49 protein-coding genes, 1 tRNA gene and 1 riboswitch (1 of these 51 running past the window's edge) are annotated in these 57,671 nt (G+C 65.1%); of the genes, 35 read left to right on the top strand and 15 right to left on the bottom strand.

Annotated features, from left to right (window positions below):
- A protein-coding gene (locus P4L93_10565) for a hypothetical protein (protein MDR3687386.1) crosses the window boundary here: on the bottom strand, positions 1–1,967 show its 5' portion. 430 nt of this gene lie to the left of the window's left edge; only the first 1,967 of its 2,397 coding nucleotides appear in the window; its start codon is at positions 1,965–1,967; the stop codon falls past the left edge of the window.
- Between the two features lie 326 nt (positions 1,968–2,293).
- Between P4L93_10565 and P4L93_10560 the strand changes: the two genes are divergently transcribed.
- The 3 genes from P4L93_10560 to P4L93_10550 are packed head-to-tail and all read left to right on the top strand — an operon-like array spanning position 2,294 to position 9,614.
- On the top strand, positions 2,294–6,598 hold the full coding sequence (locus P4L93_10560) for a DNRLRE domain-containing protein (GenBank protein MDR3687385.1): 4,305 nt from the start codon (positions 2,294–2,296) through the stop codon (positions 6,596–6,598).
- Positions 6,599–6,654: 56 nt separating this feature from the next.
- Entirely contained in the window at positions 6,655–8,871 is a 2,217-nt protein-coding gene (locus P4L93_10555; protein ID MDR3687384.1) for an RHS repeat-associated core domain-containing protein, read from the top strand.
- A gap of 44 nt (positions 8,872–8,915) precedes the next feature.
- Complete coding sequence (locus P4L93_10550) at positions 8,916–9,614, top strand: hypothetical protein (protein ID MDR3687383.1); 699 nt, start codon at positions 8,916–8,918, stop codon at positions 9,612–9,614.
- 66 nt (positions 9,615–9,680) lie between these two features.
- Here the strand turns inward: P4L93_10550 and P4L93_10545 are convergent, their stop codons facing one another.
- The gene (locus P4L93_10545; protein ID MDR3687382.1) at positions 9,681–10,415 is read right to left on the bottom strand and encodes a Maf family protein; all 735 of its coding nucleotides are present in this window, start codon (positions 10,413–10,415) and stop codon (positions 9,681–9,683) included.
- A 109-nt stretch (positions 10,416–10,524) separates the two neighbouring features.
- Here P4L93_10545 and P4L93_10540 point away from each other — a divergent pair, with 109 nt between their 5' ends.
- From P4L93_10540 to P4L93_10475, 14 genes are all read left to right on the top strand, one after another.
- Complete coding sequence (locus tag P4L93_10540; protein ID MDR3687381.1) at positions 10,525–12,687, top strand: HEAT repeat domain-containing protein; 2,163 nt, start codon at positions 10,525–10,527, stop codon at positions 12,685–12,687.
- Positions 12,684–14,141, top strand: coding sequence for an HD-GYP domain-containing protein (locus P4L93_10535; protein MDR3687380.1), 1,458 nt, complete (start codon positions 12,684–12,686; stop codon positions 14,139–14,141). The genes P4L93_10540 and P4L93_10535 overlap by 4 nt, the downstream gene beginning before the upstream one ends.
- A gap of 24 nt (positions 14,142–14,165) precedes the next feature.
- Positions 14,166–16,940 carry a UPF0182 family protein gene (locus P4L93_10530; protein MDR3687379.1) on the top strand — a complete coding sequence of 925 codons (2,775 nt, stop codon included), beginning with the start codon at positions 14,166–14,168 and terminating at the stop codon, positions 16,938–16,940.
- Between the two features lie 451 nt (positions 16,941–17,391).
- Complete coding sequence (locus P4L93_10525) at positions 17,392–17,796, top strand: hypothetical protein (protein MDR3687378.1); 405 nt, start codon at positions 17,392–17,394, stop codon at positions 17,794–17,796.
- A 114-nt stretch (positions 17,797–17,910) separates the two neighbouring features.
- Positions 17,911–18,429, top strand: a complete 519-nt coding sequence (locus P4L93_10520) for a hypothetical protein (GenBank protein MDR3687377.1) — start codon at positions 17,911–17,913, stop codon at positions 18,427–18,429.
- Positions 18,426–18,692 carry a hypothetical protein gene (locus P4L93_10515; GenBank protein ID MDR3687376.1) on the top strand — a complete coding sequence of 89 codons (267 nt, stop codon included), beginning with the start codon at positions 18,426–18,428 and terminating at the stop codon, positions 18,690–18,692. The genes P4L93_10520 and P4L93_10515 overlap by 4 nt, the downstream gene beginning before the upstream one ends.
- 1 nt (position 18,693) lies before the next feature.
- Positions 18,694–19,170, top strand: a complete 477-nt coding sequence (locus P4L93_10510; protein MDR3687375.1) for a hypothetical protein — start codon at positions 18,694–18,696, stop codon at positions 19,168–19,170.
- Between the two features lie 352 nt (positions 19,171–19,522).
- Complete coding sequence (locus P4L93_10505; protein ID MDR3687374.1) at positions 19,523–20,797, top strand: PLP-dependent aminotransferase family protein; 1,275 nt, start codon at positions 19,523–19,525, stop codon at positions 20,795–20,797.
- Positions 20,794–21,753: a D-alanine--D-alanine ligase gene (locus tag P4L93_10500; protein ID MDR3687373.1), complete on the top strand. Its 960-nt coding sequence runs from the start codon at positions 20,794–20,796 to the stop codon at positions 21,751–21,753. The genes P4L93_10505 and P4L93_10500 overlap by 4 nt, the downstream gene beginning before the upstream one ends.
- Positions 21,754–21,828: 75 nt before the next feature.
- A complete protein-coding gene (locus tag P4L93_10495) occupies positions 21,829–22,362 on the top strand; it encodes a YtxH domain-containing protein (GenBank protein MDR3687372.1) in 534 nt (177 codons plus the stop codon).
- Positions 22,363–22,448: 86 nt separating this feature from the next.
- Positions 22,449–23,192 (top strand): PRC-barrel domain-containing protein, encoded by a 744-nt coding sequence (locus P4L93_10490; GenBank protein MDR3687371.1) that lies wholly within the window; start codon positions 22,449–22,451, stop codon positions 23,190–23,192.
- A 60-nt stretch (positions 23,193–23,252) separates the two neighbouring features.
- Complete coding sequence (locus P4L93_10485; GenBank protein MDR3687370.1) at positions 23,253–23,891, top strand: GNAT family N-acetyltransferase; 639 nt, start codon at positions 23,253–23,255, stop codon at positions 23,889–23,891.
- 4 nt (positions 23,892–23,895) lie between these two features.
- A complete protein-coding gene (locus P4L93_10480) occupies positions 23,896–24,381 on the top strand; it encodes a YbaK/EbsC family protein (GenBank protein ID MDR3687369.1) in 486 nt (161 codons plus the stop codon).
- Between the two features lie 9 nt (positions 24,382–24,390).
- A complete protein-coding gene (locus tag P4L93_10475) occupies positions 24,391–25,530 on the top strand; it encodes a polysaccharide deacetylase family protein (protein ID MDR3687368.1) in 1,140 nt (379 codons plus the stop codon).
- A 3-nt stretch (positions 25,531–25,533) separates the two neighbouring features.
- On the opposite strand, the gene P4L93_10470 is transcribed toward P4L93_10475, so the two are convergent.
- The 3 genes from P4L93_10470 to P4L93_10460 are packed head-to-tail and all read right to left on the bottom strand — an operon-like array spanning position 25,534 to position 29,316.
- Positions 25,534–26,157 carry a 5-formyltetrahydrofolate cyclo-ligase gene (locus tag P4L93_10470; GenBank protein MDR3687367.1) on the bottom strand — a complete coding sequence of 208 codons (624 nt, stop codon included), beginning with the start codon at positions 26,155–26,157 and terminating at the stop codon, positions 25,534–25,536.
- 6 nt (positions 26,158–26,163) lie between these two features.
- Positions 26,164–27,438, bottom strand: a complete 1,275-nt coding sequence (locus tag P4L93_10465) for an Nramp family divalent metal transporter (protein MDR3687366.1) — start codon at positions 27,436–27,438, stop codon at positions 26,164–26,166.
- Positions 27,439–27,447: 9 nt separating this feature from the next.
- A complete protein-coding gene (locus P4L93_10460) occupies positions 27,448–29,316 on the bottom strand; it encodes a CBS domain-containing protein (GenBank protein MDR3687365.1) in 1,869 nt (622 codons plus the stop codon).
- A 294-nt stretch (positions 29,317–29,610) separates the two neighbouring features.
- Positions 29,611–29,852: riboswitch (M-box (ykoK) riboswitch) on the bottom strand.
- A gap of 196 nt (positions 29,853–30,048) precedes the next feature.
- On the opposite strand from P4L93_10460, the gene P4L93_10455 reads away from it, so the two are divergent.
- Positions 30,049–30,231 carry a hypothetical protein gene (locus P4L93_10455; GenBank protein MDR3687364.1) on the top strand — a complete coding sequence of 61 codons (183 nt, stop codon included), beginning with the start codon at positions 30,049–30,051 and terminating at the stop codon, positions 30,229–30,231.
- On the opposite strand, the gene P4L93_10450 is transcribed toward P4L93_10455, so the two are convergent.
- On the bottom strand, positions 30,228–31,112 hold the full coding sequence (locus P4L93_10450; GenBank protein MDR3687363.1) for an HAD hydrolase family protein: 885 nt from the start codon (positions 31,110–31,112) through the stop codon (positions 30,228–30,230). The two genes, P4L93_10455 and P4L93_10450, sit on opposite strands and share 4 nt — an antisense overlap.
- 127 nt (positions 31,113–31,239) lie before the next feature.
- Between P4L93_10450 and P4L93_10445 the strand changes: the two genes are divergently transcribed.
- Genes P4L93_10445 through P4L93_10430 form a run of 4 tightly spaced genes read left to right on the top strand, consistent with a single transcriptional unit; the run spans position 31,240 to position 34,419 of the window.
- Entirely contained in the window at positions 31,240–31,839 is a 600-nt protein-coding gene (locus P4L93_10445; GenBank protein ID MDR3687362.1) for a GNAT family N-acetyltransferase, read from the top strand.
- A gap of 36 nt (positions 31,840–31,875) precedes the next feature.
- A complete protein-coding gene (locus tag P4L93_10440; GenBank protein MDR3687361.1) occupies positions 31,876–32,874 on the top strand; it encodes a MetQ/NlpA family ABC transporter substrate-binding protein in 999 nt (332 codons plus the stop codon).
- A gap of 13 nt (positions 32,875–32,887) precedes the next feature.
- Positions 32,888–33,670, top strand: coding sequence for an ABC transporter ATP-binding protein (locus P4L93_10435; protein MDR3687360.1), 783 nt, complete (start codon positions 32,888–32,890; stop codon positions 33,668–33,670).
- Positions 33,667–34,419 (top strand): ABC transporter permease, encoded by a 753-nt coding sequence (locus P4L93_10430; GenBank protein MDR3687359.1) that lies wholly within the window; start codon positions 33,667–33,669, stop codon positions 34,417–34,419. Before P4L93_10435 ends, P4L93_10430 begins: the two co-directional genes overlap by 4 nt.
- Positions 34,420–34,423: 4 nt before the next feature.
- On the opposite strand, the gene rmuC is transcribed toward P4L93_10430, so the two are convergent.
- Entirely contained in the window at positions 34,424–35,749 is a 1,326-nt protein-coding gene (rmuC, locus tag P4L93_10425; protein ID MDR3687358.1) for a DNA recombination protein RmuC, read from the bottom strand.
- Positions 35,750–35,983: 234 nt separating this feature from the next.
- On the opposite strand from rmuC, the gene P4L93_10420 reads away from it, so the two are divergent.
- The 8 genes from P4L93_10420 (at position 35,984) to P4L93_10385 (ending at position 43,985) form a co-directional block, all read left to right on the top strand.
- Positions 35,984–36,634 (top strand): phosphoribosyltransferase family protein, encoded by a 651-nt coding sequence (locus P4L93_10420; protein ID MDR3687357.1) that lies wholly within the window; start codon positions 35,984–35,986, stop codon positions 36,632–36,634.
- Positions 36,635–36,731: 97 nt separating this feature from the next.
- Positions 36,732–38,153, top strand: a complete 1,422-nt coding sequence (locus P4L93_10415; protein ID MDR3687356.1) for a cbb3-type cytochrome c oxidase subunit I — start codon at positions 36,732–36,734, stop codon at positions 38,151–38,153.
- Positions 38,154–38,160: 7 nt separating this feature from the next.
- Positions 38,161–40,116, top strand: coding sequence for a c-type cytochrome (locus tag P4L93_10410; GenBank protein MDR3687355.1), 1,956 nt, complete (start codon positions 38,161–38,163; stop codon positions 40,114–40,116).
- The gene (locus tag P4L93_10405; protein MDR3687354.1) at positions 40,117–40,308 is read left to right on the top strand and encodes a hypothetical protein; all 192 of its coding nucleotides are present in this window, start codon (positions 40,117–40,119) and stop codon (positions 40,306–40,308) included.
- 2 nt (positions 40,309–40,310) lie between these two features.
- The gene (locus P4L93_10400; GenBank protein ID MDR3687353.1) at positions 40,311–40,616 is read left to right on the top strand and encodes a hypothetical protein; all 306 of its coding nucleotides are present in this window, start codon (positions 40,311–40,313) and stop codon (positions 40,614–40,616) included.
- A 15-nt stretch (positions 40,617–40,631) separates the two neighbouring features.
- Entirely contained in the window at positions 40,632–40,976 is a 345-nt protein-coding gene (locus P4L93_10395) for a hypothetical protein (protein ID MDR3687352.1), read from the top strand.
- A 29-nt stretch (positions 40,977–41,005) separates the two neighbouring features.
- Complete coding sequence (locus P4L93_10390; protein ID MDR3687351.1) at positions 41,006–43,405, top strand: cation-translocating P-type ATPase; 2,400 nt, start codon at positions 41,006–41,008, stop codon at positions 43,403–43,405.
- Positions 43,406–43,409: 4 nt separating this feature from the next.
- Complete coding sequence (locus tag P4L93_10385; GenBank protein MDR3687350.1) at positions 43,410–43,985, top strand: 3'-5' exonuclease; 576 nt, start codon at positions 43,410–43,412, stop codon at positions 43,983–43,985.
- Between the two features lie 5 nt (positions 43,986–43,990).
- Here the strand turns inward: P4L93_10385 and P4L93_10380 are convergent, their stop codons facing one another.
- From P4L93_10380 to P4L93_10370, 3 genes are all read right to left on the bottom strand, one after another.
- On the bottom strand, positions 43,991–44,425 hold the full coding sequence (locus P4L93_10380) for a hypothetical protein (GenBank protein MDR3687349.1): 435 nt from the start codon (positions 44,423–44,425) through the stop codon (positions 43,991–43,993).
- Between the two features lie 135 nt (positions 44,426–44,560).
- On the bottom strand, positions 44,561–45,163 hold the full coding sequence (locus tag P4L93_10375; GenBank protein MDR3687348.1) for a hypothetical protein: 603 nt from the start codon (positions 45,161–45,163) through the stop codon (positions 44,561–44,563).
- Positions 45,164–45,317: 154 nt separating this feature from the next.
- Entirely contained in the window at positions 45,318–45,782 is a 465-nt protein-coding gene (locus P4L93_10370) for a MarR family transcriptional regulator (GenBank protein ID MDR3687347.1), read from the bottom strand.
- A gap of 241 nt (positions 45,783–46,023) precedes the next feature.
- Here P4L93_10370 and P4L93_10365 point away from each other — a divergent pair, with 241 nt between their 5' ends.
- The gene (locus P4L93_10365) at positions 46,024–46,296 is read left to right on the top strand and encodes a hypothetical protein (protein MDR3687346.1); all 273 of its coding nucleotides are present in this window, start codon (positions 46,024–46,026) and stop codon (positions 46,294–46,296) included.
- A gap of 101 nt (positions 46,297–46,397) precedes the next feature.
- Here P4L93_10365 and P4L93_10360 read toward each other — a convergent pair whose 3' ends face one another.
- Both P4L93_10360 and P4L93_10355 read right to left on the bottom strand, forming a co-directional pair.
- Positions 46,398–48,185, bottom strand: coding sequence for a choice-of-anchor Q domain-containing protein (locus P4L93_10360; GenBank protein ID MDR3687345.1), 1,788 nt, complete (start codon positions 48,183–48,185; stop codon positions 46,398–46,400).
- Positions 48,186–48,387: 202 nt separating this feature from the next.
- Positions 48,388–48,463: transfer RNA gene (locus tag P4L93_10355), tRNA-Arg, on the bottom strand.
- Between the two features lie 259 nt (positions 48,464–48,722).
- Between P4L93_10355 and P4L93_10350 the strand changes: the two genes are divergently transcribed.
- On the top strand, positions 48,723–50,273 hold the full coding sequence (locus P4L93_10350) for an HD domain-containing protein (GenBank protein ID MDR3687344.1): 1,551 nt from the start codon (positions 48,723–48,725) through the stop codon (positions 50,271–50,273).
- A gap of 26 nt (positions 50,274–50,299) precedes the next feature.
- Positions 50,300–51,880, top strand: coding sequence for an HD domain-containing protein (locus P4L93_10345; protein MDR3687343.1), 1,581 nt, complete (start codon positions 50,300–50,302; stop codon positions 51,878–51,880).
- Between the two features lie 57 nt (positions 51,881–51,937).
- Here P4L93_10345 and P4L93_10340 read toward each other — a convergent pair whose 3' ends face one another.
- From P4L93_10340 to P4L93_10330, 3 genes are all read right to left on the bottom strand, one after another.
- Positions 51,938–53,260 carry an LCP family protein gene (locus tag P4L93_10340; protein MDR3687342.1) on the bottom strand — a complete coding sequence of 441 codons (1,323 nt, stop codon included), beginning with the start codon at positions 53,258–53,260 and terminating at the stop codon, positions 51,938–51,940.
- A 252-nt stretch (positions 53,261–53,512) separates the two neighbouring features.
- Complete coding sequence (locus P4L93_10335) at positions 53,513–54,286, bottom strand: hypothetical protein (protein MDR3687341.1); 774 nt, start codon at positions 54,284–54,286, stop codon at positions 53,513–53,515.
- 111 nt (positions 54,287–54,397) lie between these two features.
- Positions 54,398–55,255, bottom strand: a complete 858-nt coding sequence (locus P4L93_10330; GenBank protein ID MDR3687340.1) for a hypothetical protein — start codon at positions 55,253–55,255, stop codon at positions 54,398–54,400.
- Between the two features lie 324 nt (positions 55,256–55,579).
- Here P4L93_10330 and P4L93_10325 point away from each other — a divergent pair, with 324 nt between their 5' ends.
- Both P4L93_10325 and P4L93_10320 read left to right on the top strand, forming a co-directional pair.
- Entirely contained in the window at positions 55,580–56,473 is an 894-nt protein-coding gene (locus P4L93_10325) for an undecaprenyl-diphosphate phosphatase (GenBank protein MDR3687339.1), read from the top strand.
- Between the two features lie 476 nt (positions 56,474–56,949).
- The coding region (locus P4L93_10320) for a peptidoglycan binding domain-containing protein (GenBank protein MDR3687338.1) at positions 56,950–57,671 on the top strand (722 nt) is incomplete at its 3' end.

Below are 57,671 nucleotides of genomic sequence, written 5' to 3'. Positions count from 1 at the left end.
GGCTGCGTGGTGTCGATGAGTGTCTCGACCGAGCTGCCGGCCTGCGTCGCGTACACCGTGACGGTTGTCGGATCCGAGGGACCGTCGATCTCGCCCACGATGTAGGGCCAGTCGCCGAACGAGATGGAGCCCGATGCGTCGAGGATGTTGATCTGCGTCACATCGGTCTCGGCGTAGCCGGTGATGGGCCACTGGGTCACCGTGTTGGCGGTGATCGGCGTAGTCGATGGGGGCTTGGTGAACGACGAAGAGTCCTGACCCGAGAGGCTCGGCTGGAAGGTGACGGCTACCGTGCTCTGGGGCAGCGAATTGTTGAGGTCCTTGACCTCCCCGGCGATGGTAGTGCGCGCCACGGGCGCCTCGGAGTCCGTCTGATCGTCACTGGACCCGGTATCGAGTGACGTGGCCGAGATCGTTCCACCCAGCGCTGTTCCGGCCGGGACGGTGAGAGTTGTTGCGATGGTTTGCGTCGCTTCTTGGCCGTAGACGATTGCCTGTACGTTGACGCGGTTGGCGCCGATCTTGACGCCGTTGGGCGCCTCGACGCCCACGATGGTGGCACGCTCGTGCTTCGCGGAGTACGTGCCCTCCAGGCGAACCGACAGGATTCGAAGGTCCTCGTTACCCCACTGCAGGACGGACTGCAGGTCGTCGATGGCCATCTCCGAGTCCATGGATGCGTCGTAGACGGTGTCGGGGCTGTCGATGTGGTTGGGGATGACGACCTCGTAGCTGCTGCCTTTGCCGTCGGCGACGTCGACCGTCGTGGTGGTGTACGCGCTACCGGCCAAAAGGCTTTGGTCGTAGAGGTTGTAGCCCGCCATGTAGACCGCGGCAGCGGCCATGGAGCCGTCGGCCATGCCGTTGCTGAAGAGCTGGCGCGGAATGTAGACCGTCGACGATGTGGTGGCGTGGCTCTCGCGGTCTGTGGCGGTCGCCGTGATCGTGGTCTCGTTGGCGACAGCACCCAGCTTGCCGAGGACGCCGGAACGGCGGTCCTGAGTGATGACGCCATTCACTGCGCCGGCGTCCCACACCTTGTACGCCTCGTAGGAGCTCGGCCAGACGCTCTCGATCCAGGCGTTGGCCATGTACAGGCTCGTGGCGCCCGACCAGTACGCCGGGTGGCCGAACGCGAGCACGTTGTTGCCGTTGACGTAGGTGACCGTACCGGCGCCACCCACGATCATGTCGCCGCGCGCAGCGAGTGCCGCCACGCTTGCACCGGCAGTCATCTCGGTGGAGAAGAGAGGGCCGCTGCCTCCGGAGCTCAGAGGCGCCTCGATGTTCACGAGGCTGACGCCGTGAGCCGTGAGGTCCTGGGCCAGCGCTTTGTACATGGTCGAGGTGGGCTTCATCCCGCCGATGAAGACCGAGCCGAGCGGCTTGGCGACGAATGCACCAGCCGCTGCCTCAGCCGAGTAGTCCTGAGGATCCGGCGCGATGATGATCTTGTTGATGACGCCGCTGGAGGTGATCACCGGCGCGCTCATGGGCACGACGTCGGTGGCGTGATCGGTCTCGATCTTCGACATCGCCTCGATGGGCGTTGCGAGGCCTCGGCCGCCCAGCGTGAAGTAGTCGCCGTAGGAGACGGCGCCCACGAGCTTGTCGCCGCTGGCGGTCTTGACATAGACGGGGCTACCGCTCATTCCGGCGACGATGCCGCCGTACTGCGCAATGACCGAACCGGTCGCATCGAAGGTGATGAGCGATCCCTCGTCGTAGGCGTCCCCGGTCTTGGGAACTGCCAGGACCTTGAGTGGGATGGTGGCAATATCGGAGCCCTGGACCACGGTGGCCATGTAGCCGTCCAGCGGGCCGCTGCCGAGCGCGGTGCGAAGGTCGTTGAAGGTCATGATCGGCACCGTGGGTGCCGCCAGCGCAGCGCTGGCAAATGCCATCGTAAGTGCCGCGACTGCGGCGACGATCAAGAGCAGGCGTGCGACCGAGCGTTTGCCCAACATGGCTACCCCTTCATCTTTGCGGTGATCTCCCCCCGGAGAGGCCGCTCTACCCGCCGCAAATGCGACGTTCGCAGGAATGTATCACTCCGCTGTGACAAGCAGTTAACGCGGGGGTTACCACTGTTCACTACAGTTAGCGATGAAGAGCGGGGTCGCATTCCCGGAAGTTCGAGGTAAGGCTGCGGTCGTAGGCTCGCATTGCGCCCGAACAGTCGGGCGGCCCTTGGACGCTACGCGATCTGCGCGACCGCGTGTCGGTCGCACGCGCGCTGCGCCGCCATCCACTGCCGGGGCTCACTCCATCGAAGATTCTGGGGGGAATCACGATGAAGCTGTCTTCTCTGCCCGGTGTCCACCGCGTGCTCTCGGCGCTTCTTGCGTCGGCGATGCTGACGTCCAGCGTGCTGTCTGGCGCTTCTGTTGCCGCCGCTGGTTCGGCGCCGCCTGTCGTCGATACCGTGGCGAGTCCGCCGTCCGTCTCGGCGAGTAGTAAGCCCGGCGTGGTCGCTGAGGTCGTGGCGTCGCGAACAGCCGACTCCAGCACCTACCAGCTGACCGACGGTTCTCGGCGAGCCGAGATCTTCACCCAGCCCATCCACTTCCGAGACAACGCCGGCCACTGGGACGACGTGGATCCCACCCTTGTGCCCACGGGCGTGTTCGGACAGTCGCGTGCGAAGGCGACCGAGCTGACCGAGACGTTCGGCTCGGATGCGGCAACTGGTGCGCCCGTGACCGTGTCCAGCGATCACTGGTCGATGGGCATGGACCTTCTGGGCGGTCGCGAGGCCGGGATGATGGCCATAGGCGATGAGGCAGTCTGCCCGCTGGCGCAGACGGCGACCCAACTCAAGTACGAGACGCGAAGCAACGGCGTCAAGGACACGCTGGTGCTCGACTCGCCCCAGGCGCCGGACACGTTCTCGTTCTTCGTCAGCCTCAAGAACCTCGCCGTCTACACCGAGCCGGGAACCGGTGCGTTCGCGCTCTTCGATTCGACGACCGGCGCGCAGGCGGGCCGCATCGAGCCGCTCTCGGTATACGACTCCGCCGAGACGTCCGCAGGCGGTCCGGCAATGTGCACCACCGCGACGATGCGTGTCGTGCCTACCGATAGTGGTGCGTACCTGACGTATCAGGTGCCACGCGGTTGGCTCGAAGACGCGGCCCGCGTGTATCCGGTCTACGTGGACCCGGCCGTCACATTCGCCGGACCCTCAGACACGCGCAACGATACGTTCGTCGCAAAGGGGGACTCGTCCTACCACTACTCCGACGAGCACCTCGACGCGTCCACGTTCGGCTCGGGCGATGTGCGTCGCGCGTTCGTCAACTTCAACCTGAATTCGATTCCGAATGGGTCGGCGATCAACTCGGCAGTTCTGCAGACGTATCTCTGGCAGAACTCGTCGGGCGGCAACTTCACCATCGTGTGCCAGCCGATTCGCGGCACGTGGGGGTACAACGCCACGTGGGCTAACACGTTCGGGAACGGTTCCGTGGCGATCGGCGGCGGCGGTGACTACCGCTCGATTCCAGCCGGAGCCAATCAGTACGTCGCCTGGGACATGACCAACTCGGTGCAAGGCTGGTTCAACGGGTCGATGCCCAACAACGGACTCGTGCTGTACGCCAACAACGAGTCGGCTATCTCGCAGCACAGCTTCCGGTCCGCCGAGTACACAGCGTGGACTTCCCGGCAACCGCATCTGGTTGTGGACTACACTCCGCCGTCCGTGACGGCTGATGCGCTCAAGCCCGCATACCACGCTGGCGACACGGTGTCGCTCAACCTGCACGCCACGTCGCGCGCGGTCACGAATCTGCAGGCGAAGGTCGAGGGGCGCACTGCAACCGGCGCAACGGCGCTGCAGGCTCAGTTCGCGTTCACCGCAGCACTGCCGGGCGGTGCGTGGGTCTCAACCCCTGTCGAGGGAGGTTACATCTCGTATTATCCGACGCCTGCTACCCTGTCGACGCCCGACGCAGGCATCGAACCCGATCTTGCAGCCTGCTCGACGGTGAGTCGAGGCGATGGCCGAGACGTGACGTTCGTGTACCGGATCGGCAAAGGCCACGGCGACGTTCAAGCCAACCAGCTGAGAACTATCGATCCCGACTGGCAGACCGCATGGCAGGACCAGGGGACGTCGTACGCAGTACTGGTCTCTCCTTCAGCCGTCCCGTGTGCAACCACGAGCGCGAGCGCTTCCTGGTTCGCCGAGTCCGACACCAATGCTGACGGCATCAACGATGCCCTGTGCGACACGGATACGGCGGGCCGAGGCGCGGTCGCCCTGACTTGGGACTCCGCGCCGATCGCCACGGGCTATGGCGTCTACCTGTTCGACGGTCACCAGTACGAGCGCGTCGCAACCACGACAGCGACAAGCTGGTCGACTGCGGGCAAGCACCTGTATCCGAGCGACTCGGCGATTGCTTCGATGACGTCTGAGTTCGCGGGCAATCCGTTCGCGGCTGGCACAACGGAGTTGCGTGACGATCCTCGCCCGCTGTACGCAAGGACGCAGGGCACCGTCTTCGACGGCACGCCGAGCTACGCGTGGAAGGTCGTACCTTTCAACAGCGCGGGTAGCGCGCCTATCGGGCAGTGCGCCACGCTGACTGTGGAGCTTGATGGTCGCACCAAGCACGTCTCGGATGCGCCCCGGCACACTGCGGTCGATCTGGGCTCCCTAAACGGCAACTCAGGTTCGGTGCGTTTGGACCGAGGCGACCTAACGCTGTCTGCTACGGACCTTGAGATTCCCGGAGTGGGACCTGCCGTCTCCGTCGCACGCACGTACCGGTCGTCGAGTGTCAGCAGCGGGCTCTTGGCTCCCGGATGGCGCTTCGGGTTCGAGCGCAGCGTAGCCGCCAGCGGCGATGCCGCCACGTACGTAGACGAGCGTGGCGACTTGCATGTGTTCGCGCGCGTTGGCGACGGGTGGGTTGCGCCGCATGGGGACACCGACGTGCTGACGGGTGACTCGGCAAGCGGCTTCACTCTCGTGCACAAGGACCGCACGCGTACCACGTTCGATGCCGCTGGACGCCTTTCGAGTGAGGCCGACGGCAACGGCAACACTGTGCGCTACGACTGGGCAAGCGACGGCTCCGCTCTCACGATCCGCTCGCCCAAGGACGTCCCACTACTGCACGAACGCCGCATCACGGTGACCTTCGTGAGCGGACGCGCCACCAACGCGACTGCGCACGTGACGGGCGAGGCTGACCGGGTCGTCACCTACGACGCGGTTCCCACGTCGCTCACGACTGTGCGGCTTCCCGGCAGCAACGCGCAGTCGACGACTGTGTACCGGTACGACGGGCTGCGCCACATCGTGGCAATCGCCGCGCCCGGCTTCTCGGCGGGGGCGAACGGCGAGGCTCTCTGGGGAGTGAGTTACGGCTCGACGGGCACGAGCCTGACGGTCACCAACGACTCCGGCGGACGCACGCCTCAGATGCCGCGGACGGTGAGCTGGGACGTATCGGCGGGTCGAGGCACTGTCGTCACAGCGTCAGGTACAAGCACGATCGGGTTCGACCGGCTCGGCGAGCAGGTTTCGGCGAGTCAGGAGAACACTTCGGCCGTAACGCGCGACGGCTACGACGTCGATGGCAACCAGATTATCGAGGTCAGCCCGTCCGGGCGAACCACTATGTCGGCGCACGACGGTCGCGGCAATGAGCTGTCGGCGACCGACGAGAACGGGGCGGTCACGACTTTCGCATACTCGAACGACCTTTGCGTCGCCGAGACAGACGCCCGCGGCGCGCAAACGACACGCTCTTTCGACGGCGCCGGCAACCTGCTTGTCGAGGAGAAGACGCTCAACGGCGCCGGCGACCGCTCGCATGTCGAGTTCGCATACAACTCGGATGGCACGCTCGCCACGCAGAAGAAGCGCGTCGACGCTTCCCGAGTCGCCGAGACCGACTACAGCGACTACTCCGACAGCGGCGAGGCACAGACGACCACGCTGAAGAACGTCGAGCTGGCCGAAGGCTCGTCGCGCGATCTAGTCAGTCACACATGGTTGGACGGCTACGGTGGTGTGAAGTCGGCCGTCGACGCCCTCGGCATCACGACTGTCCAGCAGACCTTGGATGCTTCGGGCCGAGAACTTGAGGCGGTGGATGCGAGCGGCACGGTCACCCACACACGCTACGGGACTCTGGGCGAGGTCGCCAGGTCGTGGCGGTCGAACCCGGCCACCTCGGCGATCGTCGACTGGCGGGAGACGGAGGTCGACGGTGCGGGTAACGTCACCACCGAGACGGCAAAGGCCTCCGATGGAGCCACCGTGTCGACCGTCGCCCACGTCTACGACGCTGCCGGCCGAGAGGTGAAATCCGACGACAGTGCGGTCCCTGGCGCGGTCGTGCAGAAGTTCGATGCGCAAGGCAACGTGAAGCAGAGCTGGGAGGAGGGCGCCGACTTGGCCTCGGTCGCGGCATCCCAGCGAACGAGTTTCAACGCAGAGGGCGAGGAGACCAGCTCGACTAAGCCTGGCGCGAACACGGCAAGCACGGTCACGAGCTACACAGCCACGGGGATCTCGCCAAGCAGTCGGACGCCGAAGGTCCCACGACGAGTTTCTCGTACGACGATGCCGGCAATCTGACGAGCGAGGCCGAGAAGACCGACGCCGGAGTCGCCGAGACAGAGTTCGAGACGGACTTGGACGGCAGAACAACCGACGTCCTGGAGGCCGACGGCAGCAGTGAGTCCGCACAGTTCGATCTGGAAGGCAACGAGGTTGCGAGTGCGCTCGGGACGCAGGCGGCGACCACGAAGCTGGTCAACGTGCTTGGGTGGACGCTGCGCACTAACGAGTTTGACGGCTCCGTCACCCGAAACGTCTACGACGCGCTGGGCCACTTGGTGAAGGCTGATGTGAATGGGCTTGTCAGCCTGGCCGACTACGATGGACAGGGGCGGGTGGCTCGGCAAGTGAATCCCGACGGCTCAACGGCGGTCTACGCGTACGACTGCTTCGGGCGATCGACGGGATCCGTGGAGTCGAGCGGCTCTGCAGTGGTGCGGACGACAACCACGTCCTATGACAGCGCAGGGCACGACGCCACGTCGAGCGTAGTCACGAGCGCGGGAGTTCCGAGTTCCGAGATCGCGGCGTACGCGGCCGATGGGCTGACCACGGCGACGCGGGTGTCTCGATCCGGAGTGGCTTCGGTCACGACCGTCACCGATGGTGCGGGCGCGCTTCGCTCGCTGCTGGCCAGGTTCGCCGGGACGTCGCTGGACTTCTCAGTCGCGACGACCGACTCGGCTGGTCGCGTGGTGTCGACGACGTCGAATTCACTCCCCATCGCACGGGCATGCGCTTGGACGCAGGCCGGGCAGCTCGCCCAGTCGAGGGCAGGCACGGCAACGGCCGACTATACCTACAGCCCGATCAGCGGTCGGAAGACACACGACTCGCGACATCTCGCATTCGGTTCTCGCGACGAGGCCTCGGACTACGGCTATGACCTCGCGGGTCGGCTTGTGTCGGCCAGTTTCAACGGGACGACCACCAGCTACGAATACGATCCGCAGTCGGGGGCGCTTCTGGGCGTGAAGCGCGGCGTTTCGGCCACTAGTTCCTTGTCGTACGAGACGAGCGGGACCGGCAGGCTTGTCGCGGCGGGCGCGCGGCGTTACCAGAGCGATTCGCGGGGCCGCCGAGTGGCGGCGGGAACCGGCACCAATCCCAACGAGACGAGCTACGTCTGGATGGGAGACCGGCTGGCGGGCATCACGTGGCCGACCGGGAGTGCAACCTACAGCTATGACTCCTCGGGCCAGCGAGTGCGCTCGGCGGTGACGAGCGCTGGCGTGACGACGACGACCGACTACGACTACGAGGACAACCGGCTTGTGGGGCTCTCGGCGAACCGTTCCGACGGGGCGACTTGGACCGTTGACTACATCTTCGACGGCTCCGGCCAGCTCTACGCCGGCGTGTATGCGGGCGGCGACGCGACCCCGACTCCGTTCCTGGTCGACACGAGTGACCGAGGCGACGTGCGCGAGTTGCTGGATGCTAGCGGTGCTGCGTTCGCGATGTACTGCTACGACGCGTATGGGGTCTGCACGGAGATGAGCAGCGCGGGTACTGCGAAGGTGCCAGCGACAACGGCGGCGTTCATCGCGGCGCGCCAACCACTGCGCTACGCGGCCTACACATTCGACTCCGAGAGCGGTCTGTACTACTGCTTGGCTCGCTACTACGACCCTTCGGTGGGTGCATTCATCTCGAAAGACCCGCAGCGGGCGGACGGCGAAGGGAGCCCCTACCAATACTGCGCCGGTGACCCAGTCGGGCGCACCGATCCGAGCGGAACGATGTTCCTGTCGCTCCACCACCAAGACGAGTTTGAACACGCGCGCGCGAAACTGATCGCCGCGGCAACGCAGCTCGTGAAGTGGAACGTCGGCTACAGCCACGGCGCGCACGTCCAGAGGCCCAAGAAGAACGGGCAGATGGACTGTTCGGGAGCGGTCGCGTGGATCTTCCGCAAGGCTGGCACGTGGTTCAACAAGCACATCCCAGATCCCACGAGCAGCTCAAGATGGAATACGGATTCGTTCGTCGAGCACTTGTCGTGGAGGACGAAGCACTGGAGCCAGAAGCAGTTCTACTCTGGACGCCCTTGGCAGGTCGGCGACGTTCTGGTGAGAGGCTGGTCGGGCGGAAAGATGGGCCACATCGTGATGGTCGTTCGCGACGGCGGCAGCCCCAAGTTGTTCGAGTGCGCAGGGAGCGCTCGCGGGCAATACCGAGAGGGCGCTCGCTTCATCCCGATCGCAACGCGTTTGAATTCCTGGACGCCCACATGGGCGGGACGCTTCTTTGACTACGAGCCGAAGGCTCCCTACGGGGGTCGAATCTAGTGGGAGGGCCACACACGCGAGGTTTCACCCAGAGAGTTGGCAGGGTGGCGCTGCTCCTGTTGGCGGGCCTACTCATGACCGCAGCGGCGGCGTGCGTGAAGCGTGGAACGTATCGCTCAAGCCCGCTCATCCACGAGACCACTCACGCGGTTGAGACCTCCGCCATCGCCAGTCCTTCCGAGGTTCGCGCGCTGATGTTGAAGTTTCGCCAGCCAGAAGAGCCGGGTGACCTCGGCTACGAGCTGTTGGGTGCAAACCACAACGACACTGCGTCATGGGTTCGCGCCGTGGTACTCGGCAACACGGACTACGGGAGGCTCGTGCACTCGCTGGTCTCCCAACAAAGCGGTATCCCTACCGACGCAATAGCAATCTTCGACCAGCGCCTTGCCAGCAAAGGAGCTACGTCGACCTACGACATGGTCGTCAACAGTGAGTGGACAACGGACAACGGCGTGAACTCCGCTGGGCGTCATCTCACCGAGCTGATTCCAGCGTCAACATTCATGGGTGACCTGTTCGATGGGGTTGGCCATCTGGCTGGATCTCGCTCGGCGAAGTCGCTGGAGGTGGCCGGTTCGTTGGCCAGCATGACATTCACCGAGCCTGGGAGACCGAACGTGACCCTGGAATTCGAGATAGCCCGCGACTCAGACGGGCGCTTGCATGTGGTGGGACTCCGCAACTATTCGCAACTCAAGCGAGCGCTCGCAGGGACTGATCTCGTCGAGGGACTGCCCTAGGGCGCCCGCAACGAACGCACCGCATCACGCATCAGGCGTCCGCCCGGCGGGCGCCTGATCGGCGCTTCAGCCAGCTGCATCCACGACCTGCGGCCCTAGCCGGCACGCCCGCCCCAGCGCAGCGTCGCACGCCGCGATCGGTACTGCCGGCTCGCCCGGGAGCCACGCGCGCAGGCGCTCGTCGCGCGCGAGCATCGCGCAGAGGTGGCACAGCGGCAGGCCAGCCACGTTCTGGTAGCACTCGTCGACGGTAACCTCGGCGACCTGCGCCTCGATGTTGTAGGCGCCGGCGCAGCCAAGGAACGTGCCGTGAGCCATCCACTCCTGGATGTCGGCGTCGGTCAGCGACTTCATCTCGACATCCGTGGTCACCGCCAGTACCCGGGGCTCGTCGACGTCGGGCGCGAGCAGCGCGATGCCGGTCACCACCTGGTGCGTGCGGCCGGACAGCGCGCGCAGCATCCGCCAGGCGTCGTACACGTCGGCGGGCTTGCCCAGCACCGCCTCGTCGAGCACCACGATCGTGTCGAAGCACAGCACCAGCGCGCCCGCGCCCAACCCCTGCGCGCGGGCCTCGGCGGCCTTCTCGGCGGCGAGTGAGACGGCGAGCGCGGGAGGGTCGGCTGCGAGCGGCGTGTCGAGCGACTCGGGAGTGTCGACGGCCGCGCACTGGAACGGCAGCTCCAGCCACTCGAGGAGGCGTCGGCGTCGTGGCGACTGCGATGCGAGCAGCATCGGCACTGTGCCCGCACGGTTCTGCGAGTCGGGATGTGCCGATTCAGGTGTAGCCGGGGCAGCCATGCGCCGATGATAGCGCAGGAGGGTTTCGCGCCCGTGCCCTGCTCGGCAAGACCTATAATGGGTCAGGCCAAGACGATCGCGACGGCGCGGGGCAACCGGAGGAGGGTCTTTGACCACGGAACAGGCCGGTGTCGAGAAAGCGCCGCCCATCATCGAGCGCTTCATGCGCCAGCTCGTCGTGGCGAACAAAGCCGTCGCGCTCTATCCACCCTCCAGCACCATTCCGCGAGAGAACGCTGTCGAGGCCGTCAACGCGCTTAACGACGCGCTCGAGGAGTACCCCGAGATCTCGCTGGCGGTCACCAAGAACGGCCTCTACTTCGACGACCTGCCCATCTTCCCAGGCCAGTCGGCGTTCGACGCGCTGGCGATGGAGTTCTACAACCGCCGGCTTGCGGTGGTTCGCTTCCACTCCGGCGTGACGCCGCAAGACATCATCTCGTTCCTCACCGTGCTCAAGTACACCCCCGAGGAGCTCATCGCAGCGGGCGGCTACGAGGCTCAGCTGTGGGATCAGGGCGTGGGCACCATCACCGTCATCGAGACGCAGGTCACCCTCGTCAACCAACAGACTGACGAGGGCGAAGGCGAGTATGCCGACGACGAAGGCATTTCGCCGACCACCACGAGCGTCGAGGTTCGCTCCAGCGCGCCGCGCTCTCGCGAGCGCATCGAGCTGGCCCGCGTGAGTGGCGACGAAGCCGCGATCAGGCACTACCTCACCGACACCACCGGCGAGGGCGGGACGGAGGGCGGCACGCTCGATCTCGCCGCGCTACGCAAGCGGTTCGTCGAGTTCTCGCACATGATCAGCGAGCAGACCGGCCCACCCGCCGACAAGATGACACGCATGTTCGCCGACGCGCTCTGGGCGCTCGATCCCGAGATGCGCCAACAGCTGCTCGAGAACGAGCTGCTTCCCGAGGCGCGCACGTCGGAGAGCGTCGGAGGCACGCTGCGCAAGCTCAACCTCGAAGAGATCATGCGAATGCTGGTCGATGGCGAGGACTTCGATGAGCGCAAGATGGGCTTCATCCGCGCGCTGAAGAACCTCGTCCAGATCTCGCATATGGAGCGCGAGCGAGTGGCGCAGGCGGCTACCGGCGCCATGCAGGCCGCCGGTGCGTCTCGCGAGATGATCGACGAGGTCATCTCGCAGGGCGTTCCCACCAAGCTGACCGTGCGCCGGTCTCGCCCGCGAACCGGACTGGATGGGGCTGCGGCACTGGTACTCAACCTCATCGACCAGGCACCGCTTTCCGGCGCGCTCGAAGAGACAAACGACCCCGACATCCTGGCCCTGCGCGAGGAGGCCGAGGTTGGCGTCACCGACGGCGACATCATCGCCTCGCTCGTCACGCTCGCCGGCTTGGAGTCGCGCGAGACTCAGTTCGCCAACACCATGTCATCGCTGGAAGACGCGCTCGACGCGCTGGTGGCCCGAGGTGACATCGAGACGGCGGCCGAGGCGGCGCTCAACCTCGTCCACGCCGCCGAGAACCCCAGCCTCTCACCCGAGCAGGTTCGTCGCCTCGAGGGTGCGGTCACGCGTTTTGCTCGGCCTGACGACATCCGCGCGATCACGCAGACCCTGCGCACCTACGAGCCGGGCCAGCCCGAGTACGAAGCCGCGCAGCGACTGCTCAACACGCTTGGCGCGCTGGCCGTGCGCCCGCTTCTCGAACAACTGGCCGACGAGCCGGACCGCGCCGAGCGCAAGGCACTGGTCGACCTGATCTCCAAGGACGCGGACAAGAACATCCCGGAGCTCGCACTGCACGTTACCGACTCGCGCTGGTACTTCGTGCGCAACGTCGTCGCGATTCTCGGCTCCACCAAGTCGCCCACCATCATCGGCGCGATGGAACGCACGCTTCGTCACCCCGAGCCCCGGGTTCGCCGAGAGACCATCCGCGCGCTATCGATGGTGCAAGACGACCGCATGGCCATCGAGATGCTGGTTGCCGCGCTCACCGACGAGGACGCCCACAACGTCCAGTTGGCGGCGCGCTATCTCGGGCTGCGTGGTACGCGCGCCGCGGTGCCGGGTCTTGAAGCCGTCGCCAAAGGTGAGGGTCGCGGGAACCGCGAGAACGGGCCGCGGGTCGAAGCGATGGAGGCCCTTGGCCGAATCGGCGAACCGGAGGCGCTCCCCACCCTACAAGCTCTGGCGCGCAAGCGCTCGATCATCGGTGGGCGAGGCGCCAAAGAGCTGCGCACCGCCGCCGAATCTGCGGTCGCCGCTCTCAAGGCGAAGGGGGGTCAGCGATGACACCGGCCGACGCACCAACACCCCCGCCGACTCCGGTCAGCACCGATAGCCTTCTCATCGCCCAAGAGCAACTCGGCGTGGGCGCGATTCACTACTCGGGCAAGCAGGCCTCGCACGCCAAAGAAGTGCTCAAGGCGCTGTACGCACTTCGCCGAAGCGTGCGTTTCTACCCGCTCGAGCACCCGGCGGTTGTCGAGAACGTCGCGCAGCTCGGACGAGCACTCGCCATCTACCACGACGAGGGCGTCGAACTCCAGCTCGCGTTCTTCGAGGGCGAGATTCTGCTCGGCGATCAGCTCCTCGCCGAGGAAAGCGTCACCTACGACCAGTTCACCTCCGAGATGCAGGCGATCGGCGTGGGCTCGCTCATCTTCAAGCAGGGCATCGAGAGCAGCGAAATCGCACGCGCGGCGGTGGTGCTGAGCGTGGACGACTGCGACGTCGAAGCTGCGGGCGGCATTCTGCGACTCGCGCAGGCCGCCGACATCCCGCACGTCCAGATCGGTCTGGTACTCGCCGCGCAGCCGGAGTTCGTCGGCACCGAAGACGAGATGGCGTACCACGCGTTTACCAGCGCAGTGGAGCTGATGGAAGAGCTCGACGAGCGGTTGCGCCGCCAGATGGCGATCAACCCCACCAAGGTGCGCACGGTCGTGCGCTCGCTCGTCGACTCAGTGCTGAACAACCGCTACTCGATGCTGCAGCTCACGGGCTTGAAGAACTACGACGAGTACACGTTCTACCACTCAGTCAACGTCGCCATCCTCTCGCTGGCGCTCGGCTCGCTCATCTCCAAGGACGACAAGTTCCTGTCCTCCCTGGGCACGGGCTCGCTGATGCACGACATCGGCAAGCTGGCTATCGGCCACGACCTGATCAACAAACCGGGACAGCTCACGCCCGAGGAGTGGGCCGCGATGCAGCGCCACCCGGTCCTCGGCGCCGAGATGATCGCGATGATGCCCGGAATCGATAAGTCCTCCATCGTCAGTGTGCTCGAGCATCACATGCGTTACGACGGCACGGGCTATCCGCGGCGCCCCGTTCCGCGGCCGCAACACCTGGTGGGACGCATCGTCGCGGTGGTGGACGCATACGACGCGATGACGTCTCGGCGAAGCTACTCGGCGGCTCGGGTGCAGGACGAGGCGATGAGCCTGCTCGCGCAGGGTGCGGGCGACTCGCTCGATCCTGTGCTCGTCCGGCTATTCGTCAACATGCTCGGGATGTATCCGCCGTGCACGGTTGTCGAGCTCACGAGCGATGAAGTCGCGATCGTGGTGAAGCCGACCGACGGCGAACCGCTCAAGCCCACGGTGCGCGTGATTACCAGCGCAGACGGCAATCTCATAGACGAACCATTCGACATTGACCTCGCCGAGCGCCACGATTTGAGCGTACGGGGTACGCTTGACCCGAGGCTGATCAACATCCAGGTCGAAGACTACGTCTAACGACCGCTCCGAGGGGACCTAAGAATGGCTGCACCACGAGGTCGCTCGACGCTGCCCATCGCCATCACGATCGTTGGCGCGGTGCTCCTTTTCATTGTTCTGCCGCTCATCACGTGGTTCTCAAGTGTCTGGATAGACTTCTTGTGGTTCGCCGATCTGGGGCAGAAGAGCGTGTTCCTGACGCGAATCTGGTCCGAGCTTGCGATCGGCGCGGTCTTCGCAGCGATGACCTTCGTCGTTCTCTACGTGAACATGCGCGTGGCCCGCAAGATGGCGCCACGTGCCACCCCCGTGGCGGTTCCCAACAACGTGCCCGAGCAGTTCGCGGTCGTGCTTCAGGCCATTCGCACCAACATGGGGCCGATCCTGGATCGCGCGATTCTCTGGGGCTCGCTGATACTGGCGTTCCTCAACGGGCTGGGCATGGCCGCGCAGTGGCAGACGTTTCGCCTCGCGCTGAACGCCGTCCCGTTCGGCTACGTCGACCCGCAGTTTGGCAAGGACGTCAGCTTCTTCGTCTTTCTGCTGCCGGCGTTCACCGCGTTGGCCGACTGGGCGATGGGTCTGCTCATCCTGACCACGATTCTGACGGCCGCCGTGCACGTCGCCGACGGGGCTATCCAGCCCTGGGCGCGGTTCAAGGGATTCGCGCCGCATGTCAAGGCGCACCTGTCGGTTCTGGCGGCGTTCATCGTCGCGGTGTGGGGCTTCCAGTACTGGATCGACATCTACAAGCTCGACTTCTCGGTGACCGGGCAGATCATCGGCGCTGGCTACACTGACGTCCACGCGCAGTTGCCCGCGTACTGGATCCTGATTGGCGTGTCGGCGGTCACGGCCATCGCGCTACTCCTCAACATCCGCTACAAGGGCTGGCGCCTGCCGCTGACCGCCCTTGCCGTGTGGGTGGCTGCCGGTATTCTGCTCGGAGTCGCGTGGCCAGCGCTCACCCAGGCGTTCATCGTCAGCCCCAACGAGCAGGTGCTCGAAGCGCCCTACATCTCGCGCAACATCGCCATGACGCGGACCGCCTTTGGCCTGAACGACGTGAAAGGCCAGAGCTTTCCCGCCGATGAGAGTCTGACGGCGACCGGGGTGATCTCGGACCCCCAGACGATCCAGAACGTGCGCCTGTGGGACCCCAAGGTCGTCGGACAGTCCTACGCGCAGCTGCAGTCGATCCGGCCGTACTACGAGTTCCCGGACGTCGACGTCGACCGCTACGTGATCAACGGCGTCGAGCAGCAAGTGCTGGTCTCGGCGAGGGAGATGAACTCCTCGTCGCTGCCCGCGGCTTCGCAGACCTGGGTCAACCAACACCTCGCGTATACGCACGGGTTCGGACTGGTGATGAGCCCTGTGAACTCGGCTGACTCGCGCGGATTGCCGCAGTTCATCATCGGCGACATCCCGCCGACAACCACCAGCGACCTGAAGATCACCGAGCCGCGCATCTACTTCGGTGAGGCGACCACGGACTACGCCATCGTCGACACCAAGTCCCAAGAGTTCGACTATCCGCAGGGCGAGACCAACGCGTACAACACCTACAAAGGGAAGGGCGGCGTGCCGGTTGGAAACCTGGCGCAGCGCCTCGCGTGGGCCATCGACCTCGGCTCGACCGACCTGTTCCTGTCGCCGGCGGTCGGCTCGAACAGCCGAGTCCTGATGCGCCGAGACCTGATGACGCGCCTCAAGACGCTGGCGCCGTTCCTGACCTTCGAGAACGACGCGTATCCCGTCCTGGTGAACGGCCGCATTCTTTGGGTGATCGACGGATACACGAGCACCGACTCGTTCCCGTACTCCGAGGGGCTGCCCAACGACCCGTCAACCACCTACCTGCGCAACTCGGTCAAGGTCACGGTCGACGCGTTCGACGGCACGACAACCTTCTACGCCTTCGACAAGACCGACCCGATACTGCAGGCGTGGCGCAAGGTCTTTCCTTCGCTGGTCGTCGACGGCGACAAGATCCCGCAGGACGTGCGCGACCACTTCCGCTACCCGCAGGGCATCTTCGAAGCGCAGGCCGAGATCTACCGCACCTACCACATGACCGATCCGCGCGTCTTCTACAACAAGGAAGACCAGTGGGAGCTTCCGGGCGAGCGGATCGGCAAGACCGTCGAACCGTTCTACGTCCTCATGAAGCTGCCGGGCCAGACCGCCGAGCACTTCTACCTGATGCAGCCCTACACGCCCAGAAACCGTGACAACATGATCGGCTGGGTCGCAGCCAACTCAGATCCGGGGAGCTACGGCGAGCGAACCGTCTACCTGTTCCCCAAGGATCGCGTGGTTCTCGGCCCGCAGCAGGTGAGCGCGCGAATCGAGCAGGACTCCGTGATTTCGCCGCAACTCTCGCTGTGGCGGCAGGGCGGCAGCCAGGTGCTGCTCGGCAACATGCTGGTTCTGCCGATCAAGAACTCCATCGTCTACATCCAACCCCTGTACCTGCAGGCCGACACGACGGCCATCCCCGAACTCACCCGCGTGATCGTTGCGTACTCGGACAAGGTTGAGATGGAAGCGACCCTGCAAGACGCGCTGATGAAGGTGTTCGGGCAGCAGGCGCCTTCGACGGCGTCGGACGGCTCGACTACTGCGACCGGAACGCCTCTACCGGCGGCAACGACAGGGGATGCGGCGCTTGCGCAGCAGCTCTATCTCGACGCCACCAAGGCACAACGCGCCGGCGACTGGGCGACGTACGGAGCCAAGATAACCGAACTCGGCAAGGTGCTAGAGCGCTTGGCTTCCGCTCGCGGCAGCAAGGCTGCGACCGCCACCAAGTAGCGGATTCGAACGCATAGACTCGGGGGCGGCCTGCATCGCGGGTCGCCCCCGACTTGCGTTCTGGTGGCCGGGGGATTTGCCGGTCTGGCAACGGTTCGGTATACTATCGAACGTTCGTTTGGTATTCGTGGCGCTGCAGCGTTGGGCCGGATGACGACCGGGACGGCCCTCGGATCTGCGCAGCAGTCGCCGGAAGACAAAGTCCGGTCTGATCGGCCGCGAAAGGTCCGCGCTTTTTGGGCGGGCATTAGAGACCGAACAACACATGAAGGTCCACACCGCCAAGATGCATAGCGCTTCTCTGGCATGAGACGACGGCTAGCCGTCCGAACGTGCCGGATGCGAGGCAGCTAGCCCCTCACCCCCAGCCCCTCAGCTGTCCAAGGCCGTAGTGCGGCCTTCTCGCCTCCGTGCCGTCGTCTGCCCTGTACCCGGTATTCGGAGGTTGTTCGTGAATTCAAGCACTCGTGTTCGCCTGATGTCGCTCGTGGTCGTCGCGCTGTTGGCGACGCTGATCTTCGGGATCGCGGCCTCGCCGGCCATGGCCAAGACCATGAAGCACAAGCATCGGCACAAGAAGGAAGCGTATACGGTTCGCGTCATCCGCAAGGTTGCGGCCCGCTACAAGCTTTCTCAAGCCGACGTGAAGGCGCTCATCAAGCTGGCCTATCGTGAGAGCAGCTGGGATACCCGCTGCGTGACAGGCAGCTACCGCGGCTTGTTTCAGATCCGCACCAACAGCAAGAAGTGGAGCGATCCGTTCTGGAACACTGCGCGAGCCATTCGCGACATCAAGGGTGTCTACAAGACCCCGCGCCGTGCGCTCGCACACAGCTACAGCCAGGGTTGGTACTAGGCCCCGAACTTTCGGGTGGTAGGTGTGGCGCCGGGAGCTCTCCGGCGCCACACGTGTTTTGGGGTATCTTCGTTGGGACGCAAACCACGCTCTCCCTCGGGAGGTCCTGAGAACATGTCCGACCCTTCCGGCTCCGACGCGACCAAACCACCGATCGGCGAGTCGACTCCACAGCCCGCCACGCCCCCTGCCGAGAACGCTGCAGAGTCGGCCGCTGCGCCCGCGCCCGCCCCTCAGTCTGCGAAGGCCGCTGGAAGCGCGGCGCCTGCCTCCGCGGCCGAACCCGCGCCCGCACCGGAGCCCGAACCGGCTGCGCCCGAGCCCAAGCCCGAGTCGCTGGTTGACGCGATCGCCGACCTGCTTCAGATGGCCGTCAACTACCTGCGCCAAGAGGCCGCTGGCGTCATGCGCGACAAAGTGGTGCTACCCGGCCAGCAGCTTGGGCGCCTGATTGCATTTGCGTTGGCCGCAGCGTTCACCCTTTCGCTGGGCATCGGCTTCGTGGCCGTCGCGATTCTGCTCGTGCTCGCGCACTACCTGACCTGGCCAGGCGCACTTGCACTTATCGGCGTGCTGCTGCTTCTCGGCGCCGCGCTGTTCACGTACCTCAAAGTGAGGAGCATCCAGTCATGACACCCGACCCGGCAAAGGGCCAGCCGCTCTACATTCCGCCAGCGGAGCGCGTGTCGCTCGACGAGCTCAAGCAGCGCGTGGGGCAGATTCAGGACCTGGCGCTCGTGCAGAGCAAGCAGGTCGTGCGCGAGGTCTACGAGGAGAACGTCACGCGAGCCGTGCTTGTCGCGGTGGGCGTCGTCGTGGTTGCAGCGTCGATCGCCTACTTCCTCGGGACGCGGGCGTCGCGCAACGTCACGATCACGAACGTGCCGCCCGCCTAGCATGAGCGCGCTCACCATCGGACGCATCGACGTTGCGCCTGGCGCCCTCGAGGCGCTCGTCCGCGCCGAGCCAGCGTTTGCGCGCACGTCTGTGTCGCCCGCACTTGCCCAGCGGGCGCTGGCGCTTCTGCCCGGGCTCGCGCGCCACACGTGCGAGAACGGCACGTCGCACGGCATGATCGCCGAGCTCTCGGATACCGAGACCCCTCACCTCCTCGAACACGTCGCGGTCGAGATTATGGCGCTGTCCGGCTCGCCGCGTTCGCTTCGGGCCGAGACCAGCTGGGACTTCGCCACCGACGGCCCCAACGTCTACAGAGTGCGCCTCGCCTACGACATCGACCTCGTGGCGCTAGGCTCGCTGCGTGAGGGCGTGAGTGTGGTCGACTGGCTCATGGGTCTTCCCGCCGAAAAGCCCGACGTCGACGCGATCGTCGCGGGACTGCGCGCGGTGCGCGCAGCCGCTGCGGTCAGCTAGCCGCCGCCTACCGCCAACCGGGCGCCGCTCGCCCTGGCCCGTTTGACCTGCTCGGCGAGGCGCTGTTAGAGTTCTCCGCACACCTCGGCTGGCATAAGCGGGGGCTGCACATAGCACCACGGATGTGAGGGAAGAGGGCGCAGTCTGGCCCAGCCACCCCTCCAAAGTCCCCCGCCAGGGCGGCGCGAAAGCGCTCAAGCCGGAAGCGGGTCGGCCCCGGACCGGTATCCCGGGAATTGAGGTCTCGCGTCAAGGCTCACCGGCCGCGCGGGACGAAGATTGGTGGTACCGCGAATGCCCCCTCGCCCAATCAGGCGGAGGGGGTGTTGTGTTTTCCGGTGAGGATGAAGACATGGGTACTGCCAGAATCGTGTTCGACAGGTGGTCCGATCGCTACTCGGACTGCATCAACGGAGTCCGCAGCAGCGCGGTGCGCGACCTGTTTGCCGCCGCGTCGCGTCCCGACATGATCTCGCTCTCCGGCGGGATGCCCGCCGTGGATCTCGTGCCCGCTGACGCGGTCGCACGGGCGGCTCACGACGCGGTCCTGCAGGAGGGGATCGCCGCACTCCAGTACGGCGGAAGCGATGGCCGCCCCCAGATCCGCCAGCTCGTCACCGAGCTCATGGCCGAGATCGGCGTGCGCCTCAAGCCCGAGGACGTACTGATCACAGCTGGTGCGCAGCAGGGTCTCGATCTTCTTGCAAAAGCGTTCATCAACTCGGGCGACGTCATCATCACGGAAGGGCCCACGTACGTGGGCGCTCTCCAAGCGTTCAGTGCGTATCAACCCGACGTTCGCTGCATCCCGATGGACGACGATGGCATGCGCATGGACCTGCTCGAAGCCGAACTCGCGAAACTCGGCGCGCGCGGCGCCAAGTTCATCTACACCATTCCGAACTTCCAGAACCCCGCCGGCGTCACGATGTCGCCGGAGCGCCGCCGTCGCCTGCTCGAACTCGCGCGCGAGTACGACATCCCCGTTGTCGAGGACGACCCGTACGGCCGCCTGCGCTTCGATGGCGGCCACATGAAGCCGCTGCGCTCCCTCGACGACGAGGTCATCTACCTTGGAACGTTCTCGAAGATCTTCGCACCGGGCCTGCGTCTCGGATGGGTGACCGCGCCCAAGCCGATTCTCGCCAAGGTGTTGCTGGTCAAGCAGGCCGCCGATCTATGCGGAAGCAACTTCGCGCAGTGCACCGCCGAGCGCTACTTCCAAGGCACCCGCTGGCGCCGCACGCTCCAAGCTCTCACGCGCACGTACGCCGAGCGGCGCGACGCGATGTGCAACGCGCTTGCGGAGCACTTCCCGCCCGAGGCGCGCTGGACCAAGCCGGACGGAGGCTTCTTCGTCTGGGTCGAGCTGCCAACGTATGTCGACTGCGCCACAATGCTTGCCGAGGCGGTCGAGCGCGGTGTGACCTACGCGCCGGGTGACGGCTTCTACCCGGACGGCGAGACGGGCAAGAACTGCATGCGGCTGGCCTTCTGCTACGCTGCCCCGGAGCAGATCGAGGAGGCCATTCGGCGCCTCGCCGAGGTCATCGAAGATCGACTTGAGCTGTATCGCGCATTCATCGCGGCGGGGGCCCTGCTGCCGCGCGAAGAGGGGGCGGCATGAAAGAGAAGATCGCGGTCTTGATGGGCGGTCGTTCGCTCGAGCGCGAGGTCTCGCTCGCGAGCGGGCGACGAGTCTGCGACGCACTGGAGGCGGCCGGCTACAAGGTGCTCGCGCTCGATGTCACAGCCGACCTCGTCGCGACCCTGCGCTCAGAGCGCCCGGACGCCGCCTACATCGCGCTGCACGGCAAGTACGGCGAGGACGGCACCATCCAGGAGTTGCTCGAGTTTCTCGGCATTCCGTACACGGGTCCGGGGGTCGTGGCGTGTGCGCTGTCGTGGGACAAGTCGGTCACCAAGCACCTCTTCACCGAGAAGGGCATCCCCACGCCGGCTTGGGTCACGCTGACCGCCGACGCGTTCAAGGAGATGGGTGCCGCTACGGCGCTCGACCTCATCCCCGACGCGGTCGGCGGCTTCCCGGTCGCGGTCAAGCCGGGCCGACAGGGCTCGGCGCTCGGCTTTCGCCGCGTCGACTCGGCGGACGACCTGGCCGATGCGCTTCTCTCGGCGCTCAGCTACGACACGAGCGCCATCGTCGAGGGCTGGATCCAGGGCACCGAGCTTGCGGTCTCGGTACTCGGCGAGGGTGCGGACGCACTCGTGCTGCCGGCCGTCGAGATCGTGCCCTCGGGCGAGCTGTACGACTTCTCGGCGAGGGTGACACCGGGTGAGGCCGAGTTCTTCGCGCCGGCTCGGATCACGGCCGACGCGGCGAAGGCCGCCTCCGAGGTCGCGTGCGCGGTCCACAACGCTTTGGGCTGCCGCGACGTGAGCCGAGTCGACATGATGTTGGATGCCGAGGGCAACCCGTTTGTGCTCGAATGCAACTCGTCTCCGGGTATGACAGAGACCTCGCTCCTGCCCATGGCAGCAGAAGCTGCGGACATGACCTTCCAAGATGTGGTATCAAGGCTCATAGAGGCCGCTCTATCCCGAGGAGATTCGGGTAAGTAGCCAACTGAGGCCCGGTGCACGTTGCCGGGCGCAATCATCGACGTACGACGCATCGATTCACGGAGGTGCTTGAGGATGTACGAGAGGCGTGGAGGTTCGGTCTTCGGTGCGTTTCTTTTGGGCGGTCTGATCGGAGCGGTGCTCGGCTTGCTGTTTGCGCCGCGTCCCGGTTCCGAGACACGCGAGATGCTCACCGAGCGGGCCAGCGATTACTGGGGCCAGGCAGGCGATATGTACGCGACCGGCGTCGACAAGGTGAGCGAAGTCGTCGACACGGGCAAGGTCACGGCCAATGAGAAGAGCGAGCAGCTCCGCGAGAAGATCGACGAGGCGCGCACGCGTCTGCAGGAGCAGGTCGCCAAGTCCGCCGAGGTCGCCAAGGACAAGCTGACCGACGCCGCGCCAGCGGTCAAGGACGTCGTCGACAAGGCTGCCGAGGGCACTAAGTCCGGCGTCGACATGGCCGCAAGCAAGGCTCACGAGGGTCTCGACTTCGTAGCCAAGAAGGCCGCTCCCGGCGAGACGCCCGTTGAGGACGCCGTCGACGCAGCCAAGGACGTCGCGTCCGACGCGGTCGACGCCGTCAAGGACGCCGTCCCCGAGGTCTAGCTTCGGGGCCGCGCCATGGTACGCTCAGACCGGCCCTCAGCTGAGGGCCGGTCTTCGTTTCTCCCGGCTAGAGGCGGACGGCGCCCATGAAGCTCACACTGCAGGCCTTGGACCGGTTGCCGGTCTACGGCGAGAAGAACCGCGCGGGGACGCGCAAGAAGATCGGCAAGGTGGTCGACGTCGTCTTCGACGCCGAGAAGCCCGTTGCCGTGGGCTACTTGGTCGCGCGCCCCGACATCCTGTTCATCTACCGCCGCAAGGATGTCTTGCTCGCTTTCGATCGAGCTACCGTGCTGGCCGACAAGGTCGTTGTCGATGGTAAGGCTGCATGGGGCAAGCCCGCAGCCAAGCGGCTCGGGATCGACTGGGACAAAGCCGTCATCTGGCGAGGCATGAAGGTGCGGTCCGAGGCGGGCAAGCCGCTGGGCTACGTCCGCGACGCCGTCATCGACGAGGACGACGGACGGCTCAACGGCCTGGGACTGACGAGCGGCATCGCGGCCGACGTGGCGATCGGGACCGTCGACATTCCGGCCAAGCTGGTCAACGGCTGGGACGGCGAGGCGATAGTCGTGCGCGAAGAGGTGCGCGCTATCGAGTCCGACGGCGGGGCAGCGGCGGTTGCCGGCCGCGCGGCGGCCGTGGCGCAGGATCAGGCGACGAAGGCCACGACGGCCGCCGTGCAGGGAGCCAAGACCGCGGCGGCGTATACGAAGTCAGCGGTCAAAGTCGCCGCCAAGAGTGACACGGCCAAGAAGGTTGGCGGCTTCCTCAAGTCGATGCGCGACACCATCGTTGAAGCTGCCGGGCCGCCCGACGACGACGACTGAGCGCGGGCAGAGTGCCAAGCCCCGCTATACTGGTCAGCACGCCCTACAGACAGACGAGAGATGACTCGCAGACTACGACCACTATCGTTCGATGACCTCGGCCGGCTTCCCGCCGGTTGTGGCGGCTGCACGTTCTGGGAGAGCGCTGGCGAGCGCGCGCGGCTGTGCGGCGCCACATGCGATGCCGAGTTGCAGCGCGCGTGGTATCGCCGCGTCACGGACGAGTGGGGCGAGTGCGGGCGCGTCGCCTACGAGGACGACGAGTTGCTCGGCTTCATCAAGTACGCGCCGAGCACCTACTTCCCGCAGTCGCAGACGTTTGCCGCTGCGCCCACCGATCCGTCCGTGCCGCTGATTTCGTGCCTGCACGTCTCGGTGGACGCTCGGCACCATGGTCTGGGAACGGTATTGATCCGCGCGGCATTGCGCGACCTCGTGGGCAGGGGAGAGCGCCGCGTCGAGGCGTTCGGCTTCAACGCTCCTGGCGCCGTGGTCGACGACATGCCGATGCTGGGTACGCCGTTCCTGATTCGCAACGGCTTTACCGTCGCCCACGCCGACCTGCTCTTTCCGCTGATGAAGCTCGACTTGAAGTCGCTGATCATCTGGCAGGACAACCTCGAGGCCGTTCTCGAGTCGCTTCGCTTCCCGCTTCGGGTGCCTTCGCGGGCCCCGGCATCGTGGATGAAGGGACAGTAGCCACATGACTGACGCCCCGCGCAAGGCGGGTTCGCGCGAGCGCGTTCGCAGCTACCTGGAGGCCCACGGCCTGGCCGAGGGTCTCTTCGAGTTCGAGCAGTCGACCAAGACGGCTCAAGAGGCGGCCGATGCGATGGGCTGCGAGCTCGGGCAGATCGTGAAGTCGCTGGTGTTCGTGGTCGACGACAAGCCGGTCGTCGCGCTGGTCGCGGGCGACCGCCGAGGCGACACCGACGCGATCGCGGCGCTGCTCGGCGGGGGCAAGGCGCGATTCGCCGACGCCGACACGGTCCGTGCTGCCACCGGGTACGCGATCGGCGGCGTCTCGCCGTTCGATTTGCCGGCCGAACTCCCGCTGTTTGCCGACTCGTCGCTCGGGCGTTTCGAGACGGTCTACCCGGCGGCGGGCACGCCGTCATCGATGGTCCGCGTGCACCTCGCCGAGCTCCTAGAGCTCTCGGGTGCACACGTGGCAGACATCTCGCAGTAGACGTTCCTTATGACCTCCTCCGATACCCGCATCGTCGTCCCCCCGCGCGAAGGCATCAGCCTGCTGAGCGCGGTCGCCGGTGTCCTGCTGGCTGCAGCCCTCGTTGCGGTGCTGTGGGGTTTGAGCGGGCCGGTTCGCGTCGACGTCGACGGCATCTCGCGCACGGTCAAGCCCGGCACGACCATCGCCGACCTGGCCGCCGCGCACTACACGAACGGTCGAGCCGGGTCGCTGTTCAGCATCAAGGGCGGAATCATTGGCATGAGCGCGGGCGACCCGGGCACCTACGAGCGCAACGGACGCCCGGTCGACGCCACGCAGCGCGTCTTCGAGGGCGACGTCATCACCAGCCACTCCGGCGCAGACCGCACGGAGCGCACGATTTCTACGACGGTCTCCATCGACCCCACCGCCACCATCCAAGGCACCGGCCCGATTCTGACGGTCGTGCGTCCCGGCAAACCGGGAGTCTCGGTGGTGCGAAAGGGCGCCATCTCGGGTCAGATCGTCTCCAATACGGTCGTCACCCCCGCCGAGAACATCGTGCTGCAAGCGTCGATGCCCGCCTCGGGCGCGAAGCTCGTCGCCCTTACCTTCGACGACGGCCCCTGGCCGGTCCAGACCGAGAAGATCGTCGCGATCCTCAAGGCCGCGGGCGTGCGCGCCACGTTCTTCGAACTCGGCCAGCAGGTGCAGCACTACCCAGCCATCTCGCGCGCGGTGATCGCCGCGGGTGACGTCATCGGCAATCACTCGTGGAATCATCCGTTCCTCACCAAGCTCAAGGCGCCGGGCGTGCGACATCAGATCGCGGATGGGGCCTCCGCGATCAAGGCCGCCACGGGCGAGACCGCCACGCTCTTCCGCCCGCCGTACGGTGCCATCAACAACACGGTCTGGGCGCAGGCCAAGACCGAACATGAAAGCATTGTGTTGTGGGATGTCGACACGCTGGACTGGTCGAAGCCAGGAGTCCCCAAGATCCTGAACAACCTGCAACGCGAGATCGGTCGGGCCTCGATCGTACTGATGCACGACGGTGGGGGAGACCGCAGCGAGACGATCGCCGCTTTGCCGTTGGCGATCGACTGGCTCAAGGCGCAGGGCTACACGTTCGTGACCGTCAGCGAACTTGAGGCCGCGCGCTAGAGGCTAGAACCGTCTCGGCGTGTCGGGTCTGATGATGCGTGCTGGGGTCACGACTATGTCGACGCACTCGTCGTGGTCCTCCGTTGGGATGTGCTCGAGCACCTGCTCGTCGAAGGCGACCCCGATCCGCACGCACTCCGGACGCATCATCGGCAGGAGCCGATCGTAGTAGCCGCCGCCGTATCCCAGCCGCGTTCCCTGCACGTCGAAGGCGACGCCAGGCACGATGACCGCATCGATGCACTGGTGTGGCGCATGACCTGCGTGCTCGCTTGGCTGAGCGAGCCCGAACGGCCCCGGCACCAGCTCCATCTCGTGATCCACGTAGTGCATGCCGAGAACTCCCGGCGCCTCGATGCGCGGATAGGCAATCCGCACGCCGCGCTTGCGCATTCGCCAGATCGCGGGCATCGGGTCGAGCTCGTTGGGCAGTGCCGCGTAGGCGAGGATCGTCGCTACGCTCGAGAGTTCGGGGAGTTCGAGGAGCACGAAAGCCAGCTCGTGAGCGGCGGAGCGTCGCTCCGTCTGCTGGACGCTATCGCGCGCCAGCCGGGCGCGCGAACGCGCCGCGCGCTTCGCTTGCGCGACCGCTTCAGCGTCGGCACTCTTGTCGTTTGCATGGGCCATATGTTCCTAGCTCATCCCCAGAGCTTGCATCCCGAGAAGCGCCACGGTGAGTCCGATCACCACCACGACGGTTGTCCACCCCAGGACATTGTAGACCCGACCGTTGACGTACCGCCCCATGATCCGTCGGTCGTTGACGATAATCATCATGAAGATGAGCAGGAACGGCAACAGCACTCCGTTGACCGCCTGAGAGAGCACCATGATCGTGATCAGTGGGGCATTCGGGATCAGCACGAAAACGGCGCCGAAGAAGATGACGAACGTGTACAGGCCGTTGAAGACCGGCGCTTCGGACCAACTACGGTCGATGCCGCGCTCGAAGCCGAACGCCTCACAGATCGCGTAGCTCGCCGTTAGCGGCAGAACGCACGCTGCCAGTAACGACGCGCCAAAGAGGCCGATCGCGAACAGGATGCTCGCGTAGTGGCCGGCGACCGGCGCCAAGGCGCGCGCCGCGTTCTCGGCGGAGGATGCGCGGATGCCGCGTGGGTAGAGCACGGCACCGGTGGTGACGATGATGAACCACGCCACGATGTTGGCCGAGATAGCGCCGCTGATCACGTCGACGCGCTGGTAGAACATCTCTTTGACCGTGACGCCTTTGTCCACGATGTTGCTCTGCACGAAGAACTGCATCCACGGCGCGATGGTCGTGCCGATGGTGGCGATGACGATGAGCACGAATCCAGTCGTCGGCACGAACTGCGGAACCACCGTGGCCTTGAGCACCACACCCCAGTCCGGCTTGGCCATGAACGCGGCGACCACGTATGAGAGGAAGATCGCCGAGAGAGCGAGCCCTACCTTCTCGACGCGCTGGTAGCTGCCTCGGACGACCAAGAACCACACCGCGATCGCGGCGAGCGGGACCGAGACGTACTTCGAGACGCCGAACAGCTCTAGGGATGCGGCGATTCCCGCGAACTCGGCGACCGACGTAGCCGCGTTGCTGGCCAGCAGGCAGAACATCGCAAAGAGTGTGGGCCGGATGCCGAAACGCTCGCGAATGAGTGCGGCGAAGCCCTTGCCGCTCACCATTCCCATGCGCGCCGCCATCTCCTGAACGATGACCAGCGAGAACGTCATGACGAAGATCATCCACAACGTGGCGTAGCCGTAGCTGGCCCCGGCAGTCGAGTACGTCGCGATGCCGCCGGCGTCGTTGCCAGCGGAGGCCGCGATGATGCCCGGCCCGAGCGCGGCGAGAAGCAGCATCACGCGGTTGCGCGTGCGCTTGCTCGGCGACTCGATGAGGGTGTCGGTGGTCGGCGTCGTCATGCGGGAGCCCTAGCCAGCCGCGATCGACGAGGTGGTGAGCACTGCAAGCGCGATCACGAAGACGACGGTGGCCGTCGCTCCGATAGCCATGAGCGCTACCGAGACCGAAGCTTGCGAGACCTTCTTGTCTGCGGCGGCGCGCTTCTCGGCGAACCAACCGATGATGGTGCCCGCGATCGTGACTACCAGCACCGCGAGCCCCAGCGCCGTGCCGAGGCCGAGGGCGAACGTCTGCGCGTTGTTGTCCTGAGTCGCGAGCGCGAGGTCGGCGACGCCGAACGTGATGAGTCCGATGAGCAGGCCGAGTCCCAGTCCGGACAGCCCGTCGAAGGCGAGCCGGCGCCACAAAGGCGGGGAGTCCTCGTCGTCGGCTTCGATGACGCGCGACATGGCGTGACTGGCGACGTCCTCGGCGATGCGAAGCACGACGGGCGAGAACAGGATCGCCATCAGCGGAGTGAGTGCGAGCGCATAGACCGAACTCGGGCCGCCGTGTGCCGATGTCGTGGCCCATCGCGCGAACCCGGCTGCCGAGAGAAACGCGAGACCCCACACCACGAGCCAGCCGTTGCGGCTGACCCACTGCCACAGCCCGGCGACCGCAAAGCCGTCTCGGCGACCGGTGGCCATCTCGAGGTCCTCGGCGGACTCCTCTTCGAGTACGTCCAGGGCGTCGTCGACCGTGACGATGCCGAGCAGGCAGCCGTTCTCGTCCAGTACCGGCAGTGCGAGCAGGTCGTACTTGCTCATCTGCTCGGCGACATCCTCTTGGTCGTCGTCGACGTGCGCGGTGAACAGGTCGCGCTCGGCAATCTCGCTGACCAGCGTATCCGGCGACGACATCAGCAGGTCGCGCAGCGAGATCACTCCCGACAGGCGACAACCGGCCTCGACGACGTAGACGTAGTAGACGCTCTCATGCTCGGCCGACTCGGCGCGAAGCTTCTCGATGACGGCTTGGACCGTCATGTCCTCGCTGACAGTCGTGACCTCTGGCGTCATGATGCCGCCGGCGGTCTTGTCCTTGTAGCCGAGCAGCGAGCGGATCGAGCTTGCGTCCTCCACGCCCATCAGGCGCAGCAGGCGCTCCGCCTTGTCGTAGGGCAGGTCGCCGATGATGTCGGCTGCGTCGTCCGGGTCCATCTCGGCGAGCAGGTCGGATGCGCGGGACTCGGAGAGGTCGTCGATGACGTCGGCCTGCAGCTCGTCCTCGAGCTCGGAGATCGTGTCGGCGGCCGACTCGTTGTCGAGGTGCGTGAAGATCGCGGCCCGCTGGCTCGGGGAGAGCTGCTCGATGATGTCGGCGACGTCGGCCGGGTGCAGCTCGTCGAGGCGCTTGTGCGTAACGGAGAGCTTGACCTGCGACAGGTCGCGGTCGAGCAGGTCCATGTAGTTCCACGCGATGAGGTGCTCCGAGAGCTTGCCACCAAAACGATGCACCACCCAGTCAGTCGCGGTCTCGAGTGCCGGCGAGATGCCCCGCAAGATGCCGCGCGCGCCCACCTCGGCGCCGAGAAGTCGGAGCTGGTTGCGGGATTCGGACAGCTTGAGGTCGTTGACGCGCACGACCTTCATGCCCTGAGTGTCGACAATCTGCTTGCTCATCAGGTCGCGCGCGAGCAGGACCTCGTCGGGCTGCAGGTAGCTGAAGCGCAGGTCGGCCTGGGGCACGTTGAGTGCGATCTGCTCGCCGTCAAACTCGGCGACGTACTTGCGCCATGACAGCATGAAAGGCGTCCGGTCCGGACCCTTGAAGGCAAGCGATGTTACGCGGGGAAAGACCTCGCCCGTGGCGATGGCGATGTCGCTGATGTGGCCGATCTCTTCGCCTTGGGCATCGAGAACCGGCTTGCCCAGCATTCTGGACAGGTAGATCATGGCGCACTCCCTCCTGGCCGAGTCCTGCGCGTGGCAGACGCGCGTGGCGGTTCTAGAGACTCGGTGGATCGCACTGGCGAGAACCCCCCTCGGGTCCCGCCGACGAGTCGGAGGAGTGCCGAGGGGTCTACGGACTGTGTGGTTTCACGAAGACCCTTGTCTTCCGGTTACATGTCGGACAACGAAAAAACCCCTGCGTCCGGATGGACGAGGGGCTGCGGCTGGCACACGGCGAGCGTGTACATGCCCGGTCGCGCACGCCCGCCAAGGGCATACGAATCGGACGGATTCACCGCTCACATCCCTCGTCGTGGATTTGGCACTGTCCGACGTAGGGCGCACGACGCGTGGTGTCGTCGACGCAGCGGAGTCGTAGCTCCGCCTTCGGTTCCGGTCGCTTTCGCGCCGGGCCGCGTGCCCAGCCACCTTAGCCTTCGCCTTAAGCCGGCGAGGGCTGTTCTACCCATTGGCGTCTCTCGACATTTCCGGGCAGTGGCCTGTGTTCGAACAGGAGCCGCACCGTAACGGACGGAGCTGACTTCCTCGATGTCAATGCCTCGCACTGACGTTTCCGCCGGTTCTGAGGCATTGGCAAGCCTACACCTGCGATTGAGGCCGGGCAACCCCCCGGGGTGCTCGTCGACAACGGCGCTCCAGCGCTCCGTTGCAGGAGAGTGCCCCTGCCGCCGCGAATACCTCCGCACGACCCTTGGGATGGAAGGGGCTACCGGCATGAGTGAGCTGCACCGCATCGAGATCGAGTTCGACGATCGATGCTACGAGGCTTTGCTTGGGGAAGCAGAGCGGCTCCACGTGGGGGTGGAGCAGGTTATCGAGCGCGCCGCGGCGGCTTGGGTCACCGACATCGCCGAGAGCACACCGTGCTGCACGCCGACGGTGACGCTCGTCAGCTAGCGCGCACCCCTGGCCGCGAGCCACGCTGCCGCGAACTCGGCCCAGCCTTCGCCGCGCTCACGCGATGCGGCGTACACGTTGTTGCGGGTCAGCGCGGCAGCCTGCACCCTCGCGTCCGCCTGCGCGTTGGCGACCACCACTCCCAGTGCCACCGCATCGGCCATCGCTACGTCGGTTGCGGCATCGCCGATTGCCGCCGCTTGCTCGCGCGCAAGCCCTCGGCGGGCAAGGTCGCGTTCGATGGCGCCCGACTTGGCCACGCCAGGCGGCATCAGGTGGTACGCGTGGACCTCGGCGACGTTGACCAGGCCCGTCGCCAGCGGATGGATGATGCCGTTGTCGACGATCGTCACCGCCACATCCAGCTCGCCGAGAACCTCGCGAGCCTCCTCGACGTCCAGTGAACCGCGCAGAAGCACGGTGGCTTCTCGGTTGACGTGATAGGGAGCGTGCGGCTCGAGCTTGCCAGGGAAGGCAGCGACGAGCGCCTCGACGGCGCCGGCTCGGATGATGCGCTCGTACGGCGTCTCGCCCGCAGCGAGCGCTTCGCACGGCCAGTCGCCCGTGAAGTAGATGGGGTCAGCCCCGCGGTCCGGCACGATGACGCAGCCCAGCTCGGCGACAAATCCGCGCCAGCCCAAGAGCCGCGAGATCTCGGTGCACTGGATGCGGTTGCGCCCGGTAGCGAGGACGACGGGGAGTCCGGCGAGGTTGAGCGCGTTGACCGCCTCGGCGGTTTGGAGTGCGGGCTGGCCTTCTGCGTCGACCAGCAGCGAGCCGCCAAGACCCAGCAGCGTGCCGTCCAGGTCGGTGTAGAGAATTTCGACGCGCGAAAGGGCGTCGAGGGCGGCCGGGCTATCGGCAAGAAGAGGTATTGTCATGCGCCGATGATAGCGCGACCGCGACACGACCAGCGCCGCTCGCGGCCGATTCCTTCCGCATCTAGTTTCCTCGCGGTATAAAGGACAGATGTCGCGCACGCGGCGAAGACGCGAGGAGTCTGCACCCATGAACGACGAGTTCGAACTTCCGTTCCCTCAGTACCGATGCCCCACATGCGGTAAGGATCTGCCGCTCGGTGAGGCCCGCATAACCGTGACCTGTGCCGCGCACCTGAAGTTCGAGGCGGTCGAGTTCGATGTACGTCGAGCCGAGGACGCCGATGAGGACGCCATCGAGCTGCTGTGCGAACGTGCCTTGGGCGAGACAGAGGTCGATGTGTTCGGCGCGACGTTCGACGTGATCGCGGGCGTGAACCTGATCGCCGTGGCCGGCGGAGAACTCGTCGGCCTGCTGTCGATGGCGATCGTTGCCGGCGAGGTCACGATCGTCATGCTGTCGGTCTACCCCGACTACCAGGGCAAGGGTGTCGCCACGGCTTTGCTGGCCGCCGCCGACAAGTTCGCGGCAGAGCACAACTTGAACTTTCTGCGCACGGCCATCACCAACGACGACATCGTTCAGCTGTACTTCTTCCAGCGCCATGGCTTCGCCATCTACGAGGTTGGTGTTGGCGAGGTGGCCGATCGTTTCGGCTCGGCCTCGGCCGGCTTCTCCGGCATTCCGGTTCGTGACGAGCTGCGGCTGCGCCGCGCCGTCTGCTCCTAGGTTCCCAGTACGTCCACGTTACGAGGGGGTTTGCGCATGACCCGCACCACCCGCACGCTCGCAATCACTTTGGCCGCTTTGATGTTGGCCGCGGTCGGCCTGACCGGCTGCTCCCAGTCGAGCACCGTGACCTCCGACCAGCCGCACTCCGGCACGGAAACGCCAATCTCGGTGAAGATCGGCACGCTTCCCACCGAAGACTCGTTGCCGCTCTGGGTCGCCCAGGATCGCGGCTACTTCGCCGTCGAGGGCATCCCGAAGGTCGAGATCGTCGAGTTCCAGTCCGCGCAAGAACGTGACGCCGCCTTCGCATCGGGCGCCATCGACGCCTACATGGGCGACATCATCGCGGCGGCGGACCTGCAGGCCGCCGGCAAGGGCAACAAGATCGCGACCGTCATGCTCGGCGCTGATCAGAGCCAGGGCCGCTTCGGCATCGCCGTGGCTCCCAAGTCGACCATCACTGCGCTGCCGCAGCTGGCCAACGTGCCGGTGGGCACGTCCTCGGCGACCATCCAAGAGTACGTGCTGGATGGTCTGATGAGCGAGGCCGGCGTGGCCAGTGACTCGGTCAAGGTCGAAGAGGTCAAGAAGGTGCCGGTCCGGTTCCAACTGCTGATGAGCGGTGGCCTGAAGGCAGCAGCGCTGCCCGAGCCGTTCCTGAGCCTCGCCGAGCAGGGCGGCGCCAAGATCATCGCCGACGACACCAAGGCCAAGGCCAACCTGTCGCAGACCGTGCTGGTGTTCTCGGACTCGTTCCTCGCCAAGAAAGGCGGCACCGCCACCAAGGATGCCGTGCTCAAGGCGTGGGATGTTGCCGCCAACGACATCAACAAGGATCCCAACGCGTACCGCGCCGAGCTCGTAACCAAGGCCAAGTTGCCCAAGTCGCTCGCGGCGTCGTACCAGGTCAACACGTATCCGATGCACCAGCTGCCCGCCAAGGCCGACGTCGATGCCGTGCTTGCGTGGATGAAGTCCAAGGGCTACCTCAAGAGCGACGTCACCTACGAGCAGCTCACCGTAACCAAGTAACGAGGCGCGCACCGTGGCGACGCTCGAGTTCGATTCAACAGGCATGACGTACGAGGGCTCGGACCGTTCGGTCCGGGCCCTCGACGCGCTTACCCTGTCGGTCGCCGAGGGCGAGCCGGTCGCCGTCATCGGCCCCAGCGGCTGCGGCAAGTCCACGCTGCTGCTCATCGCCGCCGGCCTGCTGACGCCGACCGAAGGCGCCGTGCGCGTTGGCGGCTCGGCGGTCGACGGGCCCCGGCGCGAGACGGCCCTGATCCTCCAGGACTTCGGGCTGCTGCCGTGGAAGACGGTCGAGGCCAACGCGGCGCTCGGCTTGACGGTGCGCGGAGTCGCGCGCACCGAGGCACGCAAGCGTGCGGCCGATGCGCTCGAGCGCGTGGGGATCGCCGAGTTCGCGCGGGCGTACCCGGGCGAGCTGTCGGGTGGCATGCGCCAGCGTCTTGCACTCGCGCGGGCGGTCGCGCTCGACGCCGACCTGCTGCTGATGGACGAGCCGCTTTCGGCGCTCGACGCTCTGAAGCGCGAGGACCTCCAAGACGTGCTGCTCGAGTTGTGGCAGCGGCGCGGGCACGCGCAGGTGCTGGTCACGCACTCGATCGACGAGGCGGTGTTCCTCGGGCGGCGCGTCGTGGTGATGTCGCCTCGGCCGGGCAGAGTCTCGGCGATCGTCGACAATCCGGGCGTGGGCGGCGCCGGCTACCGCGCAAGCGAGGAGTTCTTCCGCGTGGCCGTGCGGCTGCGAGCGGCGCTTGCCGAGGAGGGCGCCGTGGGCGTCGCGAGCGGGAGCGCATCGTGAACGGGCTCGCGCGCAAGGTTCTGGGCTACGTGGGCGCGAGCGTCGCTCTACTTGCGGGCTGGTGGCTCATCGCGCTCTGGGTCAACTCGCCGGCGCTTCCCGGACCGTGGATCGCGTTCGTGACGTTCTTCGAGCAGTGGCCCATCATCTGGCCGCATATCCTGATCAGCGCCGCACGCGTGCTCGCGGCGATGGCGATCGGGACGGCGCTCGCGGTTCCGCTCGGGCTGATGCTTGGCCGCTCGCCGCGCGCCGATGCGATCGCGGCGCCCATCATCTTCCTGACGTATCCCATCCCCAAGGTGGTCTTCCTGCCGGTGCTTCTGGTGCTGTTCGGCCTCGGCAACCTGCCCAAGGTCGCGCTCATCGCGCTCATCGTCTTCTTCCAGATACTGGTTACAGCGCGCGATGCCGCCAAGGCCGTGCCCGAGGCCAGCATCCTGTCGGTCCGCTCGCTGGGCGCCAGCCGCTTCGACATCTACCGCCACGTCATCATCCCGGCGTCGCTTCCCGACATCTTCACCGCGCTGCGCATCGGCACGGGCACCGCGATCGCCGTCCTCTTCCTTGCGGAGACAATCGCCGGAAGCGACGGCATCGGCTACTTCATCGGTGACGCGTGGGGACGCATCGACTACCCGGCGATGTTTGCCGGCATCATCGGCATGGCGCTACTCGGCGTCGTGCTCTACGAGGCGCTCGACGCTCTCGAGGTATCGCTGACTCGCTGGCGCAGGACGGCCAAGTAGCGCGCTACTCGAGCGCGTCGTCTATGTCGAAAGCCTCACCATCTGCGTCGGCGTCGGCGACAAGGCTCGGCAGCTGCAGGACGTTGGCGGCCTCGATATCCGGCAGGCTCTCGACAGAGCGCAGCTTGCGCTCCATTGCGCGGCTGCGCTGCTCGGTCTCGCCGATCGTGTTGGCTGCCGTGTTGAGCTGCTTTCTCACCTTGACCAGCACGTCGCCGAACTTCCCGAACTCGGTCTTCACGGCGGCGAGGATCTTCCAGACTTCCGAGGACTGTTGCTCGATAGCGAGCGTCTGGAAGCCCATGCGTAGCGCGCTCAGGAATGCTGTGAGGTTGGTTGGGCCGACGGGCACGACGTGGTACTTGTTCTGCAGTTCGTCGGCGAGGGTAGGGTGGCGAAGCACCTCGGCGTAGAGCCCTTCAGTCGGTAGGAACATGAGGGCGAACTCGGTAGTGAACGGCGGGCACAAGTACTTGGAGCTGATCGCCTCGGCCTGCACCCGAATCGAACGTGCAAGCGCGTCCGACGCCTTTTGCACCGCCTCGACGTCGCCGCGTTCCGCGGCATCCTGGAGACGCACGTAGTCCTCTTGGGGGAACTTCGAGTCGATAGGGAGCCAAACGCAGGAGTCGGGGTCGTCGCTGGGACCCGGCATCCGCACCGCGAACTCGACGAGCTCGCGCGAGTCCTCCTTGACCTTCACATTCCGAGCGAACTGCCCTGAGGTGAGTGTCTGCTCAAGCAACGCCCCGAGCTGCACTTCCGCCCACGTGCCGCGGGCCTTCACATTGGTCAGCACGCGCTTGAGGTCCCCGACCCCGGTTGCGAGGCTTTGCATCTCTCCGAGGCCACGCTGCACGGCCTCGAGGCGATCGCTCACGAGCTTGAACGACTCGCCCAGACGCTTCTCCAGCGTCACATGAAGCTTCTCGTCGACGGTGTTGCGCATCTCGTCGAGTTTCTTCTCGTTACTGTCCTGGAGCTCCTTGACCCGCAAGTCGAAAGTGGTCCTGATGCGATCCAGTGTCTGCGCGTTGGTCTCGGTGAGTTCTTTGAGCTGCTTGGTCAGGCCGTCGAGTTGCGCACGCTGCATGTCGCCCATCGCACTCAGGTTGCCCGAGAGTGTGGCGTTCGCCGTGCCGAGTCCTGCCGACAGCTCGTCCCTCGACTCTCTGGCGGCGCGCGACGCCTCCTCGCGTCCGGCCCGAAGCTCCTCGCGCAGCTGCGCCGCGTCGCCATCGCTGGCCGACGACTTGAGCAGAACCATCACGATGAGAACCGCGTTGGCCAGACCGACTGCTACCAACAACCACAACAGGAAAGTGCTCATGAACGCGCGCTCCAATGAGATTCGAGGGGCTGCCAACGGGCTACAGTTTCACCGGTACGCCCGAGTGTAGGACAACTCGCGGACTCCACCCTAGCGCGGCGGTCTGACATCGACGCATTGTCCGTCGGCGACCGCGCCTGTACACAGGCCCTGCCGGCGGTTCCGTTCGCTCCAGCGTCCGAAAAGTTCGACGAGGCTAACTAATCGGGTATACGTGCCCTGAGGGAGGTCTCGATGTTCGAGGATCGCGAAGACGCTGGTCGCAAGGTTGGTGCGCTGCTCGGCAGGTACGCCGGGGCGCCAGAGACGGTCGTGCTGGGCATTCCGCGTGGTGGCGTGGTCGTGGCCGCCGAGGTTGCGCGCGAGCTGCGCCTGCCGCTCGACATCGTGCTTGCTGCCAAGGTCGGTGCGCCCGGCAACCCCGAGTTCGCCGTGGGGGCGTTGACTGCCGACGGCGAGCTGCTCGCCAACCCACGGGCCCCCGTCGACGCCTCCCAACTCAACGGTCTCGCGTCCGACGCTCGCGCGAAGATCGCGCGACAGCTCCACTCGCTTCGAGGGGCGCTGCCCGCCGCGAGAATCGAGGGTCGCCAGGTGATCGTGGTGGACGACGGGCTCGCCACCGGCCTCACGGCGCTTGCAGCCACTCGCTACCTGCGTCGCCAAGGCGCCGCGCGCATTGTGCTGGCGGTCCCGGTCGCGGCCCGCGACTCGGCCAAGCTCCTTGCTCGCGAGGCAGACGAGTTCGTCTCGGCGGAAACGCCGCAGGATTTCTTCGCAGTCGGCCAGTTCTACCGCACCTTCGGGCAGACCGACGACAGCGAGGTCCGAGACCTCTTGCAGCGAGCCGCACATGCCCCGCCGAACAACCTTGAGCCGCCCTAGACGTTTTGACCTCGGGGTACTCGGGTACCGCCCCGAGGAGGGCATTCTGCCGTGTTACCTCGCACTGTCCAGTCAAGGGGAAGGGGGACCACTCACCATGCAGTGGTTCAAGAAGGACAACAGCGCCGCCACGAGCTTTCTCGTGTCGGCTGCCGTATGGCTGGTGATCGGCACGGTGTTCGGACTCATACTGCTGATCGAGTTCGTCTTCCCGGATTTCGCAAAGGGCATCCCGTGGCTCGTCTTCGGACGACTACGCCAGGCGCACACCAACACGGTGCTGTTCGCGTGGCTCTCGGGCGCGATGATGGGCTGTTGGCTCTACATCGTGCCGAGACTGACGGGTCGCAAGATCTACAGCGAACTGCTCGGCCACCTCAGTTCGTTTGCTTGGAATGTCGCGCTACTCTACGGCATCCTCGCGATCATGAACGGCCACACGCAGAGTCGTGAATACGCCGAGCTCATCTGGGTCGTGGACGTCGCGGTCATGATCGTGTTGATCACCAATGCTTTCAACATCCTGATGACCATCCACAAACGTGTCGAGCCCAAACTCTACGTGAGCTTGTGGTACATCATCGCGACAGTCGTTCTGTTCCCGATCCTGTACTTCATCGGCAACGTCATGTGGCAGCCAGCGACCGGCGCAATCCCCGGAATCAACGACACGATCCTGAACTGGTTTTACGGCCACAACGTGCTCGGGCTTTGGTTCACAACCGGGTTACTGGCGGTCATCTACTACATCGTCCCCAAGGAGACGGGCACTCCGCTCTACAGCATGTGGCTTTCGCTCATCGCCTTCTGGGGAGTCCTGTTCTTCTACACCGGAGTCGGTGCGCACCACCTGCTCTGGGCGCCGATTCCGTACTGGCTCAAGACGATTGCAGTCGCCGAGAGTTTTGGCATGGTGATCCCGGTCTTGGCGTTCGGGCTAAACATCTTACTCACCATGCGAGGGAACTGGTCGCACATGCGATCGAGTGTGCCACTGCTCTACGCTCTGACCGGCTGGATAGCGTACGTTCTCGCGTCGTTCCAAGGCTCGAATGAGGCGCTTCGGGGCGTAAACGAACTCACCCACTTCACCGGCTACGTGCCGGGACACGCGATGTTGGCGCTGATCATGTTTGGGGCCTCGACGTGCATCGCCGGCGTCTACTACATCGTCCCGAGAGCCTTCGGATGCATGCTCTACAGCCGCCGTTTGGCGCGGGCGCAGTTCGCGCTGTACCTGATTGGCTTCATTGTGTTCTTCACGGGCTTCCTCGTTGGCGGAGCGATTCAAGGCTCTGACTGGGTTCATGCCGGTTTGCCGGTCTGGACGGTTCTGCCGGCGCTGCGGCCGTGGCTCGCGTTGCGCATCATGGGCGGCGTGCTACTCGTGACGAGCTTCATGATGTTCGTCTGGAACGTGTTCGCGACGATGATCGTCAGACGGCCGTTCGAGTTGCCTGACGTGACAACCAAGACGGCGATCTTCCCGTCGACGACGCCTACGCTGGCCGGGGAGTGACGCGACCATGAAGATGTCGTTCAAAGTCGTTCTGTGGGGTGGCTTGGCCGTGTTCTTCGCCGTCGTGACCGTGGTCGTGTTCACGCCGGTGGCAGTGTGGAAACCCGCGACCACTGAGATTGCCCACCCTTACACGCCCAGCCAGGAGTTGGGTCGCACGCTGTTCTTGTCAAACGGCTGCAACTACTGCCACACGCAGTACGTTCGTGACGTCGACAACGCGATGGGCCCGGTTTCGGACCCCGGCGACTACAACTACGACGACCCGATGATTCTAGGCTCCGAGCGGACCGGTCCCGACCTTTCCTATATCGGCCGCAAGCGAAGCCAGCAGTGGGAGATCGACCATGCGAAAGATCCTCGGCAGTACTCGCCGATGTCCATCATGCCGAGCTTCGCTTTCCTGTCCGACTCGGATTTGAGAGCTATCTCGGACTATCTGTTCTATCTCGGGAATCGCAACGCGGCCGAGTTCATGATCGAATCCCCGGACTACTACAAGTCGGCGACGTCGCCGGGCATGCCGCAGGCGATGCCATCGTTTGACGCCAGCGCTCCGCCGCAGGGCTGGCCGACCTTCGAGCAGTCGGGCCTCTACGAGGGCAAGCAGATCTACGTCTCGCACTGCATGACGTGCCATGGGTGTGCTGGAAACGGCCTTGGCACCTACGGGGGTACGCTGATCGTGACTCCGGCCAACTTCAAGGTCGAGCCAATCAACGCGATGCCGGACAACCAGTGGTTCTGGCACGTCTCGGAGGGCATTCAGGGCAGCGTCATGCCGCCGTGGAAGGAGAGCCTGACCGAGAGTCAGCGCTGGAACGTCATCCACTACATCCAGCAGGTCTACGCGGCGCCCATCGAGCGCGACCCCAACGAAGGGGACCCGCCGCCCAAGTACCAGGGCAATGACCCGCTTCCGGTCACCGTCGCCAACATCGACGGCGGCAAGGAGATCTGGACGCGCGAGTGTGCTGTCTGCCATGGAGACGAAGGCAAAGGCCAGGGCATCTACCGAGCGGGCATCGAGCCCGTGCCGCCGAACTTCGACAACCCGGACAACTACAACACGTACGAGGATGCCGACTACTTCTGGCGAATCAGCGAGGGCGTTCCGTGGACGGCCATGCCCACGTGGAAGCTCATCTACACGCCGACCCAGCGCTGGCAGCTCGTGCAGTACATCCGCACGATGTTCACGCAGACGATCAAGCAGCCGCCCCAGCTCGCTACCGAGGCGCAGAAGTACGCCGGCAACGATCCGGCGGTACTCGCCGTGCAGCTCAAGCTCACGGTGCCGAGCAGCGCGACGTTCGACGCTGGACGTCAGCAGTTCCTGATTCAGTGCGCGCACTGCCACGGTCTAGCCGGCGACGGTACTGGCTGGGATGGCGACTACCTCAACCCCAAGCCAGCGAACCTACAGCAGAAGCTCGCCCCTTCGGCGGGCGGAATCACCGACGGCACAACCTACGCCAAGGTCACCAACGGCATGAAGAACACGGTCATGCCCATCTGGAACGAGTTCCTCAGCACCCGGATGCGCTGGAACGACGTCGCCTTCCTCAAGGACGCGTTCACAACCGGCCTGCCGCCGGCCGGCAACCAGTCGCACTACGGCAAGGGCGACGTCCCGATCCAGTACGTGCGGGTTGACGACGGCATCTTCCAAAGCGAGATCGCCACGGTCGTCCCATCCGATGGCAAGCCGCTCTACGAGCAGTACTGCCAGACGTGCCATGGCGCTCAGGGCAAGGGTGATGGCCCAGGCGCAAAGAACCTGATCGGCGGGCCTCCGGCGCCACTGCCCAAAGACATGAACCAGCGCTACATCTTCTCGGCGATTCGGGGCGGGATTCCGCACACGATGATGTACGGCTTCCAGCCATTACTCACCGAGACACAGATCTGGGACCTGACGGCGTACACGGTCAATCTGACCGGCGGAAGGTACGGGGGGTGATTGGCGATGCTGATTGGAATCCAAGTCATCGCCGGCTGGATGGCGTTCGTTGCCCTGTTCGGGTTCGCGTTGCTCGCATGGGCGATCTACAGCGGCCAGCTGGATGATCTCGAAGACACGAAGTACATCCCGTTCAACGAGCGCGAGCCCGAGGATTGGCCCGGCCGCCAAAGCGCTGCGAAGGGGGTGTAGTCGTGCCCGATAACGTGCTTCAGATCGGTCCGCAGCTCTTTTCGGTGCTGGCCGGCACGATTGTCTTCCTGGGCGCCGCGCTGATCTTCTCGTTCAAGTACCACGCGACGTCGTCCAAGGCCGGCGAGAAGGGTCGGCGGCCCGAAGATCAGGCCCACGAAGGCGAGCGCGTCAGCCCAGACGGCTTCATCGACAGCTTCGCCGGAGTCATCTCCGAGGCCGGTGGCAGCCTGCCCTTCATGGCGCTGATCATCATGGGCGTCACGTTGGTCTGCTACTTCGTCTATCTGTTCCTCTACTGGAAGTAGGGCGGTCGATTCCGTATGCCTTATGTCTACGAGGTCTCTTTCGACATCACGCCTGACCAGATGAACGAGCTGGAGATCGGTAAGTCACTCGAGCGCGTCGTGGGCTACATGAAGATCCGGCTGCCTGCACAGCCGGGCTTCGTCTTTGCCGACGCTTGGTACTCGGTCGACAACCCGGGTTCGACGCGTGTCATCATGCGCAGCGAGTGGAGTGACTGGTGCGACGTTGAGGACCATCGCAACTCCTATCTGGTCGAAGATCACGTGTTCGAGGAGTTCGACCCGCATGTGAACAAGGACAACATCACCATTCGGACGTATGCCGAGGTGGGCAGCGGTCCGTTCTCGGCGCGCCGATGAGCGCGTGTACTAACTGCGAACTTTGTGGAATGGCGATCGCAGACGACCCGGTTGTCCGGGTCGTCTGTGGTGCCGACCACTGCTTTGATACCGAGGATTGCGCGCGGCTCTACGCCAACGCCGCCGAGGCAAACATGCTCGACGAGATTCTGGCCGATCCGCCGGAACACCGGCTCAAGCTGATCGAGCGTCTCGGCCTGCACCACAAGACCGCCTTCTTCACCTTGGACGGCATGTGGTGTACGGCCTGTGCGAATGTCTCGGAGCGCGTGCTCAAGCAGGGCGAGGGCGTCATCGACGCCCAAGTCAGCTTCGCTGCGGGCAAGGGCCGGATCGACTACGACCCCCGCGCCACCGACCTTGAAGAGCTCATGCATCGCGTGGGCAAACTCGGCTACAACGCGACTCTCGAGGGAGACGAGGAGTCGGAGAGCGCCGGCCGCGCCGAGGAGCGGCTGCTCATCCAGGTGCTCGTCGCGTTCGCGTTTGGCATGCAGGAGATGGTGCTCTACATCGTACGTCTCTACAGCGCTTACTCCGCTGGTGACTTCTCGTCTCCGCAGGTCAGGCTCTTGCAGTTGCTCGCGCTGATACTGGCGACTCCAGCGCTGTTCTTCGGTGGCTGGACGTTCTTGCGGGGCGCCTGGATGGAGCTTCGCGCCCGTACGCCGGGCATGGACACGCTTGTGGCGCTGGGCACGCTCTCGGCGTTCACCTACAGCCTCTGGGCGACCGTCGTTGGCGGCCATGCCACTTACTTCGACTCCGTCACGATGATCGTGCAGTTCGTGGTGCTGGGCCGCTACATAGAGATGGCTGGTGGCGCCCGTGCTCGCAAGGACGTCCGCGGGCTGATGGAGCTGCAGCCCAAGCGCGCCTGGGTGCGCGCAGCCAACGGCTCCCTTGCCGAGACCCCCGCCCGACAGGTCAAGCGAGGAGCGATTATCGTGATCAAGCCGGGCGAACGCGTTCCGCTCGACGCCGAGGTGCTCGAAGGCCACAGTCACGCCGACGAATCGCTGCTGACCGGCGAATCGGCCGCGGTGAGCAAGACCGCTGGAGCCGAACTGTGGGCCGGCACTCTCTTGATCGACGGCAGCCTCACCGCCAACGTCGTGCGCGAGCTGGACTCCTCGCGGCTCTCGGCCATTCGCACGCTCGTCGAGCACACGCTTGAGAGCCGCGCGCCGGTAGAGCGACTAGCCGACCGCGTCTCGCTCTACCTGACCGTGGGCGTCATCACACTCGCCGCGGCTACCGCCATTGGCTGGACCATCGCGGGTGCAGCGCCCTCGCAAGCGCTCATCACAGCCGTCGCCGTACTCGTGGTCGCATGCCCCTGCGCACTCGGACTCGCCACACCGCTGGCGATCAGCGTCGCGCTGGGCGACACCGCTCGGGAAGGGGTTCTGGTCCGCAACGGCGCGGCACTGGAGAGCGCCGGGCGAACCACCACCGTTGCGTTCGACAAGACCGGGACGGTCACGCTCGGTCGGCTTGAGGTCGCAGGTGCCGAGGGCGCATCTCGAGCGAAGCTGCTCGCGATTGCCGCAACGGCCGAGCAGTTCTCCGAGCACCCACTCGCACGCGCCATCATCGCCGCGACCTCGACACCCCCCTCTGCGCGTGAGTTCGCGTCGCAGCCGGGACTCGGCGTCTCTGCGGTGATTGATGGAGACGGCGTCGAGGGAGTGGGCGAGCGAGTCGCCGTGGGCCGGGTCGAACTCATGCCGACCCAGCCATCCGGGGTACAACTCGCAGCCGCGGCCGCCCGTGAGGCGCTCGGCGAGACCGTGGTGTGGGTGAGCCGAGGCGACGCTGTCGTAGGGTTCATCGCGCTCCGGGACGAGATGGAACCCACCGCCCGTTTCGCCGTTCGAGAGTTGCGGCTGCGCGGCCTCGGACCGGTGCTGCTCTCGGGCGACAGCGAGTCGACGACACGTTCGGTCGCCGCCGAACTCGGCATCGACAAGTTCGAAGCGCGACTGACACCGGAGATGAAAGCTGCGGTCATCGGCGCTCTACAAGAGCGGGGAGAGTTCGTGGCGATGGTCGGCGATGGCGTCAACGACGCTCCTTCGCTCGCTCGCGCCGACCTGAGCATCACCGTGGCAGGTGGAGCCGACATCGCGGGTCAGACTTCTGACATCGTGCTCAACCGTGCCGACTTGGAGCTCGTGCCCTGGTTCCTCCTCGCATCGGCTCAGACCCGCCGAGTCATTCGGCAGAACCTAGGGTGGGCTATCTGCTACAACGCGGTCGCGTTGCCCCTGGCCGTGTTCGGAGTGATCACGCCGGGTATTGCTGCTGTTTCTATGGCGTGCAGCAGCCTGCTCGTCGTGGGCAACTCCTTGCGTCTTCGCCGTCTGCTGCGTCGCCTCGACGAGCGCGAACGAACCATCGCGGCTCTGCCCGCTCCTGTACAGTAGGCGGATGCTAGCTCGCACATCAGCACCCGACACGTGGGTCGCCATCGACTTTGAGACCGCTACCCGCGAGCCGACCAGCGCGTGCGCCGTCGGCATCGCCGTTATCCGCGGCGGTCGCGTCGTGGACCGGCGATCGTGGCTCGTCCAGCCACCCTTCAACGAGTACGAGTTCTGGAACACCAACGTCCACGGAATCAGCGCCGAGGACACGGAGTTGGCCCCGGACTTCCGCGAGATCTGGTTCGAGCTGCAGCCCATTCTTGCCGAGGGTCCGCTGCTCGCACACAACGCGTCGTTCGACATGCGGGTGCTGCGCTCGCTCATCGGCTCGCTCGAGTTGCCGGCGCCTGCGATTCGCTACGCCTGCACGGTCAGCATGGCGCGCAAGGCCTTCCCAAACCTGCCCAGCCACAAGCTCAACGTCGTGTGCGACCACTGCGGGATCTCGCTGATGCACCACGACGCGGCATCCGACGCCGAAGCGTGCGCGGCCGTCGCGCTGGAGTGCGCAACGGCCGTTGGTGCGGATTCAGTTGCCGATGCGATCGAGCTGCTCGGCGTGAAGGTTTCTAGGCTGTAGGGAGCTTAGGCGGCGGTGCCGGCTTCGAGCACCTGGCGCTCCTGTCGCCTCGCCGCTAGCTCGAAGAGCGCGCCGCTGATGGCAGTCGGAGCGACGAGGACCGAGATGGCGGTCAGCCAGATGCCGACCTCGCCCCAGTGCGACAGGCCGCCCCAGACCAGCATGCCAATCGCAAGAACGGCCAGCAGGATGCCGGTCAGGCGCTCGAAGAACATCGCGAGCACGAGCACGATCACGACGATTGCGAATGGGATGAGCGCCGTGCTGGAGGCTTTTGCGAGCTCGGGTAGCGAGTACGAAGCCTCGCGGTAGTTGGCGGCCGTGGTGCCGCCGAAGAAAGCTGCAATCCAGAAGATGCCGCCGAATACGACCAGCAAGCGGGCGAAGACGCGGTCGATGTTGAGCTGACCCGTGTTCTTGGTGCGAAGCATGAGGTTCATAGCTGTCGTCCTCCGGAGGTCATGAGCGGTTGCCGGACCGTCGCCTTCCACGTGCGTTTCACTAGTTCGTACCCGTCTGGAACGGCGGTGGCTTCACAAACTTGGCAAACTTGCCCAATTGGCGAACCGCCGACCCTACCACTGTGCAGAGTTCTTCTTCAGTACCACCTTTACCTGCCAACCATGGCGTGCGGCAACATCTTCGACGATGCGTCGGGCGGCGGCGTAGCCCCAGTCGGCCTTCATCGCCGCGCCGTTCGGGCCGGTGCCCGACTCCTTGAGCGTCTCCCAGTAGTAAATCGTGCGCTCGGCTTCCACCGCCTTCATGATCGCCGAGGACTCGATCTTCCTCGTGCCCGTGCCCCAACTGGCGTTCGCGACTTCGTTGCTACAACGATGTCCGTGTCCGTACCGTACTGCGACGCGTAGTTGGGATACTGGCCGAGGGTGTCGAGCATGTCGGCGAGTAGGGTGAGCCGATCGGCGGGCGCCGCTGCGGCCACCACCGAGGGCGCGACTGGCATCGGGGGCGGCAGCCGCCGCAGGCTGCGGCGTTGCCGGAGGTACCGGCGCCCCGCTCGAGGGCGCGGGCTGCAACCAGTAAGGTGTGACCGGCGTGCCGTGCTGCGGGTCGTACCAGTTGCCGATCTCGGTCCACGGGTGACCGTTGACGCAGCCCCACTGCTCGTTGAGCCAGACGTACTGCCCACAACCTCTGCAGTAACCGGCGAGCGCCATGAAGACCCCCTTCGTGGGAGACGCTCACGTGGCCGCGTCCCCCCTACGCTAATCTCAGCTCGGATGGTAGCATCGCCGCCGTCGAACGACTGTCGCGGGTCGTACGGGCCGCATCTGGGAAGGTGCGGCTGGGGGATTTGCGGCGGTCGGCAGGCTAGAGCGCGTCGCTGTGACACTCAGGGCCGGTCGCGACCTGTACCAGCGCGCGCAGACCCCGGGCAAGCGCATCCACGTCGGCGTCGTCCATGCACTCGAGCCACTGCTCGACGTGCTGGCGACGCCCGTGCCGCAGCTCGGAGACGAGGTCGGCACCCGCGGGCGTGACGTTGACGACGACGCGGCGGCGGTCGTTCGGATCCGCGACACGCGCGGCGTAGCCTCGGCGAACAAGCTGCTCGACGAGCTGGCTCGCCGCTGGCTCGCCGATGGTCAGGTTGCGTGCGAGACCGGTCACGGACACATCGCCGATGCTGGCCAGCGCGACCAGAGCCTTGAGCTGTGCCATCGGCAGGCCCAGCTCGAGCCACGTGGGAAGGCTGATGCGCTGCAGCTCGGAGTTGACGACGCGCAGGTCGCTCGCGGCTTGGGTTGCGTAGTCCGCGCGGGTCGCGGCAGGCATCGTTGCTCCCTTCAAATCAGGGCATGTCCCTCACGTAAGGGCGAATGGGCACTGCCGAGGCTAGCAAATTCCATCGGCAATTACAATTAGATTACTAGCTATGATATATTGGACTCAGCGCCCTCGGGTTTCCCCTCGATCGCTTGCGCCGTCATCCGCCCAGACCAGGGACTTGGCACTCGCCGAGCTTACCGGTCTGCCGCGAGTGATCGACCACGACACAATCACGGAAGGTTCCCTCATGCCTTGGCCATCGAAGCAGTCTCCGGCCGCGTCCGACGCGGAAGTCATCGTCTACGACGATGGTGGCAGCGGCCTCTTCGCAGCATGCGAGGAGCGGTTCGGCTCGAGTGACTGCACCGTCGAGTGCGACGCTCGGCACACGGTGTGGGTCAAGCGCGCTGACGGGACTCGTTCGGTCGGTCTGGCGCCATGGCAGCTCAGCCGAAACACCCTCGAAGAGGTGCTGGAGAACGTGAGCGAGCGGCTCAGCTTGGGTGTTCATTCGCACTAGCGAGAGCGTTCGGAGTGCGGAACGGCTTGGACATCAGAAACGAACACAGGTCAGCGAGAGCTCACACTCTCGCTGACCTGTTCTTCTCCAACGCGGGCGGCCTACTTGACCGTCACGCCCCTGACTCCGCTTTGTGAAGGCAGGTATGTCGTCGGGCCGATTGCGCCGCCAGAGTAGTTCGCGACGAAGTGCCAGCTTCCCGTGTACCTCGGCTTGAAGCTGTAGGTAAACAGGCCGCCAACGACGCTGATCTTGGCCGATCCCGCGCTTCTCCACCTGCGGCCGACCTTGCGCGTCATCGTAACCGTGACCCTTCCGGGCGCTGCATACGGCGACGCTGATGAAGGCGAGATTGCGCCGGACAGGGTGAGCGACTTCCTGACCTTGACACTCTTGGGAGCCGAGAGCGACGTGCTCGTGTGGTACGTCGGGACATAGTACTCGTAGGCCCCTATGTCGAAGCCAGCACCCCACGGACGGGGGATGCCGTCCCGATCGGCGGCCGGTGCGGCAGTCGCGCTCGCATCATCGATGCAGGGCGAATCTGCAGACAGGTGGTAGTCGCCGGATTCTGGTGCGATGAAGAGCGGATCGCTGGCAAGTTCAGAGTACGTCGTGGAACATCCAGACATCGGGGTGCTGTTGCCCCAAACGATGCAGTTTACCAGCGGTTGGACCCCGGACAGGCAGTAGACGCTGCCGCCGTGGGGTGCGCTGTTGTCGGCGATAGTCTCGTTGACCAGCGCGGGTTCAGCGGCGCCGAAGTAGATGCCACCACCATAGGTGCTGCGGTTGCTGGCTACGACATCATTTACGATCGTCGGCCATGATGGGTTGGCACAATAGATCCCGCCGCCGCCGTACAAGGCGTCATTCCCGAGAATCGTGTCTCTTGTGATCGTCGGCGTGGAGGAAACAGAGGCGATACCCCCGCCGTCGTTGCCGGCGACATTGTTGTCGATCGTATTACCGTCGATGGTTGATGAGGAGTAGGCGCAGAAGATGCCTCCGCCATCGTCGCCGGGGGCGCTGTTACCGATGACTAGGTTGCCGGTTATCGCTGGCGACGACGTATTGCAGTAGATGCCGCCGCCGTTGCCGTTGCTGATATTCCTGGCGATCGTGTTGTTCGCAATGTTGGGCGAAGAAGCGTCGAAGCAGGAGATTCCCGCACCGACGCCGCCATTGTTATCGGTGATGCTATTGCCCGAGATTGATGGCGCAGAGTGGGTGCAGTAGATGCCTGAGCCGTCGTCTGCGGCGGTGTTGCCGGTGATGCTGTTGCTGGTGATTGTCGGCGAGCAGAAGCCGCACGTGATGCCCCCGCCATCGTAGCCGCTGTTGTTCGCGATCGTGTTGCCGCTGATCGTCAAGCCCGAGGCGTCGGCGTCAATGCCACCACCCTCATTGGAGGCGGTATTGCCGGTGATCGTGTTGCTTGTGACGATGATCGAGGACTGGAAGCAGTAGATGCCGCCTCCGTCGACGGCACTGCCTCCGGTGATCGTGAAGCCAGAGATGCTCGCTCCCGAGCTGATGTTCTCGGCGTCGATGACCGAGTTTTGGCCGTCGCCACGCAGGGTCGTCATGGACGCTCCGGCACCGCGGAGTGATACGCCCGAGACCGTCATCGTGACATCGCCGCTGAACGTGCCCGGGCCGACCGAGACCACATCGCCTGAACTCGTCGCCAGATGCAAAGCCTTCTGGACGGACGCCACGGGATGCCCGAGCAGGCCGGATGCGGTGTCTGTACCGGCGACTGAGACGTAGTAGGTCGTCGCGTGGGCCGTTGCGGGTAGCGCGGTGATCAACGCGCACATCGCCACTAGAAACGTCAAGATTGCGACGAACCTCGTGAACCCGACAGAGCGAACGTTTGCCGTCATGGCGTTCACACCCCGATCCCCGATGCGCCAAGACCGTCTCTCGGCGCTTGTGCCGAATACCTTGATGGTACCCACCGATTTGCTAGGCGGGCGGCTGCGTCGCGAGGCGCATGCAGTAGGAAATGAGTAGCGACGGTTAGTGTGCGAGGACAAAGAAACAGGCCAGCGAGCCTAGACGCAGCTGCTGACCTGCTGTTTTGTGTGGTGCCCCCGAGACGATTCGAACGTCCGACACCAGGTTTAGGAAACCTGTGCTCTATCCCCTGAGCTACGAGGGCGCGCCTGAGCGCGGGTACATGGTAGCGGACGCCGCTAGTTGCGACCAACAACCCGTGCCCCGGATGCGCCCTTCCCCCGAACGCCGAACGTCGGCAGCCGGGCGCGTTCAGGAGCTCGCGCACGCATCCAACTTCCTATTTGGGCAGGGGCGGTCCGTGCCGATACATGACTAGTACGCCCTGAGCGGCGTAGCACAGCAGGACTGGACGCGCACGGGGCCGCGCCTAGATGCAATGCAAGGGAAGTGCGTCCGTGCACGTGACCCAAGAAGTACTGGACCTCCACGGAGTTCGGCTTGCCGAGGCGGGCCTTGGTCTCATGGCGTGCCATACCGACGAAGACGTCTTCGACGTCGCTCGCGAGTTCCTGGGTGAGCTGGTCCCCGATGCCATCGTGATTGTGAGCAAGTCCGCAGGCGACCAAACCCAGATGGTGGCTCGCGACGTTCTCGGCATCAGCAAGAGAGATCTCGCTGTCGCCTCGAAACTCATCGGCTTCGACGTGATCGGCCGCGTGTCGCCCATCGACCCTAAGATGCTTGGTCGGTTCGCAACTCGCAGGCTAGTTCGCATGCCGGGCGGTCTGAGTGAGTTCGCCGCCGTTGAACTGCACCCGGCCCTCGCCGAGATGGTCACCATGGCCTTCGGCATCGAGGGCGTATACACCATTGGAATCGCCGACGAGACGGTCATCTATGGCTCGCTGACGTTCTTGACCAAGCGCAACGGCCAACTCCTGCCAGCGCCCGTGATCGAGTCCCTTGTCTACCAGTGCTTTCTAACGCTCGCGCACAAGGAGACCGAACGGGCGCTGCGTCAGAGCGAGGAGAAGTTCCGGGTCCTGACAGAGAGCATGAAGGACGTTGTCTGGACGCTCGATCCCCAGACCCAGCGCTTCTTGTACATGTCGCCGTCGGTGTTTGGGCTGCGGGGGTTCACCGCCGAAGAGGTCGTGGCCCAACCGCTGATGGAGTTCATGACGCCGGAGGCATACAAACTGGTCCTGACGACGTTCGTCCAGGATCTGGGCCACGACCCCACGCCCGATGAGCTGCGGACGGGTTTTGACACCCGCGAACTGCAACTTCCCTGCAAGGACGGTTCGCTCATCTGGGTCGAAATCACGTCGCACTATCACGTCAACCAGCAGACCGGTCGCGTCGAGGTGCTCGGCCTCACTCGGGACATCAGCGAACGCAAACGCGCGGACGCCGCGCTTCTGGACAGCAACGCGCGTCTCGAAGTGATGGTCTACGCGGTGGCCGAGGCGATGGGCCGGGCGGTCGAACTTCGCGACCCGTACACCCAAGGCCACGAGGTTCGCGTCGCCAAGCTCGCGCGCAGCCTCGCCGAGGAGATGGGTCTACCCGCGGTCGAGGCCGACGGCGTGGAGATGGCCGCGCTCGTGCACGACATCGGCAAGCTCAGTGTCCCCGCCGAGATCCTCAACAAGCCGGGCATCCTATCCCCGCACGAGTTCGGGCTCATCAAGCGTCACCCGCGGGCGGGTTACGAGATCCTGAAGGACATCGACTTCCCCTGGCCAGTGGCCGAGGCAGTCCTGCACCACCACGAGCGGATGGACGGCTCGGGCTATCCCGACGCGCTAGCCGGCGACGAGATCTCGACGATGTCGCGGATTCTCGGCGTGGCCGATGTGATCGAAGCTATGGCGTCGGATCGTCCGTATCGCGCGGCACTTGGACTGGACGTTGCGATGGCCGAGATCGCCGAGCGCCCGGCGCTCTACGACCCCGCCGTGACCGCCGCATGTTTCAGGCTGCATGCTTCCGGGGGAATCGCTTGGTAGTCGATCGCTCGATGGGGGAGTGGGGCATGACCCAGCACGCAGCCGCTGACACTCGCGCTACAAGCGAGCGCCTAGCGTTCTTGTTCGAGCACATGCTCGACGGCGTCGCCTACTTTGAGATGGTCACCGACGACCAGGGCTTGGTCGACTGGGTCTACCTCGACGTGAATCCCGCCTTCTACCGGCTGACGGGGCTTCGCGACGTGATCGGCAAGCGTGCGAGCGTCATCATCCCAGGGCTGCGCGAGTCCAATCCCGAGCTGTTCGAGATGTACGCCCGCATCGCGCGTACCGGCGCGCCTGAGGAGATCGACCTGCTGGTTGGCCCGCTCGACACCTGGTTGCACATCCACGCCAACCGCCCGACACCCGACCATGTGCTCGCCATCTACGAAGACATCAGCGAGCGCAAGGAGTCCGAGCAGACACTGTCGCGCACCACGCGTCGGCTCAAGAGCGCCAACGCCAAGCTCGACCGCGCAGCGCGTGGCCTGCGCCTCCTGAGTCTGACCGACAAAGTACTCGTGCGCGCCGCCGACGAAGACTCGCTGCTGCAAGACGTCTGCGAGCTGATCGTGGCCACCGGGTATCCGATGGCGTGGGTGGGCCTGGCGGCCAGCGACGCAAAGAAGTCCGTGCGCGTCGCGGCGAAAGCTGGCGACCATGGCTTCATTGAGTCGCTGGGTGACGTGAGCTGGGACGTCGGCCAGATCAGCAAGACGCCGATAGTGACGTGCATCCGCGAGGAGCGCACGGTCGACATCCGCAACCTCAAGACCTGGAAGACGCGCGCCGAGTGGAAGCGCGCGGCGCTCGCGCGCGGCTTCCATGCCTCGCTCGATCTTCCCATCTGCGTAGACGGCGTGGTTGTCGGCGCGCTCGAGATGTGGGGACGTGAGGTCAACACGTTTGGCGACGACGAGCGCCAGCTGTTCGAGGAGCTGGCCGACAGTATCGGCTTCGGCATCTCGAGCCAGCGAGCACACCGCACAACCAAGCGAGCCTCGCAGTCGCTAGGGCTGGCGAGCATGCGCCTCGAGCAGATGGTCATGGACGTCACCGAGGCGATCGGCCGCGTCGTGGAAGTCCGCGACCCGTACACGCAGGGCCATCAGGAGCGCGTAGCGAGACTGGCCAAGATGATCGCGGGGGAGATGGGGCTCTCGGGCGACGACATGGTCGCCATCGAGGTCACGGGACTGGTTCACGACGTCGGCAAGATGAAGGTACCGGTCGAGATCTTGGCCAAGCCCGACCGGCTCGATGAAACGCAGTACGCCATCGTCAAGCAACATTCGCAGGCGGGCTACGAGATCCTCAAGGACATCGCGTTTCCGTGGCCGGTGGCCGACATCGTGCTGCAGCACCACGAGCGGATGGACGGGACCGGATATCCCAACGGGTTGGTCGGCGACCAGATCGGTATTCTGGCCCGGATCCTGGGTGTGGCCGATGTGGTGGAGGCGCTGTCGTCGCATCGCCCGCATCGCCCGGCGATCGGACTCGACGCTGCAATCGAGGAGATCAAACGCGGAAACGGAGCGTTCGATCCGGCCGTGGTTGAGGCATGCGTGCGGCTCTACGAGCAAGGGCGAATCGAGCTGTAGCACGGCGCAAGAGGGCCCCCCGGCGCAGCGAGCCGCAAACGGCTGGCGCGGGGCAAGCTACTTGGTCTGGATTGGCGCGACCGGCGCCTTGCTGAGGTCCCAGTCCTTGCCCACCATCACCAGCACGTCTCCGGGGAAGCTGTAGAGCCCCGCTGCCGGCACGATCTTCACGCCGGGCTGCAAGTACTGGGCGACTAGCTCCGCGAGGCTCTTGTCGGCGTGATAGACCACGTACGTCTGGTTGTAGACGTTGATGTTGGCGTTGCCGGTGCTCAGGATGGCGAACCCGTGAGTCTGGAGCACGCCGGCCGCCTGCTTGGCCGCTCCCGAGAGCCCGGAACCGTTCTTGACAGTGACCCTGACCTGGGACGCCGGCTTGCTCGACACTACGGCCGCCGACTGGGCCGCAGCACCCGCCAGCGTTGCCCCCGGAATGCCGAACGGTTGCCCTGCCTGCATGGCGGCGATCAGTCGCTTGAGAATCTTGGTATCGGGCACAACGACCTTGCCCGTCCGGGTCCCGATGACGACTGCCGAGTCGATCGACGGGCCGCCGCTGCGCAGCGCACTTCCCAGCGAAAGCAGCTCGTTGAGACTCATGGTTGTCTTCAGGTATGGCGCGACCACGCGAACCGCACCCGGGATCTCGCTCGGGCTCGCGCCGACCTCAGTGGCCAGCGCCGTGACCACGAGCTGCTGGTCTTGGATGAGCGCGTAGTCGGGATCGGCGAACGCGGGCGTGACGCGCATGAGCGTCAGTGCCTGCTCGGCATCGACTCTCTGCCAACCAGCCAACACGCTGGTTATGGGATAGCTGGGAGCGGAGCCGGATTGCACCGACTGTATCGCGGTTGGAACGTTGACCCACGCGCCGCCGTAGTACTCCGTCAGCGTACGAATCGCTTGAGGGTTGACTTCGACATACTCGTTGATCGACAGTCCCGTGAGTCGCTTGACGGCCTTGACCGTTCCTGCCGATCCGCCGTAGAGATGCGCGTCGCTCATCGGAACGTAGCCGTAGCCAGCCACGAGCGACTGCACGTCCGGCGGTATCCATAGCTCCCACACGCGTCCGTGCGCTGGGTCGAGATGCACGAGTACGAGGGATCCCGTGCCAGTCGCGGAGTTGCCGCTCGTGGCTTCGACACTCGCGATCAGCACGTTGTTGGACTGCATCGACGAACCGGCAAGCTGGTTGGCCAGCTGGCTCGCGCCCCAAGAGTCCGGGAAGCTGATTGCGGCGTTGAGGTAGGCCGCGTAGCCGAGCCCCACGGCAATCGCCGCCACGACCACTGCGGCGGCCACGATCGCGAGCAGTAGGCGGGGGCGTCTCGGCGCAATCGGTCCCATGCGGGTCAGAGCACTCGGCCGAGGAGCCACAGGTCGGCTGCTTCGCGGAGAACGATGCCGCATGCCGTGCGTGCTTTCTTGGGACAAGCGGGCTCCTCTCCGGCCGTTGGGACGCATCGAGACTCTCACGAAGCGCTCGAAGTGGCTAGGGCGTACCGGCGGAGCGGGGAGTGAAGAGGGGGAAGCGTCTGTGGCCCGCCGGCACGCCAATCACGTTGTAGCAAGCGGCCGATGAGAGTCTGGTGAGAGCCGCGTAGCAGGAGCGATCGCGCGCGGAGGGCGCTACGCCATCTGCGGCTCAACTCCCGGGCGGGCGACAGCGAGGTACGCGACGAAGGCGACCACGAGCGCGGTCAACACGAGGCTGACCGGACCGGTACCCAATCCCAGACCGCCTCGGCTTGTTGGAACCGCAAGCCAGTCGGCGAACGATGCGCCGAGGGGCCGCGTCATCACGTAAGCGAACCAGAAGGCGAAGACGCCGTTCAAGCCAAACTTCCAATAGCCCACCGCGGGGACTGCGATCAGAACCGCGAACAGGACGCCCGACGCGAAGTAACCCAGATGCAGCGTGATGGCGGTCATGTCTCCCGCCGCAGTTCCCAGAGCGAACGTGATGAGCACGATCGACCAGTAGAAGGCCTCGCGGCGCCGCGTATAGATACTGTGGATGGAGAGGGTCTTCTCGGCGGCATACCAGGCTGCGAATACCACGGCCAGCGCGACGATGAAGAAGGCGGTCGAAACGAGATAGGGGACGCCGAGGCCCACGTGCAGAACGTCGGCGGCCATGGTGCCGAACACGCTGACCATCGCGACGACGAGCCAGTAGACGCCCGCCACGTACCGGCGCACGAGGAACTGGGCGACAAGTGCGATGAGCAGGCCCACACCGGCGAGACTGACGGCGAGTAGCGGCCCGATACGGTGTGCCAGGAAGTCGGAGGTTGTCTCACCGAGTCCGGTGGTCAGGACCTTGGTGATCCAGAAGTACACAGTGGCTTCCGGGACTTTGGAGATGAGAGCGCCAGCGGTCAGGCGCGTCTGGTTACGCATGAATGACCCCACGTTGGATTCAGAGTGGACGATTCGGGCAGTGTAGCCGACAAGCCGATGGGCCAACTCCGTTCGGGGCTCATCGGCTTGTCGAGGTTCCGCGGCTCGCGGCTAGCGCGTTGCGCCGGCTTCAAGGGCGGGCTCGGCGGCCAATGGCAACTGGCCTTCGAGGGCGGCGTCCTCGGCCAACGCCACTTCGAGGGGGATCTCGTCCTTCTTGGTGAGCGTGAGATAGATGACCAGAAGCAAGATGGCGCCCAGGAAGATGAAGCTCGTTGCGGTCGTGCCGAGGCCCAAGCCACCGTCACTCTTGGCCTGCGACAGGTAGTCGCCGATGGAGGCGCCCAGCGGCCGGGTCAGGATGTAGGCCATCCAGAACGCCAAGACCGCGTTGGTCGACTGGTGCCGATGCTGCGCGGACAGCATGGCCTTGATGGCGAAGTGCGCTGCCGTGACCACCGCGATCAGGCCGGCGAAAATGAAGAGCGACGTCAGGTAGCCGAGGTCGTACTTCTCGGCGACGAGGTCACCGGCGGCAGTTCCCAGTGCGAACGTGAACAGGATGGTCAGCCAGTAGAAGCCTTCTCGGCGTGTCGTGTGAATCGAGTGGACCGACAGCGTCTTCTCGACCACGTACCAAGCGATGAACGTCAGCGTAAGCAGGACGGCGAAGACCGCGGTCGTGGTAACGAGCGAGACGCCGAGACCGTCGGTCAGGTTGTCGGTTATCAGCGTGCCTACGACGCTGATTAGGACCACGGCCAGCCAGTAGATGCCGGGGACGTACTTCTTCGCGCGGAATTGAAAGAAGAGCACGACGACGAGCAGTGCGCCGGCGACGATGGACGTTCCGGTCAGCCCGAAGTGCAGCGTCTCGTTGAGAAAGTCCGCGGCAGTCTCGCCCACGGTCGTGCACAGGATCTTGATGATCCAGAAGAAGATTGTGACCTCTGGAACCTTGTTCAGCATCTGTCTCAGCTTGGGATCGATACTCACCCGTTGTCCTCCTGGAATCGGTGTTTCGTTTCTGAACGCGGAGTGTTGTTTCTCATGAACGGGATGAGAGGAACGTGAGAGAGGAGCCATCGGATTCAGACGTGTCGCAGCGAGCGGGTGATGAGAATCCAGGGGGAGGACGTCTTCGCCTGAGTCGCTCTCATCGTTCTCTCATGCGAATCGGCCGATTCTATAGGACTGACCCCGCGAGCCGGCTGGCGCCCCGCCACCGTTCGCTACGGTCCTGTCACGCAGGATGCTCGACATTTGTCCGCCAAGTCATGGAGGTAAAGTCTCGTGACCCATCTTTGGGCCATCATCCTCGGCGTCGTGCAGGGGCTCGCCGAGTTCCTGCCGGTTTCTTCGACCGCGCACCTCAAACTAGTTCCGTGGCTCTTCGGCGTAAGCGATCCGATGCTCTCGAGCAGCGCGTTCGACATCGCACTGCACGCAGGCAGCCTTGTCGCCATCGTCATTGCGCTCTGGCGCGACTGGGTCGACCTGTTCCTCGCAGCGTTCGGCCGTACTCCGAGCGAGGACACCCCTACGCACCACGACGTGTTCAAGAGCCCGCGGTTTGCACGCAAGTTCATCGGATTCCTTCTGCTGACCTCGATTCCGGGCGCCATCTTCGGCGTGCTGTTCGACGCGAAGCTCGAGTTCCTTTCAACGCCGGATATTGCCGGTGCGACGCGGACCGGTCTGGACGCATCGACCTTCCACTACGCACCGCTGCTTCTCGGCGTGTGCCTCATGGGGTTTGGTGTGCTGCTCTGGGCCGCAGACAAGTTCGTCGCACGCAAGGAGCCCCTCGAGACGATGAACTGGTGGCAGGCGCTCACGGTGGGCCTTGCGCAGGCGCTCGCGCTCATCCCGGGTGTCTCGCGGTCGGGCTCGACGATGACAGCCGGCCGACTGCTCGGCTTCGACCGTGAGTCCGTCGCGCGGTACTCCTTCATGGCGGCGGCCCCCATCATCGGTGGTGCTGCGGTGTTCGGCCTGCGCCACGAGTCTGTCCACACGCTGCTCTCCGTCGACTGGCTGCTCGGATTCCTCGCCGCCGCCATCTCGTCGGTGTTCGTGATGCGTTGGATGTTGGCCTACGTGAAGCGCAATTCGTTCGCGATCTTCATGTGGTACCGCCTAGCATTTGGAGCGCTGGTGATCGTCGTCTTCTTCGTACGCGGCTGAGCCCTGCGTTCGCCGCGCGCGCCAAGCCGGTGCCCTGAACTAAAACCCGACTCTCATCGAACCCTCATAAGCGGGACGATAGAATGCCCGTTCGACGCCGAGGCACCTCTTGGCCTCTGAACTGTTGTTCGCGTGCAGCGTGATTGGTCCCGAAAGGGAGCGGCGTCGGATCGTGCCGGGTAGCCGGCGGGGGCGACTCGTCCCCATGTAAAGCGACCTAGGCGGCGAAGCCGTTGTGGAGGTCGGTAAGCCCGTGTCTCGCACTTGGAGCCCGTCACGGAAACCATGTCGGTCAACCGATCGCCATGGCGTGGCATTCATACCAGAGGGATGCGCAACGCATGGTGAGCCAATTAGATACTTCGCTTGATTCGATGCCTCAGGAATCGTCGAGCCGACGAGGTCGTACGAGCAGCGCACGACAGCCCGCTGGCAAGTCGCGCTTCGCGACTCGGGTTCTTGCGTGCTTGGCGGCCGTGCTGCTTCTCGTTTCAGGCGTCGAAATCGCGACGAGCTTTGGTCGCGTCCACCCGGGGGTGACCGTCGCGGGTGTCGACATCGGCGGCAAGACCCCTACCGCCGCTGCGGATACGCTCAAGCAACAGCTCCCCAGACTCGTTGCAGTCCCCGTGACGGTCAGTGATGGCGCACACTCCTGGCCGGTGAAGGCCTCCGACGTCGGGCTCTCGTTCGACTGCGACAAGCTCGTTGTGCGTGCGATGGCAGTCGGCCGGAGTGGAGGGCCGATCGGCTCACTCGACCAACGATGGAGCTCGTGGTTTGGCGGCGAAAGCCTTCCCGCATCGCCGAGCGCGGAGCCCGCGAAACTGGACGCGGCGATGAGCAAGATAACAGGCGTCGTCGACGTGCCCGCGCGCGATGCCGCGGTGCAGCTCTCGGGGACGACGGTGCAGGCCAAACGCTCCGCCGCCGGCAGCGCTGTCGACCGCTCGCGGCTGGCCGCTGACCTACTTGCGGCCTTCACCTCGCAGAACCGCATCGTGCCCGTGCACGCCACGATTCTGCCGGCTCGAGTGACCGATGCGTCGGCACAACGCGCTCGGCTGGTGGTCGAGACGATGATTGCTCAGCCCGTCCGGATAACTCACGGCAGTGCCTCTTGGACTCTCTCGCCCGTGCAGGTTGCCAAGATGATCGCCGTTCGCGCTGTTGAGGCGAGCGGCGCTGTCGGGTGGCG

The sequence above is a fragment of the Coriobacteriia bacterium genome (assembly GCA_031292615.1).
Classification (GTDB): Bacteria; Actinomycetota; Coriobacteriia; order Anaerosomatales; family JAAXUF01; genus JARLGT01.
This window is presented reverse-complemented; position numbering and strand designations above follow the sequence as displayed.

Coding starts and splice junctions, on each gene's coding strand:
- P4L93_10560 (MDR3687385.1), top strand. CDS start 2,294: ATGAAGCTGTCTTCTCTGCCCGGTGTCCACCGCGTGCTCTCGGCGCTT.
- P4L93_10545 (MDR3687382.1), bottom strand. CDS start 10,415: ATGGCTGCCCCGGCTACACCTGAATCGGCACATCCCGACTCGCAGAAC.
- P4L93_10535 (MDR3687380.1), top strand. CDS start 12,684: ATGACACCGGCCGACGCACCAACACCCCCGCCGACTCCGGTCAGCACC.
- P4L93_10530 (MDR3687379.1), top strand. CDS start 14,166: ATGGCTGCACCACGAGGTCGCTCGACGCTGCCCATCGCCATCACGATC.
- P4L93_10520 (MDR3687377.1), top strand. CDS start 17,911: ATGTCCGACCCTTCCGGCTCCGACGCGACCAAACCACCGATCGGCGAG.
- P4L93_10515 (MDR3687376.1), top strand. CDS start 18,426: ATGACACCCGACCCGGCAAAGGGCCAGCCGCTCTACATTCCGCCAGCG.
- P4L93_10510 (MDR3687375.1), top strand. CDS start 18,694: ATGAGCGCGCTCACCATCGGACGCATCGACGTTGCGCCTGGCGCCCTC.
- P4L93_10505 (MDR3687374.1), top strand. CDS start 19,523: ATGGGTACTGCCAGAATCGTGTTCGACAGGTGGTCCGATCGCTACTCG.
- P4L93_10500 (MDR3687373.1), top strand. CDS start 20,794: ATGAAAGAGAAGATCGCGGTCTTGATGGGCGGTCGTTCGCTCGAGCGC.
- P4L93_10495 (MDR3687372.1), top strand. CDS start 21,829: ATGTACGAGAGGCGTGGAGGTTCGGTCTTCGGTGCGTTTCTTTTGGGC.
- P4L93_10490 (MDR3687371.1), top strand. CDS start 22,449: ATGAAGCTCACACTGCAGGCCTTGGACCGGTTGCCGGTCTACGGCGAG.
- P4L93_10485 (MDR3687370.1), top strand. CDS start 23,253: ATGACTCGCAGACTACGACCACTATCGTTCGATGACCTCGGCCGGCTT.
- P4L93_10480 (MDR3687369.1), top strand. CDS start 23,896: ATGACTGACGCCCCGCGCAAGGCGGGTTCGCGCGAGCGCGTTCGCAGC.
- P4L93_10475 (MDR3687368.1), top strand. CDS start 24,391: ATGACCTCCTCCGATACCCGCATCGTCGTCCCCCCGCGCGAAGGCATC.
- P4L93_10470 (MDR3687367.1), bottom strand. CDS start 26,157: ATGGCCCATGCAAACGACAAGAGTGCCGACGCTGAAGCGGTCGCGCAA.
- P4L93_10465 (MDR3687366.1), bottom strand. CDS start 27,438: ATGACGACGCCGACCACCGACACCCTCATCGAGTCGCCGAGCAAGCGC.
- P4L93_10460 (MDR3687365.1), bottom strand. CDS start 29,316: ATGATCTACCTGTCCAGAATGCTGGGCAAGCCGGTTCTCGATGCCCAA.
- P4L93_10455 (MDR3687364.1), top strand. CDS start 30,049: ATGAGTGAGCTGCACCGCATCGAGATCGAGTTCGACGATCGATGCTAC.
- P4L93_10450 (MDR3687363.1), bottom strand. CDS start 31,112: ATGACAATACCTCTTCTTGCCGATAGCCCGGCCGCCCTCGACGCCCTT.
- P4L93_10445 (MDR3687362.1), top strand. CDS start 31,240: ATGAACGACGAGTTCGAACTTCCGTTCCCTCAGTACCGATGCCCCACA.
- P4L93_10440 (MDR3687361.1), top strand. CDS start 31,876: ATGACCCGCACCACCCGCACGCTCGCAATCACTTTGGCCGCTTTGATG.
- rmuC (MDR3687358.1), bottom strand. CDS start 35,749: ATGAGCACTTTCCTGTTGTGGTTGTTGGTAGCAGTCGGTCTGGCCAAC.
- P4L93_10420 (MDR3687357.1), top strand. CDS start 35,984: ATGTTCGAGGATCGCGAAGACGCTGGTCGCAAGGTTGGTGCGCTGCTC.
- P4L93_10415 (MDR3687356.1), top strand. CDS start 36,732: ATGCAGTGGTTCAAGAAGGACAACAGCGCCGCCACGAGCTTTCTCGTG.
- P4L93_10410 (MDR3687355.1), top strand. CDS start 38,161: ATGAAGATGTCGTTCAAAGTCGTTCTGTGGGGTGGCTTGGCCGTGTTC.
- P4L93_10395 (MDR3687352.1), top strand. CDS start 40,632: ATGCCTTATGTCTACGAGGTCTCTTTCGACATCACGCCTGACCAGATG.
- P4L93_10390 (MDR3687351.1), top strand. CDS start 41,006: ATGGCGATCGCAGACGACCCGGTTGTCCGGGTCGTCTGTGGTGCCGAC.
- P4L93_10385 (MDR3687350.1), top strand. CDS start 43,410: ATGCTAGCTCGCACATCAGCACCCGACACGTGGGTCGCCATCGACTTT.
- P4L93_10380 (MDR3687349.1), bottom strand. CDS start 44,425: ATGAACCTCATGCTTCGCACCAAGAACACGGGTCAGCTCAACATCGAC.
- P4L93_10375 (MDR3687348.1), bottom strand. CDS start 45,163: ATGGCGCTCGCCGGTTACTGCAGAGGTTGTGGGCAGTACGTCTGGCTC.
- P4L93_10370 (MDR3687347.1), bottom strand. CDS start 45,782: ATGCCTGCCGCGACCCGCGCGGACTACGCAACCCAAGCCGCGAGCGAC.
- P4L93_10365 (MDR3687346.1), top strand. CDS start 46,024: ATGCCTTGGCCATCGAAGCAGTCTCCGGCCGCGTCCGACGCGGAAGTC.
- P4L93_10360 (MDR3687345.1), bottom strand. CDS start 48,185: ATGACGGCAAACGTTCGCTCTGTCGGGTTCACGAGGTTCGTCGCAATC.
- P4L93_10345 (MDR3687343.1), top strand. CDS start 50,300: ATGACCCAGCACGCAGCCGCTGACACTCGCGCTACAAGCGAGCGCCTA.
- P4L93_10335 (MDR3687341.1), bottom strand. CDS start 54,286: ATGCGTAACCAGACGCGCCTGACCGCTGGCGCTCTCATCTCCAAAGTC.
- P4L93_10330 (MDR3687340.1), bottom strand. CDS start 55,255: ATGCTGAACAAGGTTCCAGAGGTCACAATCTTCTTCTGGATCATCAAG.